Annotated in this window: 75 protein-coding genes and 2 pseudogenes; 34 read left to right on the top strand and 43 right to left on the bottom strand. The window is 38.2% G+C overall.

The window, feature by feature from the left end; translation table 11 throughout:
* Positions 1-1037 precede the first annotated feature (1037 nt).
* The 3 genes from IPM48_14715 (at position 1038) to IPM48_14725 (ending at position 2815) form a co-directional block, all read left to right on the top strand.
* Complete coding sequence (locus tag IPM48_14715) at positions 1038-1235, top strand: hypothetical protein (GenBank protein ID MBK9272835.1); 198 nt, start codon at positions 1038-1040, stop codon at positions 1233-1235.
* A gap of 789 nt (positions 1236-2024) precedes the next feature.
* Entirely contained in the window at positions 2025-2375 is a 351-nt protein-coding gene (locus IPM48_14720; GenBank protein ID MBK9272836.1) for a hypothetical protein, read from the top strand.
* Between the two features lie 125 nt (positions 2376-2500).
* On the top strand, positions 2501-2815 hold the full coding sequence (locus IPM48_14725) for a hypothetical protein (protein MBK9272837.1): 315 nt from the start codon (positions 2501-2503) through the stop codon (positions 2813-2815).
* 1827 nt (positions 2816-4642) lie between these two features.
* Here the strand turns inward: IPM48_14725 and IPM48_14730 are convergent.
* From IPM48_14730 to IPM48_14765, 8 genes are all read right to left on the bottom strand, one after another.
* Positions 4643-4762, bottom strand: a complete 120-nt coding sequence (locus IPM48_14730; GenBank protein ID MBK9272838.1) for a hypothetical protein — start codon at positions 4760-4762, stop codon at positions 4643-4645.
* A gap of 31 nt (positions 4763-4793) precedes the next feature.
* Positions 4794-5030, bottom strand: a complete 237-nt coding sequence (locus IPM48_14735) for a hypothetical protein (GenBank protein MBK9272839.1) — start codon at positions 5028-5030, stop codon at positions 4794-4796.
* A gap of 308 nt (positions 5031-5338) precedes the next feature.
* On the bottom strand, positions 5339-5596 hold the full coding sequence (locus tag IPM48_14740) for a hypothetical protein (GenBank protein ID MBK9272840.1): 258 nt from the start codon (positions 5594-5596) through the stop codon (positions 5339-5341).
* Positions 5597-5745: 149 nt separating this feature from the next.
* Complete coding sequence (locus IPM48_14745) at positions 5746-5949, bottom strand: hypothetical protein (protein ID MBK9272841.1); 204 nt, start codon at positions 5947-5949, stop codon at positions 5746-5748.
* A 237-nt stretch (positions 5950-6186) separates the two neighbouring features.
* A complete protein-coding gene (locus tag IPM48_14750) occupies positions 6187-6396 on the bottom strand; it encodes a hypothetical protein (protein ID MBK9272842.1) in 210 nt (69 codons plus the stop codon).
* 4 nt (positions 6397-6400) lie between these two features.
* Positions 6401-6715, bottom strand: coding sequence for a hypothetical protein (locus IPM48_14755; protein ID MBK9272843.1), 315 nt, complete (start codon positions 6713-6715; stop codon positions 6401-6403).
* Positions 6712-7116: an N-acetylmuramoyl-L-alanine amidase gene (locus IPM48_14760; protein ID MBK9272844.1), complete on the bottom strand. Its 405-nt coding sequence runs from the start codon at positions 7114-7116 to the stop codon at positions 6712-6714. Before IPM48_14760 ends, IPM48_14755 begins: the two co-directional genes overlap by 4 nt.
* 208 nt (positions 7117-7324) lie before the next feature.
* Entirely contained in the window at positions 7325-7549 is a 225-nt protein-coding gene (locus IPM48_14765) for a hypothetical protein (GenBank protein MBK9272845.1), read from the bottom strand.
* A gap of 558 nt (positions 7550-8107) precedes the next feature.
* Between IPM48_14765 and IPM48_14770 the strand changes: the two genes are divergently transcribed.
* Positions 8108-8365 carry a hypothetical protein gene (locus IPM48_14770; protein ID MBK9272846.1) on the top strand — a complete coding sequence of 86 codons (258 nt, stop codon included), beginning with the start codon at positions 8108-8110 and terminating at the stop codon, positions 8363-8365.
* 179 nt (positions 8366-8544) lie between these two features.
* On the opposite strand, the gene IPM48_14775 is transcribed toward IPM48_14770, so the two are convergent.
* The 13 genes and pseudogenes from IPM48_14775 to IPM48_14835 form a co-directional block, all read right to left on the bottom strand.
* Complete coding sequence (locus tag IPM48_14775) at positions 8545-8709, bottom strand: hypothetical protein (protein MBK9272847.1); 165 nt, start codon at positions 8707-8709, stop codon at positions 8545-8547.
* A 30-nt stretch (positions 8710-8739) separates the two neighbouring features.
* Positions 8740-8910: a hypothetical protein gene (locus tag IPM48_14780; protein ID MBK9272848.1), complete on the bottom strand. Its 171-nt coding sequence runs from the start codon at positions 8908-8910 to the stop codon at positions 8740-8742.
* A gap of 27 nt (positions 8911-8937) precedes the next feature.
* A pseudogene (locus tag IPM48_14785) lies at positions 8938-9610 on the bottom strand (site-specific DNA-methyltransferase).
* A gap of 270 nt (positions 9611-9880) precedes the next feature.
* Positions 9881-10214, bottom strand: a pseudogene (locus IPM48_14790) (site-specific DNA-methyltransferase).
* 48 nt (positions 10215-10262) lie between these two features.
* On the bottom strand, positions 10263-10505 hold the full coding sequence (locus IPM48_14795) for a co-chaperone GroES (protein MBK9272849.1): 243 nt from the start codon (positions 10503-10505) through the stop codon (positions 10263-10265).
* A 6-nt stretch (positions 10506-10511) separates the two neighbouring features.
* On the bottom strand, positions 10512-10814 hold the full coding sequence (locus tag IPM48_14800; GenBank protein ID MBK9272850.1) for a hypothetical protein: 303 nt from the start codon (positions 10812-10814) through the stop codon (positions 10512-10514).
* A 52-nt stretch (positions 10815-10866) separates the two neighbouring features.
* A complete protein-coding gene (locus tag IPM48_14805) occupies positions 10867-11565 on the bottom strand; it encodes a hypothetical protein (GenBank protein ID MBK9272851.1) in 699 nt (232 codons plus the stop codon).
* A 5-nt stretch (positions 11566-11570) separates the two neighbouring features.
* Complete coding sequence (locus IPM48_14810) at positions 11571-11714, bottom strand: helix-turn-helix domain-containing protein (protein ID MBK9272852.1); 144 nt, start codon at positions 11712-11714, stop codon at positions 11571-11573.
* Positions 11715-11752: 38 nt separating this feature from the next.
* Positions 11753-12070 (bottom strand): hypothetical protein, encoded by a 318-nt coding sequence (locus tag IPM48_14815; GenBank protein MBK9272853.1) that lies wholly within the window; start codon positions 12068-12070, stop codon positions 11753-11755.
* Between the two features lies 1 nt (position 12071).
* Positions 12072-12356, bottom strand: coding sequence for a hypothetical protein (locus tag IPM48_14820; GenBank protein MBK9272854.1), 285 nt, complete (start codon positions 12354-12356; stop codon positions 12072-12074).
* A gap of 468 nt (positions 12357-12824) precedes the next feature.
* Entirely contained in the window at positions 12825-13091 is a 267-nt protein-coding gene (locus tag IPM48_14825) for a hypothetical protein (GenBank protein ID MBK9272855.1), read from the bottom strand.
* A gap of 61 nt (positions 13092-13152) precedes the next feature.
* The gene (locus IPM48_14830) at positions 13153-13395 is read right to left on the bottom strand and encodes a hypothetical protein (GenBank protein MBK9272856.1); all 243 of its coding nucleotides are present in this window, start codon (positions 13393-13395) and stop codon (positions 13153-13155) included.
* Positions 13396-13461: 66 nt separating this feature from the next.
* The gene (locus tag IPM48_14835; protein ID MBK9272857.1) at positions 13462-13833 is read right to left on the bottom strand and encodes a hypothetical protein; all 372 of its coding nucleotides are present in this window, start codon (positions 13831-13833) and stop codon (positions 13462-13464) included.
* A gap of 577 nt (positions 13834-14410) precedes the next feature.
* On the opposite strand from IPM48_14835, the gene IPM48_14840 reads away from it, so the two are divergent.
* The 29 genes from IPM48_14840 to IPM48_14980 all read left to right on the top strand — a co-directional run bounded on the left by IPM48_14840 (position 14411) and on the right by IPM48_14980 (position 45528).
* Positions 14411-15001 (top strand): hypothetical protein, encoded by a 591-nt coding sequence (locus IPM48_14840; GenBank protein ID MBK9272858.1) that lies wholly within the window; start codon positions 14411-14413, stop codon positions 14999-15001.
* Complete coding sequence (locus IPM48_14845; GenBank protein MBK9272859.1) at positions 14967-16544, top strand: hypothetical protein; 1578 nt, start codon at positions 14967-14969, stop codon at positions 16542-16544. The genes IPM48_14840 and IPM48_14845 overlap by 35 nt, the downstream gene beginning before the upstream one ends.
* A gap of 4 nt (positions 16545-16548) precedes the next feature.
* Positions 16549-18441, top strand: coding sequence for a hypothetical protein (locus IPM48_14850; GenBank protein MBK9272860.1), 1893 nt, complete (start codon positions 16549-16551; stop codon positions 18439-18441).
* 3 nt (positions 18442-18444) lie between these two features.
* Complete coding sequence (locus tag IPM48_14855; protein ID MBK9272861.1) at positions 18445-21522, top strand: transglycosylase SLT domain-containing protein; 3078 nt, start codon at positions 18445-18447, stop codon at positions 21520-21522.
* A 4-nt stretch (positions 21523-21526) separates the two neighbouring features.
* Positions 21527-24016 carry a hypothetical protein gene (locus IPM48_14860; protein ID MBK9272862.1) on the top strand — a complete coding sequence of 830 codons (2490 nt, stop codon included), beginning with the start codon at positions 21527-21529 and terminating at the stop codon, positions 24014-24016.
* Positions 24017-24133: 117 nt separating this feature from the next.
* Complete coding sequence (locus IPM48_14865) at positions 24134-24841, top strand: hypothetical protein (GenBank protein ID MBK9272863.1); 708 nt, start codon at positions 24134-24136, stop codon at positions 24839-24841.
* Between the two features lie 35 nt (positions 24842-24876).
* Positions 24877-25785, top strand: coding sequence for a N4-gp56 family major capsid protein (locus IPM48_14870; protein MBK9272864.1), 909 nt, complete (start codon positions 24877-24879; stop codon positions 25783-25785).
* Between the two features lie 121 nt (positions 25786-25906).
* A complete protein-coding gene (locus IPM48_14875; protein MBK9272865.1) occupies positions 25907-26197 on the top strand; it encodes a hypothetical protein in 291 nt (96 codons plus the stop codon).
* A gap of 1 nt (position 26198) precedes the next feature.
* Positions 26199-27602 carry a right-handed parallel beta-helix repeat-containing protein gene (locus IPM48_14880; GenBank protein ID MBK9272866.1) on the top strand — a complete coding sequence of 468 codons (1404 nt, stop codon included), beginning with the start codon at positions 26199-26201 and terminating at the stop codon, positions 27600-27602.
* Between the two features lie 174 nt (positions 27603-27776).
* On the top strand, positions 27777-28826 hold the full coding sequence (locus tag IPM48_14885; GenBank protein MBK9272867.1) for a glycosyltransferase family 4 protein: 1050 nt from the start codon (positions 27777-27779) through the stop codon (positions 28824-28826).
* Entirely contained in the window at positions 28823-29314 is a 492-nt protein-coding gene (locus IPM48_14890; protein ID MBK9272868.1) for a methyltransferase domain-containing protein, read from the top strand. Before IPM48_14885 ends, IPM48_14890 begins: the two co-directional genes overlap by 4 nt.
* Positions 29311-30000, top strand: a complete 690-nt coding sequence (locus IPM48_14895) for a glycosyltransferase family 2 protein (GenBank protein ID MBK9272869.1) — start codon at positions 29311-29313, stop codon at positions 29998-30000. Before IPM48_14890 ends, IPM48_14895 begins: the two co-directional genes overlap by 4 nt.
* Entirely contained in the window at positions 29997-30584 is a 588-nt protein-coding gene (locus IPM48_14900; GenBank protein ID MBK9272870.1) for a class I SAM-dependent methyltransferase, read from the top strand. Before IPM48_14895 ends, IPM48_14900 begins: the two co-directional genes overlap by 4 nt.
* Complete coding sequence (locus IPM48_14905; GenBank protein ID MBK9272871.1) at positions 30581-31456, top strand: glycosyltransferase family 1 protein; 876 nt, start codon at positions 30581-30583, stop codon at positions 31454-31456. Before IPM48_14900 ends, IPM48_14905 begins: the two co-directional genes overlap by 4 nt.
* Positions 31453-33486 carry a glycosyltransferase gene (locus IPM48_14910; protein ID MBK9272872.1) on the top strand — a complete coding sequence of 678 codons (2034 nt, stop codon included), beginning with the start codon at positions 31453-31455 and terminating at the stop codon, positions 33484-33486. The genes IPM48_14905 and IPM48_14910 overlap by 4 nt, the downstream gene beginning before the upstream one ends.
* A 23-nt stretch (positions 33487-33509) precedes the next feature.
* Positions 33510-34076 (top strand): hypothetical protein, encoded by a 567-nt coding sequence (locus tag IPM48_14915; protein ID MBK9272873.1) that lies wholly within the window; start codon positions 33510-33512, stop codon positions 34074-34076.
* 5 nt (positions 34077-34081) lie between these two features.
* Entirely contained in the window at positions 34082-35173 is a 1092-nt protein-coding gene (locus tag IPM48_14920; GenBank protein ID MBK9272874.1) for a hypothetical protein, read from the top strand.
* Positions 35174-35180: 7 nt separating this feature from the next.
* Positions 35181-36047 carry a hypothetical protein gene (locus IPM48_14925; GenBank protein MBK9272875.1) on the top strand — a complete coding sequence of 289 codons (867 nt, stop codon included), beginning with the start codon at positions 35181-35183 and terminating at the stop codon, positions 36045-36047.
* A gap of 9 nt (positions 36048-36056) precedes the next feature.
* The gene (locus tag IPM48_14930; protein ID MBK9272876.1) at positions 36057-36962 is read left to right on the top strand and encodes a hypothetical protein; all 906 of its coding nucleotides are present in this window, start codon (positions 36057-36059) and stop codon (positions 36960-36962) included.
* Positions 36963-36968: 6 nt separating this feature from the next.
* Positions 36969-37415, top strand: coding sequence for a hypothetical protein (locus tag IPM48_14935; GenBank protein MBK9272877.1), 447 nt, complete (start codon positions 36969-36971; stop codon positions 37413-37415).
* A 9-nt stretch (positions 37416-37424) separates the two neighbouring features.
* The gene (locus IPM48_14940) at positions 37425-40994 is read left to right on the top strand and encodes a LamG domain-containing protein (GenBank protein MBK9272878.1); all 3570 of its coding nucleotides are present in this window, start codon (positions 37425-37427) and stop codon (positions 40992-40994) included.
* Between the two features lie 26 nt (positions 40995-41020).
* The gene (locus IPM48_14945; protein MBK9272879.1) at positions 41021-41296 is read left to right on the top strand and encodes a hypothetical protein; all 276 of its coding nucleotides are present in this window, start codon (positions 41021-41023) and stop codon (positions 41294-41296) included.
* A 311-nt stretch (positions 41297-41607) separates the two neighbouring features.
* Positions 41608-41928: an HNH endonuclease gene (locus IPM48_14950; protein ID MBK9272880.1), complete on the top strand. Its 321-nt coding sequence runs from the start codon at positions 41608-41610 to the stop codon at positions 41926-41928.
* A 2-nt stretch (positions 41929-41930) separates the two neighbouring features.
* Positions 41931-42182: a hypothetical protein gene (locus tag IPM48_14955; GenBank protein MBK9272881.1), complete on the top strand. Its 252-nt coding sequence runs from the start codon at positions 41931-41933 to the stop codon at positions 42180-42182.
* A gap of 1 nt (position 42183) precedes the next feature.
* Positions 42184-44247, top strand: a complete 2064-nt coding sequence (locus IPM48_14960; protein MBK9272882.1) for a hypothetical protein — start codon at positions 42184-42186, stop codon at positions 44245-44247.
* A gap of 24 nt (positions 44248-44271) precedes the next feature.
* Complete coding sequence (locus tag IPM48_14965) at positions 44272-44586, top strand: hypothetical protein (protein ID MBK9272883.1); 315 nt, start codon at positions 44272-44274, stop codon at positions 44584-44586.
* Between the two features lies 1 nt (position 44587).
* Positions 44588-44761 (top strand): hypothetical protein, encoded by a 174-nt coding sequence (locus tag IPM48_14970; protein ID MBK9272884.1) that lies wholly within the window; start codon positions 44588-44590, stop codon positions 44759-44761.
* Positions 44758-44994 (top strand): hypothetical protein, encoded by a 237-nt coding sequence (locus IPM48_14975; GenBank protein ID MBK9272885.1) that lies wholly within the window; start codon positions 44758-44760, stop codon positions 44992-44994. The genes IPM48_14970 and IPM48_14975 overlap by 4 nt, the downstream gene beginning before the upstream one ends.
* A 144-nt stretch (positions 44995-45138) precedes the next feature.
* Positions 45139-45528 (top strand): hypothetical protein, encoded by a 390-nt coding sequence (locus IPM48_14980; GenBank protein MBK9272886.1) that lies wholly within the window; start codon positions 45139-45141, stop codon positions 45526-45528.
* 133 nt (positions 45529-45661) lie between these two features.
* Here the strand turns inward: IPM48_14980 and IPM48_14985 are convergent, their stop codons facing one another.
* The 9 genes from IPM48_14985 to IPM48_15025 all read right to left on the bottom strand — a co-directional run bounded on the left by IPM48_14985 (position 45662) and on the right by IPM48_15025 (position 49330).
* Positions 45662-46279 carry a hypothetical protein gene (locus tag IPM48_14985; GenBank protein ID MBK9272887.1) on the bottom strand — a complete coding sequence of 206 codons (618 nt, stop codon included), beginning with the start codon at positions 46277-46279 and terminating at the stop codon, positions 45662-45664.
* Positions 46242-46580 carry a hypothetical protein gene (locus IPM48_14990; GenBank protein ID MBK9272888.1) on the bottom strand — a complete coding sequence of 113 codons (339 nt, stop codon included), beginning with the start codon at positions 46578-46580 and terminating at the stop codon, positions 46242-46244. The genes IPM48_14985 and IPM48_14990 overlap by 38 nt, the downstream gene beginning before the upstream one ends.
* Entirely contained in the window at positions 46570-46875 is a 306-nt protein-coding gene (locus IPM48_14995) for a hypothetical protein (protein MBK9272889.1), read from the bottom strand. The genes IPM48_14990 and IPM48_14995 overlap by 11 nt, the downstream gene beginning before the upstream one ends.
* A complete protein-coding gene (locus tag IPM48_15000; protein ID MBK9272890.1) occupies positions 46872-47093 on the bottom strand; it encodes a hypothetical protein in 222 nt (73 codons plus the stop codon). Before IPM48_15000 ends, IPM48_14995 begins: the two co-directional genes overlap by 4 nt.
* Positions 47094-47103: 10 nt before the next feature.
* Positions 47104-47373: a hypothetical protein gene (locus tag IPM48_15005; GenBank protein ID MBK9272891.1), complete on the bottom strand. Its 270-nt coding sequence runs from the start codon at positions 47371-47373 to the stop codon at positions 47104-47106.
* A gap of 149 nt (positions 47374-47522) precedes the next feature.
* Positions 47523-47795 (bottom strand): hypothetical protein, encoded by a 273-nt coding sequence (locus tag IPM48_15010; GenBank protein MBK9272892.1) that lies wholly within the window; start codon positions 47793-47795, stop codon positions 47523-47525.
* Entirely contained in the window at positions 47774-48175 is a 402-nt protein-coding gene (locus IPM48_15015; protein MBK9272893.1) for a hypothetical protein, read from the bottom strand. Before IPM48_15015 ends, IPM48_15010 begins: the two co-directional genes overlap by 22 nt.
* A 4-nt stretch (positions 48176-48179) precedes the next feature.
* Positions 48180-48908 carry an N-acetylmuramoyl-L-alanine amidase gene (locus IPM48_15020; protein ID MBK9272894.1) on the bottom strand — a complete coding sequence of 243 codons (729 nt, stop codon included), beginning with the start codon at positions 48906-48908 and terminating at the stop codon, positions 48180-48182.
* Positions 48909-49111: 203 nt separating this feature from the next.
* Entirely contained in the window at positions 49112-49330 is a 219-nt protein-coding gene (locus tag IPM48_15025; protein MBK9272895.1) for a hypothetical protein, read from the bottom strand.
* Positions 49331-49866: 536 nt separating this feature from the next.
* Here IPM48_15025 and IPM48_15030 point away from each other — a divergent pair.
* Positions 49867-50145 carry a hypothetical protein gene (locus tag IPM48_15030; protein MBK9272896.1) on the top strand — a complete coding sequence of 93 codons (279 nt, stop codon included), beginning with the start codon at positions 49867-49869 and terminating at the stop codon, positions 50143-50145.
* Between the two features lie 149 nt (positions 50146-50294).
* Here IPM48_15030 and IPM48_15035 read toward each other — a convergent pair whose 3' ends face one another.
* The 13 genes from IPM48_15035 to IPM48_15095 form a co-directional block, all read right to left on the bottom strand.
* Positions 50295-50489 carry a hypothetical protein gene (locus IPM48_15035; protein MBK9272897.1) on the bottom strand — a complete coding sequence of 65 codons (195 nt, stop codon included), beginning with the start codon at positions 50487-50489 and terminating at the stop codon, positions 50295-50297.
* Positions 50490-50519: 30 nt separating this feature from the next.
* Positions 50520-50690, bottom strand: a complete 171-nt coding sequence (locus IPM48_15040) for a hypothetical protein (GenBank protein MBK9272898.1) — start codon at positions 50688-50690, stop codon at positions 50520-50522.
* Between the two features lie 27 nt (positions 50691-50717).
* On the bottom strand, positions 50718-51992 hold the full coding sequence (locus tag IPM48_15045; GenBank protein ID MBK9272899.1) for a site-specific DNA-methyltransferase: 1275 nt from the start codon (positions 51990-51992) through the stop codon (positions 50718-50720).
* Positions 51993-52040: 48 nt separating this feature from the next.
* Positions 52041-52283, bottom strand: a complete 243-nt coding sequence (locus IPM48_15050; GenBank protein MBK9272900.1) for a co-chaperone GroES — start codon at positions 52281-52283, stop codon at positions 52041-52043.
* Positions 52284-52289: 6 nt separating this feature from the next.
* Positions 52290-52514 carry a hypothetical protein gene (locus IPM48_15055; GenBank protein MBK9272901.1) on the bottom strand — a complete coding sequence of 75 codons (225 nt, stop codon included), beginning with the start codon at positions 52512-52514 and terminating at the stop codon, positions 52290-52292.
* A gap of 129 nt (positions 52515-52643) precedes the next feature.
* The gene (locus IPM48_15060) at positions 52644-53315 is read right to left on the bottom strand and encodes a hypothetical protein (protein MBK9272902.1); all 672 of its coding nucleotides are present in this window, start codon (positions 53313-53315) and stop codon (positions 52644-52646) included.
* Positions 53293-53493, bottom strand: coding sequence for a helix-turn-helix domain-containing protein (locus tag IPM48_15065; GenBank protein ID MBK9272903.1), 201 nt, complete (start codon positions 53491-53493; stop codon positions 53293-53295). Before IPM48_15065 ends, IPM48_15060 begins: the two co-directional genes overlap by 23 nt.
* Positions 53494-53531: 38 nt before the next feature.
* Entirely contained in the window at positions 53532-53849 is a 318-nt protein-coding gene (locus IPM48_15070; GenBank protein MBK9272904.1) for a hypothetical protein, read from the bottom strand.
* Position 53850: 1 nt separating this feature from the next.
* Positions 53851-54135: a hypothetical protein gene (locus tag IPM48_15075; protein MBK9272905.1), complete on the bottom strand. Its 285-nt coding sequence runs from the start codon at positions 54133-54135 to the stop codon at positions 53851-53853.
* Positions 54136-54200: 65 nt separating this feature from the next.
* Entirely contained in the window at positions 54201-54482 is a 282-nt protein-coding gene (locus IPM48_15080) for a hypothetical protein (protein ID MBK9272906.1), read from the bottom strand.
* Between the two features lie 123 nt (positions 54483-54605).
* Positions 54606-54872, bottom strand: coding sequence for a hypothetical protein (locus tag IPM48_15085; GenBank protein ID MBK9272907.1), 267 nt, complete (start codon positions 54870-54872; stop codon positions 54606-54608).
* 66 nt (positions 54873-54938) lie between these two features.
* Positions 54939-55181 (bottom strand): hypothetical protein, encoded by a 243-nt coding sequence (locus IPM48_15090; GenBank protein ID MBK9272908.1) that lies wholly within the window; start codon positions 55179-55181, stop codon positions 54939-54941.
* Between the two features lie 202 nt (positions 55182-55383).
* Entirely contained in the window at positions 55384-55617 is a 234-nt protein-coding gene (locus IPM48_15095; protein ID MBK9272909.1) for a hypothetical protein, read from the bottom strand.
* Positions 55618-55752 lie beyond the last annotated feature (135 nt).

Consider the following 55752-nt stretch of genomic DNA (forward strand, 5'->3'; position numbering starts at 1 on the left):
AAGATACGATACTGAAAGAGGGATACATATTAGAAAGAAACTTCATGACATGAGCATTCAGCAGTCTTGCAGGGTAAAACATAGGGATGATAGATCGCATGGATTATATTAAGGGAATGGGTAGGAAACACCAAGGGTAATCCTAATAATCCATCACAATAATCATGACAGACGGAGATATATCAACAAGATTTCAAGCACAAGAAACACTTCAATAGAGTTTTTAACTCTTCGAAAAACACGCTATCTGTAAACACGGGATTTAAGGTACCCAAATACGATCAGATAATTGCTTCATATCCCAAATGACACTACAGAAAACTTATGAATACAAATAAGGTGGAAAACTCAAGCAACTATGACGGTATATACCGACAGTACAAAGGAGAATTTTTACAGTGTAACAATGACTTGATATGGCATACAAATATAATCCGTTTACGGGCAATAAGGATAGTGTGGTATGTTCAATGGGTGGAGACGACAGGTATGTAACGTAACGGGCGACACCATGACTGGTGCGCTGACCATAGATGGTACTTCTTGCCGATGCTAAACAACTAGTAGTTCAAGGTCATAGTACTCAAACCGCCAACCTTACAGTACGGCAAAATAACAGTGGAACGGCATTACTTATGTAGACCAAGTTGGTTCATCTAAGTTTGGTGAGATAAATGCTACTGGAAATATCAATTGATGGAACTATAAACGCTTTTATGATACGATTAGAAATGCAACAACTAATTTTGCAGCTTTAATTCAAAACAACGGGGAACAACTAAGGCAACGGTTGGTATTTATAATAACGCTACAAATAATTTAGTCTTCAATCTTGATGGTGCAGATGCAGGAGAAGGCAAACCCTTATTTTAAAAACCAAACTCAGAGGCAGTTTTTAATGATGAGGGGGAGACATGGATTTTTCAGAGTCGAGGGAGATACTAATGTTAATTTAATTTTTAAGATGCAATTGCAGACCAAGTAACTTTTAGACTAACTTCTTCTCTGACCGACAAAAAATCCAGTTTACCAAACAGATGGTAACGAGCATAGATTCGTTTAATGACGGGTATTTGGATTATGGGGTCACCACAGGTACAGGTTTTAATGCTCCTATTACATCTGGTACATGGAATGGGACTGCCATAACTGTACTATGGAGGCACGTGACTGACAACGCCTGGCCAATACTTATAAACACCATTGGAAATGGAACATCGGCTTTTACTTCTTGACTCTTATTTACCTACAACACATCGACAGATAAGGCAACACTTGGGCTTGGCATTGATGGAATTACGAATAACATCTTTACTCTCACATCGGGCGGTACCCCTTGGCAGTATGGTTAAGAATAAACGACAGTCATATAAACCATTACGGCACATAATTTCTCACCTCGTAACAGGTGTCGCTTGTTGGTACAACCTCATTCAAGTGGTATCTCACTATGTCATGGTTGGAGGGTCACTGAGAATAAGGTTGTTTTCAGAGTACAAGCAACAAAGACGGCAGACGGAACTACAAACAGAGGATTGAACAGGTACTACGACACAAACAGTCTACTATTTCCCACAGAATCAACTTCGTCAATCAATACTATTACGAGGGAAATGCATATCGGGGTAAGGTAAACGGCATACCTTCAATGGACAGAATTACAGGGTGCAGGTTCACGCTACACAGTAACTACATCTAGCATGAACACATATTATGATTCAACATTTGACGGGTATCATTTGGAATTGCAGCATCTTGTTTAACAGCAACAACAGGATATATAGAAATCGACTTCAATCCCTCTATTGGTTGGACTGCTAACACTAACACTGGATATACCCATGTTCAGGGTAGGCTCGTTATCGGTTCTATTCTACAGGCAGTATTGTCTCAGCCATTCTAGTTGAAAGTTATAGACCTTCTGGCGGTGCTGATAGTTGGATGACTTGGAGTTCAACGACAACAAACACGAACCTTGTCTACACGGTGTCGCTATCTGCAAAAACCACAACTACTCTAAAAAAATGAGAATATCCTTCTACCACCCTACTCATGGCGTAAGTATAACGGGTATTTCGTTCTTTCCTGATGCACCCCAAAACGTTGCCGAACAAACAAACATCCCCAGATATACCTCGGAGGATTTAACCCTTGCTCATAACTCACTTTCACTAACAGATAGTAATTATGTTCAAAGGACTAAGTTTGAAAGCAAGGTAGCAGACGGGGGAACAGCCCTAGCCTACTTATTCGATACAGAGAATGACCTTGCTACATCTGGTGCAAAGATAGCTAGTTTCAAAAATCAAAAATTGAAAAGGCATTTGTTGATACTAACGGATTTGATGCAGTTGCTTTTAATTACGAAATTTTAGGCCAGGAATAGACAAGTCAATTACCGTATTAGATGCAGACGGTACAACAACCCATGACTAACATTTACAAAGGGTATTATAACTGCATGTGTAACTACTTAATAAAAAAGGGTTATAATATAAACATGGCAAAACTTAAAACTATAAAACTTCCAAACAAAACAGAAGCAAATTATTGGCGTATTACTAAGGCAACCATTGACTTTGATACAAATGTACAAGAAGTTACAATTGCAGGATTTGCAACAAAGCAGGATAGAATAGATGCATACGCTCCCCTAAAATCTTATGCACTATTTATAGAAATACCAGAAGATGATCTAAAAGACATAGCAAAAAGAATTTATAAGGCTTTTGATACTACACCCATCGCAGAAAAAGCTGCTGACGAAGAACAGAAAAACATGAATTTAATTATGAAAGGAGATGACGATATTTAACATGAAACCAGACGTTACATTAACAGGGGATGATTTAATTATCTCAATTCAGGCACTTAATCAGGTAAGCGTACCAGTAAGGGATGCAGACCGCATAAAGTTATCATAAACAAAATGACACTTTTGTTAGAACAATTACAAAAGGAGATAATAACGACAAAATAAAAAAATGAAAATAAACATAAACATAGATTTGCTAGACATCTTCCAAAACTCTTCGCAGTAAGAAAATGAAGATGATTGATGGTGAAGACGAAAGAAACCAAACAGATCTAATCCCATGATCCCAGACAGGGCTGATACAGAAACCATGTATATAAATCCTAATGATATTTCCAGAATTGAAAAGATAAACTGAGAGATATCACAGCACAACACGTACCAGAAAACACACATTTAAAATGACAATTGTTAAAAGAGATAATAAGAAGTGGAAATACGCAGTCACAAGACTGGAAAAAAACTTGGAGATTTTGGTTCGGTTACCGAAGCCAGAGAGATTAAAACAAATCGAATACTTCTACCCGTTTAAGATCTAATAAAAGTAATATGGCACAACCAACAATACCTGACCACTTGATGAAAGAGCTTGATACTTCACCCCTACAGAAAAGATTGTTCAACACATGATTGAAAGTTCAAGAGCTGTAAAGAAGATCGACAATCTCATTTACTGACTCAATTGCCTTTCTAACTATATCATTCTGGTACTTTTTCTTTACAGGTTTAGCCTTGCTATTGGGAAGGAAACTTCCTCGTAAGTGGTTGGATCCTGTCCACACAAATTAGATGCTGGTAGAATATCCAAAAAAATCGAAGACAAAGAACAAAATCACATTGCCGAAGCCAGCAAAAAAGTTGGCGGATACAAAATTGTGGACATGGAAACTAAACGACCTGTTGGCTTGAAAATAGAACCAATGAAGCCAGTTAAATCTTAATGTCTTTTGTATCTTAGATGGGGCAGACTTCTCCTCTTTCTTAATATTTCGTCTTTGTTTTATGGTAATACCTTAGTCGGGATATCTGTCTGGCAGATTTTCCCTCCTTCTTCCATTTTCGATTAAACTTCTTAATCGTTCTTTTCCCGTATCTTTAAGAGACACCATGCTCCTTCCTCGTATATTTTAATATTAACGTCATATCTGTCTTTTAGTAAAGCATACCAGTTTTTTATATTCTTTTCTGAAGCTACGACCTCGTGAGATCTACGGAGAGCCATGTCTAAAAATTCAAATAGGGTAGTATCAGGCAGATGAGTTAAGGTGTTACGGAAACTTATCACTCGACCCCTAGGTAACGTTTTTAAGTAGTCACAGTAATATATATTCTGGAAATGTACCAGCGTGTATTTTCCCATCCTCACTAGCTCTTTTTACTCCCTTGTATTCTGAAGTCACAAAAGTTACTGGATATGTCCACTAGAAAGCTCTATTGCTATGGGGATGCTATTATAACCGACAACAACCAATGGGGACTCTGACTCTTTGGGGATATCTCAAAACAATATCTCTCCATAGGGGATCGTGTATCCAGCACCCGATCGTACTCTTCGTCAAAAGCCGTTCGTTTTCGGGCTTGTACTCTTTATTAATACCAACCCTGGGGATGAGTCTTCCCATCCTTTTGGATGTTTGGATGATTATATCTATTTCTTTGTTTTGTTCCGATTGCTCTTCTTGCCATATTTTTATACCACGCCCCACTTTTAACAGGATATTTTCTGTACTCTACGTTTATCATACCGAACGGGGCTTCCTCGACTTTATGGACGATAGACTTGTTCTTTAGCTTCTGAGTCACTTTAACTTGAATAAACTTAACCACTCAAAATGATTGGGGTTTGCTACATTTTGCAGGTCTTATGGCAATGACATCAGCATTACCCTTCGAACCTGCTGCACGTATGGAATACCAACCCTCTTTATCAAATTTGTTTGCAAGCATTATTTCCCTATTACGACTACGTATGTAATTTTTATTTGGCATTGGGGCGTTTCTCCTCTTTACCAACACTTACACTAGTCTTGGGAGACTTTACTTTATAAATCATACCGTTTCTGAAAGCCATACTCCAATTAATAAAATACTTATCGTGTTCCAATCCTACACGACCTTCTATTCTTCTTTGAGCAGCTTGCACTTGTTGTTCCCAATGATTGAGTTCGTATTGTTTTTCACGAACCATACGGGAATGAAAAGTCAATTCAGCCAATTCTTCTTCGGTTAGCTTAATTCTTCTCCACTTGGTTTAGATAATTTTGCTCCTTTGGGTATTTTCATTTAAGTAAGAATCCTCCTTCTATAAGCACTCTTCTAACATCACTTTCACGCTCTGAGCTGACTTCGATAACCTTACCTTCATATTTTTTCCCAGCTACATGAGCATATAATGTCCTACCATCTGCGCTGTGTATTTCAACAGTCCTTGGTGCTTCTTCTACTTTAACTTCTTCCTTCTTGATTTCTGTCTTTTTTGTTGTCTTTTTTTAGCTGCCATACTACTCACCTCATTCCACAAATTCAGTCTTCTTTTAAAAATTCTTCCTGGTCTTTGTCTACATCTCCAGCAGAAATTTGTCCATCTTGCACAAACTTATCAGGTGTCCAATGAGTCTTTCGAAAAGCTTTGGCTTGGGGATTATTTGGAACCCCGTTTGCTTCCTCTTCATTTTGATTATCATATTTTTCGGCAGGTACAAACTGCGCTCTTTTAGGAAGAGAACCAGATCGACCCTTTTGGGCTTGAATTGTTGTTCCTGCGATATCTGTTAAATCCATATTATTTTGATACTACTTCAGGGAAATCCCTGCCAATAATTTTATACACTAAATGCAGTACGATCAAATAAAATAATACTGGAAGGAAAAATATTATTTTCAAGAAACGTCTCAACATGTATATACGTTACCTTGCTGTCAATTAAGTGTCAAGCAGGAATCTTATCAATAATTGAGTCTTTGTTTACAGAACCCCAATTGTCTCGGATAACCTTGGCTAACGCTGCAATAAATCCAGCGACAAAAGCTGCCAATATAGCAAAACTGTATTCTTGGATATTTTCCAAATCGGGTTTCAAAACTACGCTAACAGCTACTACTGCTCCTGCTCCACCTGCTACTGCAGTACGCAAGAAATCTCCAGGCTATTATTTTCCATTGCGGATAGTTATTAGCATCTTCATTTGTACTTCATCTGCCATATTACTTCACCCCCCTTGCGCCAATTTTTAAGACTGTTAAGATGATCTCTAATTAAATCTATTATATTGGTTTTTACAGCCTTAGTTCCGATAACTTTTTTCTCAACCCATTGATCTATTTTGTCTTCCAAAGGTTTTACAGCTCGTTCGACAGCACCCACAACTGCATCATTCGTTTTTGTTGTAGTTTAGTAATGCTTTTCTAGTTTCATCTTCTGATTGTTCTAAATTTTTAAGACGTAAATTTATATCAGAGAAATCTTTTCTGTCATCAGCCATATCTTTATCAATCCTATTTACGTCTGCACTAACACTATCTACCCGTTTGTCTATGCGTTCGATTGCTTTTAATAAGTTTTTGTATTGGCTATCTTCCATGAAGTTAGTTTTCAGCAAGCTTTTGTAAAATATTAGAAGCCATTACAACACCTCTTTCAAGAGTTGTAACTCTTGTTTCAAGATTCTTAATTTGTTCGCTTAACTCGCCATTTTGTTTTTTCAATTCTTCACATGGATCAAATGGTGGTATTGGTGGTTCTTGATTGTAGGGTATTCCAAAAGCCTTACAGATTCCCCGTACAATTCCTTCTACCACCCTTGGTCTATTAAAATGTAATAAGGAATGGTCATCAGGAACGTGCATACCAACACCGCACTCAATAATGTTGCATGGAGTTTTGGCAGTTAAATACTTCACATATAATAATATTTAGTGTTAGCGTTTCTCCTTTCGGATCGATTAACTACATCAGTCGTTTTAAAATATTCTTCTTCTATGTCCTTGCAAATGCGTTGAGATTCTTGTGTAGCTTTGTCTACTTGAGGATCTGGAAAATCAACAAACCCTCCGCCCCTGCCGTAAATGTCAGCATCATAATGTATAGAAAGAAACAAATCGAAATCTTGTGAAGTTATATTGTGGTCATCATTGGCATTGGCATCAGTTGTATATACATCAAAACCCCTTCTGCGAAGTTCTCCTGCGACTTGATCTCTAATATCTACATTGAAGCTCATTTCATTGGGCGCACCTGTAGAACGTCTTAGTGCAACAATGGAATTATACTGGCAGTTCTGATGTCCAGCTTGTAGGCAGATTTTTAGCTATCATGCTTTTAAGAGTTTACACTCTTCTTCTTATCGGTGTCAACCTATCTACGTTTAAATGTTGCACCTATGGCAAGTGGTACAGTAATGAAAAATACTAATACTGTCCATGTTCCAGTAAACCAATAATAAAAAGCCAAAGCATTAATAAACCCTACAAACATTATTGTATATATCCTACATAAAAATATAAATCCATTTAGTATTTATTTCTCATTTCGATTAACTCTGTTATCTTTACGCTGTTTATGTCTTTAGCAAAGATAGCTAATACCTTAGCTCTTCCAAATAATTCTCGTAATTGCATGTTAAGCTCTACTAAACTCTTTTGATCTCCAGCATCTTCTTTATCAAATATTAAAAGATATCTTCCCTTCGAATTGATCTTTAAAATTTTAGCTGGATGTAATTTAATATCAGACATAACTCAGTAATGAACATAGAATACTATATGTGTAGGTATGTGTCAAGTATCAAATAAAGTTGGGGCTAGTGCCTGCCCAACAACTAGCCCCGAACTACTGAGACTCTAACACATAGAAGTGCTGGAGCAATTATATTTTGACCTATTAAGATCTTCTTGTCAATTGAAAAACAATCATTTAAAGTAATAGCCTCTATAACAGAAATATCCCCTTGACACCGAGGTGTGTTTGGGGATATTCTGATTCGAGAATTATAAACAATACATTCTACAACACAACTACTTCAAAAAGCAAATCCAATTGTTTACAGGGGACTGGAGCAGGCACGCTGTTCACCCCCCCTTCTAATAGAGTGAACGGAGCAAGACCTTTTCTCGGAAACAACACTCAGGAATATGGTTTATAACTGAACCAAAAGTCGGTATTACGGTGACACTCACTGGCAAAGAGAAACCTGTTTACATAAATCAGTTACTAGTCGAAAATAAGAATACTTACTTCCCTGGAGTAAGAGCCTTTCTGTTACAAGCCTAGGGAATGTTAGTAGAGAAAAGAATATGGCAATAAATCAAAATAGTATAGATTACAGTAAGCTGACAACACAGCAAGCTTTGAGGACTCTAAAGACCAAAGAAGAAATTGCAGAATATTTCAAGTATAGATTTGGTGAGATTAAAGCAGAGAGAAAGACATTGGAATGGGATTTAGAACATCAATGGGAAGAGAAACAGAAAGTTAAGACAGAAAAATCCGAAGACGAAAAACGAGCTGATGAAGCTTTTGAAGCCATAAAAGATATATTTAAAGATATATAAGTACAAGTTCACCTGTCTTGTGTTGACCCTTTTTGATAATAGCACAAAACGGGCAGGTTTTGTTTACCAGTACATTCTAACCTCGTGTATAAACTTTGGTAGCCAATACACAAGAGTTACAAATGCCACGCTGGCAAATAGTAATTTTTTCATTTTTCTTTCACCCCTTCTCGTTTTCTCTAACCCAAACCCTGGAGTGCTAAGATTGATCCAACCACATACATACCTATTCCAGCCACGCCATACAAAGAGTCAGCCAGAGCCACGTTGGTAGCCTCAATCATAGTGGCAATTATACCAATCACCACCACAGCCATAAAGATTTGTGCAAGTGTTTTATCCATACTTAATCACCTTCTTTCATATTCTCCTCTTTATTTGTCATTTTGTTTTGGTGGTATGTGACCCGTCTTTTCCCCACCTTCTTTCCCCAGTTTCTTAACTGAAAACATCATGCCATTCCAGTAACATAAGATTGCACCATGCATATCAGCCTTGAAAAACAAATCGTCTAGTGTCTTGATTTCGCCTTTTGGGGTTTTCATATCTGTATAAGTGTTTATTTGGCTGATTTAAATTAACACTTGCTGTGCCAGTCTTGCCTCTGCTATCTTTACATATTCTTCGTCTAGCTCTATGCCTATGAAATTATATCCGTTCATTTTACAGGCTATTCCTGTAGTGCCACTTCTCCATAAAAGGATCAAGGACTGTTCCGCCCTTAGGCGTTACCATTTTGATTAGATATTCCATAAGGGCAAGAGGCTTAACTTGTTGGATGGTTGTTTTGTTTGGTAATCTATTTTCAGGATTTCTATTATTCTCTATCAAACCCTTTTCACTGTGAAACCCTCCATAGTCAATTCTATCCTTGTCCTCCATATCCTCACACCCCTTATTCCTCTCACTCTTACTTGCCTTTGCTGTATAGATTATTGATTTGAAGAAACGAGAGGCGTTGCCCGAATCTCCAAAACCACAACCATCATTATTTTTCTCTGTTCCATATTTACCATAGACTTTATTATTCAACACGCCTACATTTCCACCTTTTGAAACTCCCGTCTCAGGAAAACACTCTCTTACTTCTTCGCTGTTGTCGTGGATTAGGTTGGCAGGGAAGCGACCCAAATTATTTGCTGGTGTTGCTGTGCCTTTTGCTTTACCTTCTCCAACATCAAAATTTACTCCATTATTATTTATGCTTGCCTTTGCATCTAACATTTCCTTATCTTCTTGCGACATTCCCACCTACTCTCATCTATATTTATTCCACCTGTTCCCCACTTTAATACGTTCTCGGCTACCGTCTTTTCTGACAAAGGTTTTCGTGCCATACAAATAGGTTCGTGTGCTGGTTTAAGAGCAGTTCCCCAGCCTTCCCATTCGGAAGTACCCTTATCTTTGTCTGGTCTTGGTGGAGATTGCCATCCTGTTGATGTTTCTCCTTTAGTCAAATTGTATGGTCGGTTCGCAGGATTTTTAGAAAGCAAATTCCCTCTCATTCCCCTGCAACTTATCTACTGCCTTACCTATATTCAAACTTTTCCGGAAGCCCGACCCATACACCCATTCAATCATATCTCTTATCTCCAAATCCTGCATCTTCAATAGCTACTGTCATTCTGTGGTAAGTTCTTGTACCACCAAAAGATAATAAGTATCCACCAGGCTTTAGCACCCTAAGGCACTCTTTCCACATCTCAACATTGTAAGCAATACCTGTGTTGTCCCACTTCTTACCCATAAAACCAAGCTCGTAGGGTGGATCGGTTACAACACTCTCTAGCGAGTTCTCATCTAGCGTTTTTAATATATCTAAACAATCACCTTGAAAAATTGTATTCATACATTTATATCTATATAGAGATGTACGATAAACTCGTACAACTGAAATTTAAACAGTTGCTAAAACATCCTTTTTATGTACTAGCAAATATTTTTTGTTATTGTATGTTATGTCCTCACCAGACCAGCGTCTGAAAATTACTATGTCACCAGCTTTATATTTATCCCCTTGCACAACTTCACCTTGTTGATGCACATCGGTTTTTGTTTCTGGCAAATATATACCCGACTCAGTTTTTTCTTCTCTGTCCTCTACTTTAATTAGTATGTAATTTTCTGTTGGCTTTATCATGCTTTGTTATACATTAAGTTCTACATTTTCTTTTTTCTTTAAAATTTCAATCGGAAAATAGTATTGACTCTCTTGCCCCACCCTTTTTAAATTCCAATGCTTTTTGGCTTCCTCAACTGTAACTGAATAAACAGTTCTTCTCTTTGGATCATATAGCATGATCTTTGTTAGTCCCTGTTCAGGTATCCACTTATCAACAACTGTCTTGTGTAGAGATATTTCTCTAGTCATCCAAAGAACAGCTTTGTTAAAATCTATCTTTTTAAAATAGATGTCATTGTTAATTGTTTTACCTAAATTTACTTTCATGTTAGTTAAGTCTCAAGCCTCGGAGGCTATGAAAGCCCCCGAAGTTTTTTACTTAACTTGCGTTTACACCCTCTTCTGTGTAGACGTCTTCTAGTTGTTTAAATTCTGCTATTGCTTTTACCTCTTCATCTGTCAGATCAGATTTTTTGGGAGAAGCTATAACACTGTATTCAGTTCCCAATCCTTTCCCTTTTCTTTTGATAGTTACATCATAATGTCTGGGGTCTCCATACTCTTTGTCAGTTGCGTATGCGAGAATTTGCCTGAACACTGTTACTGGTGCTTCGTAAACAAAGATCTTGTTATCTCTTTCCCTGTCCAGAATGAGATAAGCATATTTGATCTTTACTTTTTTTCTTTCTGGTGCGATTTCACCTTCCGCTAACAAAGTCGTTTTGTATGAATCTTTAGTTCCAGAATCATAAAAACGGATTTCTAATGGTTTAGTGACCAGTCTTATCCTGTTATCTCCTTCTTCAGGTTTCCAAAATAAGCCTCCTTCGCCCTGTGGGATATCATAATTGCTATAGTCATCTATTGTTTTTGGCATGTTTGCTTCACCCCCTTTTTTTTCTTCTTCATAAATCTGGTTGATAATTTCGTAAGGATCGTTCTGACTATCATTATAGCTAAATTCAGTGTTAGTATCGGCAGTAGTCTCAGTTTCTGCATCTTTTAAATAACTTTCAATCCATTCGACATCACTTTTTGGTAAAATTCCCTTTTTTACGCTAGTCACATCTTCTTTCAAAATTCTCAGAAGCTACGCTCTTCACCTATTCCAATATTTTTAGCTCTCAATATTCCAGCTTCAACCATACGCTTAATATGTCTTCTGTTGGTTCTAAGAATATCGGCTGCTTCGTCTAATGTTAAAAACATATCTTTAATCTTGGTCATGTCTATACATTACAATATATGCTACTACTTGTCAATAGTCAATCTGTTATTTTCCTAAGGTTTCTTCCTATTTCGATTAACATTTCTTTTTTGGTTAAAAGTATTCGCACATCAGTTTTTAAGTCCATGTATTGCTCGAATATGGATGGACTTTTACCATCCTCTGACATTCTTAACTGCAATTTGGCTGATGCTTCACGCCCTGCTTGAGTGCTTTCCCCAGCTTGTAGTAAAAATCTGTAGTATCTTCCATAATATTCCGACTCCAATTTTTCAAGAGCTGGTATTTTCTCAGTCAGTTCGTTCATCACATCAACCATTTGCTTATTTATGGCTTGTAAATTTGTCTTTCCCATTTTAGCTAATATATGTTGCTCCGCATGGACAATATGTTACAAATTCAGCATAACCACCGTCTCTGTTTTCAAGTACAGGATCTGGCAGTCTTCGACCACAATCAAGACAAGTATCTGCTACTGATCGCCTGACATCCTTATCTTTTTGGCTTTCCATTTCGTCTATGATAGTACGTAGGGCACCAATTGTTTTTTCATTGTCCCATTTGTCGGCAAAATCATATACATGTTCCGCCAATGTTTCGTAGTCTTGTTCTAATGCTATATCATTTTGTTTGTGACTCATTAATTTTCACCCCTTATTCTAGCCCACGCTTTGACATCCTTATATCATGGGCTAGGTAAACGGGTTATAGTATCTCTGGCTGTTTAATCTGATAACCATAAGCCCAATGTTTGTTATCAAGTGTCACGATAACCTGTTCATTGTTTACTTTTTCCCATTCCACCTCTTGAACCTCTATACCAGACTTGCCAATACATTCAACTTCGATTGACATTATCTTAACAATTTTCGGTTTTTCAGTATTCCAAGCCCCTTCCATTCTACATAATCGCCTATTCTCATAATTGGTTTGTGATTAGCAAGGTACTCTTCCTCGCCTGCAAGTCCTACTATTTGTTGTTTCATAATTATCACCCCCTATTCAAGCCCTCCATAGTAGTCACTTGTTGCCTTGCACAAATGACTACTAGCAAAGCTCAATCTTCTTTGACTAATTCTTTTAATGCTTCGTATGTTTTATCATTCATGTTATTTAGACAATCTAAACAAAACATGCTCTTGCACATTTTCTGGTAGTTGTTCGAGCTTTATTTCCTTGCCCAAATGTTTATCGTCTATTGCATAACCCCAAGTGCTAACCCCATATTGTGGATGTGTAGGGTCATCGCTAACAGACAAGCAATCTATTTGATATTTGCCTTCTATGGTTTCAATTCCATAGTGAAACGGCAATACTAATATTGAATATCTGTCGGCGGTTTTGCCGTTGTTGTCATATATTTTGTATATCTGCATTACTTTCACCTTTTTTAAGTTCTGTTTAGTATCCGCTATCACTAACGGATACTAGCAAAGCTCAAAATATATAAATCTCTGGCTCTTTACCCGTTGATGATTTCACAAAGTGTTCGAGCTTGTTGGCTTCGTTTTGATTATCTGCGTATATCAATACTTTATACTCTGGAAATGTAACTTCAATGGCTCTTGAGCCATCCATTCTCATAATGTCTGGCAAGTCTTGGTTGACCCATTCTCTACTAGGTCGAATACACTTGATATATTTGGTTTTGCTCATGGCATTATTAAATTTATACTTCATATTTACTCACCCCCTTTGTTTAAGTTCTGATTAGTGCTACCTATTGCTAAGTAGCACTATCAAGGCTTAAACCTCCATGCCTAGGTCTATAGCGATTTGTCTGCTTGTTTCTTCAAAAGCAAACCAAGCTAGCCAATTTTGTGCGTCTGTGTCGTTTGGTATGTGTACTTCAAGCCCTTGACTGTTCATGTCCTGCTGTAACTCTAAAATGTCATCAAGATATTTTTTAGTGAAAGCGTGAGTGTCTTTGTAGTAGATAAGAGCGCATACCATGCCACTGATACAACCATGAGATAGTAAATCATTGAACCAGTCTTCTGCTTTTTCATAGTCTTCTATCTCATCGTAGATTATACTTGCAACTTCTTTATATAAATCAGTTACGTTATAATCGTCCATTATGTTTTGCAATTGTTTTTGTGCTTTTTTGATTGTCATTTATATCTCACCCCCTTGCATTTTCATTAGTGTATTTAACTCCATTGTGCATACTAAGGTATAAAGAAGCAGAGCAAGCAATAGGCTAGCTATTATTTTAATAGTTGTCTTATGATTACGCAGATATAGTCGGGCTTTGCGTCTGTTAAATATGGTATAATTACCAAGTGTTATAATTCTCATGTTAGTGTGTCTCAGTAGTATAAATTAACTCTATACTGTCTATACAATACGGTGCGGTTTCGCCCCGTTCGCAATAGATCCTTATATGCTAGCACCATAGCCCTTTGCCTATTGACTCAGCACCAAGGTGATAGTATGCTTGGCAGCATAGCACCAAGGTGATAGCACCAAGGTGATAGCACCAAGGTGATAGCACAACATCAAGCTTCAAAGTGCGATCCCAATATTACTAGCCTAGGGTACTAGTACCTCAATCACATAGCACCTTGGCATGGTAGATAGTCAATCCCCCCACCCCAGCAAAGTGATATCACCCAATGTCAAGGTGATAGCACTAAGGTGATAGCACCCTATCCCATTGACATTATCGCCATATCTGCTATAGCCTAATACCATGGCTAAGATTGATATCTTCGGGGATATGCCTAACATTAAGAAACTTGAGATCTATGAATATGCAAAGCAAAATAGTGTGTTTAGTGCAGCTTCCAAATATCACAAAGAAGTTGGCATTAGTGAGAATGGCTTGTACCGCAGACTAAGAAGAGATTTAAAAAAAGCTAATCAGTTGCGTAATGAGACATTTCAGAGAAAGTCTGGTGCAGGTAAAGCCAAAGAAAAAGATGAGGTTAAGCTAAGCCGAGAGGAAAAGAAGTTTTTGAAGAATCTTAAAAACGGAAAAGCCAGTCTTGAAGAGGCAAGCAGATTTGTTGCCGTAAGAGCTTTTGAGAAAATGCTTAAAAACCCAGGGGATGTTAAGTTTTTAGATTTCTTTCGGGTTGAGTTATTGAAGATCAAGAAAATGGAAGCTGAGACCAAAAAGACTTGGGCTATACAACTAGTTAATCGTTTATGGGGTGGGGCTGAGTTACCTCCTCCAGTGTGCCCTTACTGTGACAAAGAACTTATCCCAAACGGTAGAAATATCATGGATGGGGAAATAATTTACGATGTTGAATCCTTACCAGCTACAAACAATTCTTAAAAAGCGTGATATTGTTGAATTCATAGAAACCGTGCTTGGAATTCCTCTTCACGATGGACAAAAATATTGGTTACAAAACGCTGTTAAAAAAGTTAATATTCTCAAACCTGCTAATCAGTGGGGGAAGACAACCTCTGAAGCCCTAGTTCATATCTTTCAAGCAGTAAATAAACCTTACCTGGATCGTTTTAACATGACTCATGAAGATAAACACAAGTTCGAGTATTTGACATTAAACGCTGGAAAGACTTATGAAATTGCTCAAGGAGTTCAAGAGGCTATTGTTGCCATAACTGAAGGTGAGTATTTATTACCTGACGGGTCGTACAATAAATCTTTGTTAAAGGGTTGGGCTATAACCCGTAACGTAAGCAATGACAGTAAAAAGCTTCCTGAAATTGTTTGGTGGAATGGTTCCAGAACTTTAATTCGTTCGTATGATGGCTTGGGTGAGGGTTTCAAAAGGCTTCGTATAGCTTTCATTTCCGTTGACGAATGTGGAGATATTCCAGAACTAAGATTATTTTTAAACGGGACTTTGATTCCTCGAACCTTTTTCTTTGCTGGAAGTATTCACCTGATTGGGACTTCTCAGCCCAAAGGTATTGAGTATGAGGAAATAACTGAAGAAGCTGAAGAAGACATTAAACAAAACAAAGAAGCATCTGGTTTTTTTGTCTTGTCAGCTAGTACAAATCCAGATATGGCTAATATTTATCAAAACAAGTTTATGCCCCAAGATGAAATGAGAAAACTTGAAAATATTGCTGATCCAGAACTTAAAAAACAAATTATGTATGGGCTATATGTAAGCCATGAAGCTAGACTTTACACCTACGAAGAGGTTTCCCAAATGTTTAAAAACGATATGCCCTGGAATGAAGAAAGTGGGTTTAGTGAAGAACCTGTCGGGGGTGGGTACTACGTGTTTAGTGTGGATTTGGCTGCCAGTAAAGATGAAACTTCTAGCACCTGTATTCGTTATAACATTTTCATTACCAGGAATGATGAAAAGATTTTTCTTCCTCATAGAGTAGTTTTTCACAGGGCATGGAAGGGAAGCACCTACCCATTGTCCGTTCAATATGAGATGATTAAATCAGATTTTAAAAGATTTAGGGCTGAATCCCCACATAGGACTAAATTTGTTTATGATGCTGGTGGGTTAGGAGGTAAAAATGCTGAGGAAGCTTTCAAGGAATTACACGGGTATCCGTTCCCTCCAAAGGGTAGAAGCTATGCTGAAATTAAAGCAGAAGGGATGGGTATGGTCAAAGAAGTATTGGGTCGTAATCGTAGATTTACAATTAACGAAGATGGTAAGATGGTTGATGAAAATCCTGATTGGGGTGGGGTCAAAGCATCGCCAAAATTGAAAGAGTTAAGAAGGCAATTAGAGATTAGCAGCAAAAAAGATGACAAAATCAAAAATGACCAGTACACTAGTTTTATGCAAGCCATTCATTTCATCGAAAGAAGGGCACCAAAAGCGGGTAATTACAAGGCGGTGGATTTCAATTTGATGGGATCAATGGTAGGATAAATTTATGGCAAATTTTATTATTGATAAATCTGTTTCTAGCAAGGTTCGTGAAGACATCTCTGATGCGGTTTTAAAGAAACTTGATGGGATGAAACATGAAATCAGTAATCGCCAACCGATAATTCAAAAACGCAGGGACTTCTACGAGGGGAGACACGACAAGTGGACTAACGTGACTGGTCAGCCAAGCAAAAAACAGGAAGGACATATTCTTGCTACTTTCAATTACATTTTAAAATTCTGCCAAAAGATTGTTTCGGTTTTGGTAAACCAACCACCTAAAATCAAAATTGTTCCCAAAGACGAAAGCAATGAAATCGAAACTTCTCGAAGTGAAGCTTTGGAAAGTGCAGTTAGACAGGTTTTTAAAGATAATAAGTTCTTTCCAGTCAAGATGGAAAAGGCTGCTGTAAGTCAGGTGCGTGATGGAGATTTCGTGATTGATTGCAGGGTGATTAAAAATCAGGACACGGATCAGCCAGAAATAAAAATAACTCCAAACGAAGATGTGTTAAAAGTTTCTGTTGGATGGGATGATGCTTCAGGTACAAGTTTTTCTTCAATCACTTTTTCAGATTTGTGGACATTGGATAAAATCAAGAGAGAGTACGATTTTGAAGCAGAACCTGTGGGAGATGAAAAAACTGCAAATGCTTCTTCACGGGGAAGCCACAACAATGACCAGTATGGCATATTTTCAAATGCGTCTGGAAGTGATGCAGAGACAGTTCCTGACGGGATAGCTAAGGTTCCTAAAGCCAGGGTTACTGACTATTGGGGTTGGGAAGTGATTGATGGAAAAGCAAAAGTAATAAATATAATTTATATCAATAAAGATCTAAAACAATTTGTAGTTACTGATTACAAAGACATTCCCAAAAAGGTTGGTCATTCGTTTGTGGTGGCTGGTAAACCTTGGAGTATGGGCTTTATAGATCCACTGATAGATCCTCAGCTTGAACTTAATGACAGGACTGGTGAAGAGGGAGATTTGGTGAGAGTTGGAAGTCACATGAAATTTCTGGTTTTAAACATGCCTGATTTTGATGCTAAGTCGGTTAAACCAGGAAGCGGACAGGTAATCTTTTTAGAGGGTGAAAATGTAGATTTTAAACCGCTTCAAATGAGTATTTCTCCTTTCCCGTCTGATGTCTATTTGGACAGAGTTATGGAACACATGTTTAACTTGGGATTACCCAAAATTGCGCTTTCGGCTGGTACAGCCCCCTATACTGGTCGAGTAGCTGCAATTCAGTATCAGCCCGTAGCAGATTTGGTCGAGTCTTTCAGAGGAAAATGGAATGATGTTTTGGAAGATTTGATAAAACAAATCCAACAATATTTGATTGATTATTTTCCAGAAACCCACAGTTTTATGCGAGAGTCTATCATGACTGAAGAGGGGATGTTTGAGGATGGAGAATTAGTTATTCGGGATGTAACTTTTGATTGGGATAATATTTTACCTCTTTCCAGATCTGACAAAGTTGTTGATGCTTCAACCCTAAGAGATCGGGGTGCAATTTCGCTTCACACATATCTTGAACAGGTTGGTTTCCCAGATCCAGCGAAAGAAATTAAGAAAATGAAGATGGAACACAAAGATGAAGATTTGATGACTCTTTTGCAGAAATTTAACGAGTTTTCTCCTGGTGCAGTCAAGGCTTCTATCGAGGCAAGAAAAGCTATGGTGGAGTCGGAAGCTCAGATGGCTGAAAGTAATCAGATCTTGCAAAATCAGCCCACTCCAGCAGTTAAGGCACCCTTGAGGAGTCAAGAACAGAACGATCAGCGTGGAATTCCTAGTGCGATGGGTACTCCTACTGGACAAACGGCATCAGCTCGTGGGGCAGTAGCACAGACCAGTCAAAATATAAATGCTCAATCAGGTGTATAAAAGATGGCAACTTTACTCGATAGATTCAGGTCAATTTCAAGACCTTCGTTGACCTCTGGTTCAGGGGTTTTCTCTTCATTGGCTAAAAAACAAGCTTCAGCAGAAGATTTGATGGTTGATAATCTTTACGCAGAAGGAAATATCTCTGTTGAGGCTTATATATCACATTTGGAAAAAAGGTTGACTCGTGCTTGGAACACCCCACGTACTCAAGTATCGATTAAGGAAAAGATGGAGTCGGCTAATGAAGAGATTGTGGATGCTGAAGTTTCAAGGGCACATCAGGCTGGTGAGATCTCAACCAGGGCTAGATACGAGTATGAATTGTCTAAGCTTGAGAATATGAAGGAGAAGGGTTCTACTGCTTATATAAACCAACAGAGGTTAGTAAGTTCTTTGAAAGATCAAGCTGAAAGACAGGAACGAAGTGCTTTTAGAATTGAGCAGTTGAATCAGCTTTCTCAGATGCCTGAAGACAGCTCTGAAAAACTATGGCAAAAGGCATCAATCTATGACACACTAGCTCAACAAGCTAGGCTTGATGGTGATGAACAACAGGCTATCAGTCTTTCTACTCAAGCCAATAATTATCAAGCTTCAGCTAAAAGAGCTGAAATTAACGATTTCATTACGCAAGCTCGCTTGCAAGTATCTGAAACTCCCACCGCTGGTCGTGGTGTACCAAACTCTGATGAAGGGGCAACCCTCTATCAACAGCTAACTGGTACTCAGGCTCCCTCTTTTGATAATGAAGGAGGAAGTGGTGGGAGTTTGACTGGTTTTAGTGGTGTCAGTTCGGATGTGTCTAGTTCAGCCCTAACGAGATTGGACAGGCAACAGCAAACTCTTGAAAGATTATATGGTCAGAGGGAAGACAAGATGGTTTTGATTGATGCTTATCAACAGGCTGTAGCTGCTGCTGAGGGAGATCAGAAAACGTCATTAACAATTGCCTTAAATAATTTACAAGATGATATTGCTGGAATAGATAATTCGATTGCCAACACGACTGTTAGCATTGAAGATACGATTGGTGATATACAAGCTGCTAGAGCCAAGGCTGCTGCTTCAGCATTTAATCAGGAGAGAAGAATAATCGAAAGAGATTTTTCAAAAACTGAAGATGAGTTAGAACAGGACTTCAGAGATGGGAAAATAACCAAGAATGAATATGTTGCAAAAGGATTGATGTTAGCTCAGGCTAAAACAGGATTCTTTGACCAGGCTTCTCAGCTATATAACAATTTTGGCAATGATTCTTCAGCTGACAGTTATCTGGAAAAAGCTGAGGATATGGTTAGAATTCATGAAAGTTTAATCGGAGTGGCACAGAACATTGAAGATTATGAACCTTTGTTTATTGATTCTGAATCACCGCTTACCAATCTTTTGGGACAAAGACAGAGTAAGGGAGATGTGGTTCTGACGGATGTTGGCAATATGAAACGAGCTGGTCAATTTGATGAAAATTATGCCTTAATAGATGGCGTGTGGCACAAGGTTTATTACCCAGCTAGTATTGAAGTTGACGGAAAAGAGATTCAAGTAACTGATAAAGATGGTTTCTTGATCGACAGCCCTGTCATCAAGGATTATGCCAGAAAACAGGGATTGGGCTATATAAACAAATTGGACGATACAGGCAAGCTCTCTCAAGAACGGGTTAAGTTCCTACAAAGTCAAGATGAGTCAGGCAATATAATCAGTAGACCCTATGCGGAAAGTACCGTAAACGAGATGCTTCAAAATCAGATTCTTGAACAGACTCCAGAAGGAGAGATTGTGCAAAGAAAACCATTCAAGGCAGATGATTTGATAGGGTTGAAGCTTGAAGCCAAAGTACAAGAAAAGTTAGAGAAAAGTGTACCTGTGCTTAAAAATCTAAGAGAACAGTTTGAAGCTGCAACTGAAGTCTATGGAGATCAGACACCAATTCAAAGAGTGATAAATATAAATAAAGATTTGTTTAGTAACATTGGAAACGTCAGTAGGAGCATTAATAACTTTATTGCTCCCCAAACTAAACCATTTGTCGAAGCAGCTACCAAGTTTGGTGGAAATCTTTTAGATACAATTAAACGAGGGGCTAGTAACTTGTTTGGTGGAATTAAGCTTCCAGGGATAGTTCCTGAAGCCAAAGCAGCCGAATTGACTGGTGGCAAGTATTCAGATGTTTTGAATAGTGTTTTTGGTGGTGAAGCCGATGACGCAATGAGAGTATTACAGGGAGAAAACGCTCCTCTTGATCCAAGAGCTGTAAATATAAATACGAATGGTTCTGAGGATAGAGGATTGTTTCAGATAAATTCTGATACCTTTGCTGATTTTCAGAGAAGAAAGGGTAATCAAATGAGAAAAGCTGGAATTACTTCCTATGATGATATGTTTGATCCAGTTAAAAATGCAAAGATGGCAGCAATCATAAAAGATGAGCAGGGATGGAAAGCTTGGTACGGTGCGCCAGATGATTTGAGAGCAGGGAAGTCAAAAAGTCTAGGGAATAGGATCAAAGATCTTTTTGGAGGCAATACTCCAGTCGCTCAAGCTGCGCCTGATCTTGAAACCAGAAATCTTGAGTTAGCTCTTGGGTTAAAGCCTGGAGATTGGGAAGCTGGTATAAGACCCAACCAAGACAGGATTGATAAAGCTTTTAGATCTAACGATCAAACCAGAGAGCTTCTAAGAAAACATGGCTTCGAATCGTCTCAACAAACTGAACCATCACCAAGTTCAAGTAGTAGGACTGTAGGATTTACTCCTCCAGCTCCTCCATCTAATAATCAACAACAACAGCAAGCACCCAATCAAGTCCAAACGATAGGAGATCTATTTAGACCGAAACTTCTATCTCCTACACCTGAAGCACCTAGACCTGATTTTACGACTCTTGCTAGAAACACACTTTCAAATATCGGCAATAGTTTCAGCTCAAGTTTCCAAAAAACGACTGGTCAGCCTCTTGAAAGATTTAATGTGGTTAAACAGGCTCAAGCAGTTCCAGATTATTTGAGGCAAGTGGTTGCACCTAAAATTAAAAGTACGGTCAGCAACATATTTAGCAAGCTAAATCCTTTTGATTAATGATATGGCATATTTCAACATTGATTTCAATCAGTTTAGATCATCTGCAAGGAAGGATGAACCGAGAATATCACCTTCTCAACAGGTTCAGACCAATCAACAAAATTTTATATCTTCTTTCCAACAGCCAACGGAAGCGCAGTTAAAAATTCCTAAGCTTAATTTAAGTAATCAGCCACAGTTCTCTTCTGGCGGTATTCAACAACAGCCAGCACAAAAGACAAGTTTAGTTTGGAAAATCGCAGATATTTTGGACAAACCACAGCAGATGTTTCAAAACCTCATAACTGGCGGTAAGGGTTATGAGCAGGTTCTAAAAGAAAATCCAGAAGTAAGGAAAGGTGTATCGACAGCCGTTGTTAATACGCTTGGTCCGCTAGGAGCTTTGTTGCAAGAACCATTTGAAAAGAAACTTGAAACGAGTGAGTTTACTAGAAAGGCTACGGCTTTTGGTGGTGAACTTGTATTAGATCCGCTCAATGTGGCTGGTGGATTTATTCCAAAGTTGTTTAGTAAAGCAAACAAGGCTGTTAAGGCTACTAAAACTTTTGACACGGTTGCTGATGTGACCAAACCAGTAAGAGAATTAATTGGCAGCAAGTTCGTTAGGGGATATGGATTACCTGAAACTTATAATGTCTTAAAGTCTGAGATACCTACAAAGCTTGGAGTTGGTGCCGAAAAGATCGTTAAAGATATTGCTGATGTTTTTAGTAAATATGGGGGTCTTTCCGATGAAGCCAGAGATGCAGTAGCTAAGTTTTTGGAGCCTAAATTTGCAGGAGCAGGAGAAGATTTGGGGGCTGTTAAGAAAGCACTTCAAGAATCGGGGGAGTGGGAGAAAATCCAGCCCATGCTGCGTGAGAGTAGAAGGGTTTTGAATCGTGAGGTTTATGACCTTGTTGAGAGAGGTAGAATGACGGGTGAGGTTGCAAAAGATCTCCTTACTCGTGGAGGATATTTCCCACACACTGACTTTGCCCCAAAGACTATTCAGAAATATTTTGGTAAGGGTAGAGAGATCGGGGAACGAGCTTGGTATTTAAAAAAAAGAAAGGGTGGAACTGGATTTACTTTTAATGCTCCCAAGGCTATTGCAAAACGTGAACTTGCACAATTCCAAAATGCTGTTATGCAAGATTTCTTAAAAATGGTTAAAAGTGATTTGGGATATAAAATTCGAAAGGCTGCTCCAGCCAAAGAAGGGTTCATAGCTTTTCTTGACAACACTCCCAAAACCTTAATCGAGCTGAAGGGATGGGCTTTGCCAGAAAGGGTAGCTAAAGATCTACTGGCAGTATATGGGGAAAGCGGATTAATTGCTAGAAGCATAGATACCTTCAACAGACTTTGGAAGCCTACAGCCACAGCCATAAATCCTTCATTTCATACCATGAACATAATGGGTAATATATTTAATTCCTGGATTGGGGGAATGAAAGATCCTAGGAAATTCTTGCAAGCCATTGGTGGTGGCTTTGATGAGGGGGAAAAAGCTATCCTTGAAAGCTCTGGAATACTTGCCAGAGGACAGTTTGGTGCAGACATTGTAAATAAAGCTTTTGCTGATGTTGATGCTGGACGGCTTTTAGCTCAGTTTGATTCTCCAATTGTAAGAAACTTAAAAAAATATAGTCCTAGACAAATTGGTAACTTTTTTGAGAATAATGCTAGATCAGCTTTCTTTTTAAACTCAAGAGAGAAATTCATAACACAAGGTTTGGATGAACTTACTGCCACAAGGAAAGCTATAGCAGAAACTAACAAATATTTGTTTGATTATTTGGCTGGTCTTGCTCCGTTTGAAACTAATATTATGCGAAGAGTCTTCCCGTTCTACACTTGGGCTAGGTTCAACATTCCCTTGCAATTACAATCTATAGTTACAGCTCCACAGAGGTATGCACCCTTGGCAAAGTTGTATAAAACTATGAATGAGGGTTATAACATTCCAGAAAACGAGGAAGGGTTTGGTTTTCCAACTCCATTTACAGATGCTAATGGTGATCCTATTAGATGGGTTCCCAATCTACCTGTAAATGATATTTTCTCACTTAATCTTAAACGTGTTGGTAACATGTTGAATCCAGCAATTAAGGATCTTCCACAGATTCCTGCAATGATATATCCAGGCTTTACACCGTTTGATACATATACTGGCGCACCCAGAACCGATCGTGATCTTCCTGCTGGTGAGCAATTTAGAGATTTGTTTGATCCGACTAGAAAATCATCTTTCGCTCAAAGTTTACTTAGACCAGTCAGATCAACTACTCAGTTTGGTGATGTAAATAGAAGAACTGAATCCGTGCTTGATTTGATTATTGGTGGATTCTATGTCAATAACGCAGAGAGAGCTGAGTTGAGAAAGATTTATGATGAGTATGGTAGAAACGCTGCAATTAATGTAAAGATCAAAAGGCTTCAGTCTGAAATACAGGATCCAGAGAGATTAAGAAAAGAAACTCAGAGACTCCTTAAATTGATGGAATAAGTGTCCTATTGACATTTAATGATCTATTTAGATAGGCTTAGTTATTGGTAGGTTCAAGTTGGACTATGGAAGTTATTTTCTGTAGTCCGTCTTGAGTCTATTAAAGACTCAAGAAGGGTGGTGATTATTGTGGATGAAAACGAACAGAACCAAAACGCAGGAGACCCGTCTGGTGGGAACTCAGTAATAACAGCCGATCCAGGCAATGCTGGGGTTGATCCATCAGTTAATTCAGGTGATCCCGATGGTAATGTCAGCCCTCAAACCGCTAATCAAGGGAATGAGGAACTAAGCAAGATGAAAGCTGAAATTAAACGCTTGAATCGTGCCATAGTTGAAGCTAAACGTGGTAATCGAACTCAAGGTCAGGGTGCTGATTATAATGAAGAGATATTAAGCACTCCAGAAGGTCAATATGCTGTTTCTTTGGAAGTGGCAGATGCAAGACTTAGAGTAGGGTTAGAAGATCGTTTAAAGCTTTATCCTGAAATATCAGAAGAAGACAAAGCTAGAATAAGATCTAATCCTTGGGCTTTTGCCAATAGACAGTCTTGGATGACTGGAAATTACGAACAGGCTCTTGACGAAATAGAGCTGACTTTACTCGATAGGGTTGAAGATACTAGTTCTCAACAACCGAACCAGAATCTGCAAGGGGACTCACAGGCTCAACCAGCTAATATTCAAGGCAATCCAGCACCAGAAATAGTAAATCCTGGTATGGCTGATGCTGGAGGTGAAGAGGATGTAAATCCTTGGACTATGCCTATAGATAAGTTGGAAAGACTTGCTGAAGAGCAATTCAAGAAAGCCCAAGCCCAATAGAAAGGTGGTGAAATATTAAATAAAACATGTCTGAAATGACAAGAGCCTTGGGTGCCAACACAATCGAAGTCTACAACGTTAGAAAAACATTGGAGTTTGCAAAACCCAAGCTGGTCTATCCACAATTCGGTATGCCTGATATGGTGATGCGAAGAAAGGGTCAAACAGCTTCTTGGCTGAAATTTGACAAACTTAGCATCCCAGGATCAGTTCTTGCTGATTCTCCTACATGGGCTCCAGAGACCGTTACAGATTCTACTGTAACTGCAACACTGGAACTTTGGGGAAATGGTGTCACCTTGCTTGAGGCATTGGGGGAAACCTCATTCCTCAAACTGGAAGATGAGTACAAAAAACTTATCGGTCAGAACGCTGGTGAAACTATTAACGAAAAGGTAAGAGATGTGCTTATTGCTGGTACTACTGTTGGTTATGCAAACAACAAAAATGCTAGGCAAGGGCTTATCAGTACAGATACCATTGACTTAGACGATATTTTAGACAACGTAGAAACCCTTGAGGTAAACGATGCTCCTATGATGGGAGATGAATACGTTGCTATTATTTCGCCTTATGTCAAAACTCGTTTGATGAAAGATACAGCTTTCAGAGAGGCAACTCGATATCTTGCAAAGGATAATTCTCTGTTTACAGGGGAGGTTGCTAATATTGATGGTGTAAGGTTCGTAAGAACTTCTACAGCTCCATCAGTCTCTGATTCTGGATCCAATAACTCCGTTTCCAATGTCGAGCAAACCTTGATACTTGGTGAAGGAGCTTATGGTATAGCTAGGTTATTGCCTGGAGATTTTGATGTCGTTATTACGCCTCCTGGAGGTCACGGTGACGAATACAAAGTTAAAACAGCAATAGCATGGAAAGCTTATCTGAAATCTGTGATTCTACAACAGAGCTACATGCTCCGATTAGAGTCTGCACGATAAGATTGTTGACTAAAAATGGAGTAGCTTATCACTCTATAAATCAATAAGCCCTTTGGGGTGGGAAGGTAAAACCTCAACAGGTAATAATTGACAGGTAGTTGTTTTGGGATTACCATGAATTATGGCAGTAGACGAAATAGTAAAAATTATTAATGGACAAAAGACAGTATCTTCGGCTGGGACTGCCGAGCAATTAATTGCAACTTCAACTCAAGTGGAATCAGTAACTATCAAAGCTCTTTCTGGAAATACTGGATCAGTTTATGTAGGAAATAACGTAGTATCTTCAAGTAATGGTTTTGTGTTAGCTGCTGGTGAAGCTATTAGTCTTGATATCGATGATCTTTCATTAGTTTATATAGATGTTGGAACAAATGATGATGGTGTAAGTTGGATTGCAATAGCAGAATAATATGACTCCGAGTACAAGATTTTCAGGTGGTGGGGGAGGAACAACAACTCCGAGAGCAGCTTCTTTGGTAGTCGCTGCTTCTAATTCTATTGATAACACTGGTGCTGATTACGTCTGTGATGGAACAGCCGACAATGTAGAGATACAGGCAGCTATTGACGCACTTGGTGATATTGGAGGAAAGATACAATTGTTAGAAGGTACATATACCCTTGCTGCCGATATTACTCTTGATGATAAAATTGAGATTGCTGGGTTTGGGGCTGGAAATACTATATTAGATTTTGCGAATGGAGCTTTTGGGATAGTTTGGGGAGCTATTTCAGATGCTTGTATGAGAGATCTGAAAATATATAGATCTGCTGACACTTCGGGGTGTATTGCGATGACTTCATCCACAAGACCCAGGTTAATTGGGGTTGAGATTGAAGCTGGTACTACTGTTACAGTAAATGGTATAACAGCTTCTTCGTTGGTCGATTTTTGGTTTGATAGATGTTATATTCATGGTTTTACCAGTGCCACAGCTTACGGGATAAATTTTGGAGCAACTACTCCAGGTACGGTAATTAATTGCAGATTTGAATCTAACTATCGGGGAATTTATTTAAACAATACATCTCAATCAAATATAATTGGGTGTAGATTTAGCGTACAAAATGCTGTAGATGCGTATGGGATGCGCATAAAAGATTACGGAATGGTTAAGCATTGTCATTTCACGCACGGTAGTAGAGTCGCACTTCAGTTGGATGGAGAACAAAATCAAATAATTGGAAATTACTTTACTGGAACTGGTTATGGAATACAAACAATAGGAGCGCATGATAATGTGGGAATAATTCATGACAATATATTTATCGGTTCCGATATTCTTTTGGGTGTAGCAACAAAAGGACTTTCCATCAAAAATAATGGGTTTGGTTCCAATTCTACAATCAATTTAAACAATTCAGAAACGATCGATGTTGAGGGTAATTACTCCTTAAATGTTAGTGCGCCAGCTACTACGATTGAAAATACAAGAAAAATATTAACGGCAAAAAATACTTCTGGCGGTGCTTTGGCAGTGGGAGATGTTGTTACATTAAAAGCTGTTGCTGCAGGTAATGAGGTAACAACCACAACAGCTCAAGGAGATGATTTAGTGTTTGGTATGGCAACAGAAGCAGCAGATAATGATGCTTATTTGAGGGTGCTTGTTCAGGGTAAAACAGTAAATCTCAAGGTTGATGGCACAACGGATATTGCAGTGGGAGATTTTCTTGGGACATTTACTACAGCAGGAGTAGCTATGAAAGCAGCTTCTGGGGATATGGCTTTTGCGATTGCATTGGAAGCATATACAAGTGATGATAGCGCAGGTGTAATAGATGCTCTTTTGGTCACTCCAAGGAAAATATAGAAATGAAAAGTAAAAAGCCTGTCAAAGAACTCTCAAATTTTGTGTTACCATATAAAGTAACTTTTCCAGTAAGAGTGGAAGGTTCGGTGAATAAAATCAAGTTTTCGTATAAAGCGAACGAGGAGTCTGAAATAGACAGTTTTTCTATTTATCAGGCAATATCACATAGCTCTTATGGAAGATACTTTAAAGATTAACTATTATGGGTACTTTACTAGTTTTGGAGGTTATGGCATTGCTAACCTTAATTGGGTATGTCATCTTTCTCGTCTGGGAGTCGATGTTTACCCACATGCTAAGTTCATTCCTCTTCCTGGTACTCCTGAGTATGCTGTCCTTACTGGTGAGCAAAGAGATATTCTCCAAAAACCGTTCACAAGACAAAGAATAGGAATAATCGAAACCACTCCTTTCTCCTTTCATCTTAATAAATCCAAGTTCAAGATTGCTAATACTATGGCTGAGTCTGATGAGATTGGTGAACCTTGGGTAAATGCTTGTAATTCGATGGATATGGTCGTAGTTCCGAATGAGTTTCAAAAAAGAGTATTTGAGAAATCTGGCGTAACAGTTCCAGTAAGTGTGATACGTCATGGAACTTGGACTGAAATGTTCCCATATTGCGAAAGACCACAGAAGAGCAAATTTAGGTTTGGGATTGTGGGATATTTAAACGACAGGAAGGGAGTATTTGAATTGATGAAAGCTTTTGTGTCAGAATTTGATAATAATGAACCTGTTGAACTTTATCTTAAAAGTAGTAATAAAGAGTTTGGTTTTTATCGTTATTTCAGTGATGATCGTATTATTACCGACACAAGACATGTCTCGCCTGAAGATCTTCGTGACATTTATTACAGCTTTGATTGTTTTGTCTTTCCCTCTAAGGCTGAGGGAGTAGGTCAACCCCCCAGAGAGGCTATGTCTACAGGGCTTCCCACTATAGTTACCAATTATTCAGGATTAGAGGAGATTGCTGACTCAGAGTATGCTTATCCTTTGGAACCAATTTCATATAGCAAAGGTGTCAACCCACATGCTTTAGAACAGCCTGGTAATTGGGCTAATATAGACATACAAGAACTTATGTATTGGATGAGGTATGTTTATGAACATCAAGACGAAGCTAGGGAAAAGGGTAAGAGAGCATCAAAACATATCAATACGCATCATACATGGGAGGCTTGCGCTAAAGATATGATAAAGTTATTAAAGACAATATGAAAATATTAGACATAGGAGCAGGAGGAGCATCAAAAGCAGATGTTCAAGTAGATCAAGTTAAGTTTCCAGATACAACTCATGTGTTCGATATTGTAAATACTCCGTGGGAGTTTGAAGATGAAGAGTTTGATGAAGTCAGAATGGAACAGGTTTTAGAACACATACCTTCAGTCGTTTACTACAAAGAAGATGGCAAGTTCAAACACATTTATCCGAGAGTTTTAATCATGAAAGAGATCCATAGGGTTCTCAAGAAGAATGGCATAGCACATATATCGGTGCCAGAGGAGATGGAGCAAATGTGTCAAGATCCAACCCATACCGACACTATGATTACTGATGGATTCTTTAATTATTTTTGTGGTCAGTGGGGCGGAAACGAAAAGGGTAGTTTTGCCTATGAAGCTTATGGAATTAATTTCAAATTTGAAAAGGTTGAAAGTTATAGAACGGGATTTATAAGAACAGTGAGACTCAAAAAGCCATGAAAATAATTGCGCTTGTTAGAACCTTAAACGAAGAAAATAATATACAGAGATTTTGTGGTAGATATTCTGAGTTCTGTGATGAGATTATTGTTTCAGATTCTGGAAGCACAGATGAAACTATTAAGTTGGCAAGAGAGTTCCCCAAGGTGGTTATAGATGAGTACAATTCACTTTTTAATCGAATATTCACGGGCAAGAACGAGTTTTACACCAAACAACCCAATCATATTAATCACTTAATCAGTCTTGCAAAAAAACACGAGGCAGATTGGATCATTTACTCAGATTGTGATTTGGTTCCAACCTATCAGTTAATTAATAGTGCCAGAGAAATGATGCAAGAATCAGACGTGAAACAGATAAAATGTAAGCAATATCATATTTATGGTTATTACAGATATTTTCCTGAAATGACTACTGGTTGGGCTTCATGGGCTTTTAGATCTGACCTGGAATTATATTGTGACGAATCCGATCCCAGACAAATGAACATGAGAGGTGGAATAGATGAAAATGATCCTGCGGTGAGAAAACCCGATCATCCAAAAGTTTTGCTTCATTATTTTGCACAAACGGAGAAGGATATAAAAAGAAAAATGTTGTATTACGATAAAATGCACAGACATCATGCACACCCCAAAGACAGATGTGGAAGATTATCTTTAATTCCTGAAGAAATAATATGAGCAACAGATTCAGTCATTGGCAGTTTTATTTAAACAAGGCACAAGAGGTCATTGGGGAGAGGGAGGGTCTTAATGTTCTGAAAACAGATGCTTATAATGAATTGTTAGATATTCCCATTGAGGGGGGCATTGCTCCAAATCTCGGTAATCAAAATATTACGCTTTTAGAGTATGAAGTTCTGTATGTAAATAAGGTTAGAAAATTGATTCCTGAAATTGAAGTAGTTGAAGGAGATATTCGCAAACTTCCTTTTGAAAATAACACATTTGATGTTTTAATGGATTTCTCCACGATAGATCATATACAGCCAAAAGATCTCGAACAAACGTTACGAGGTTACAAAAATGTAGTAAAACGTAAGGGTGATGTAATTATTGTTTCTTGGGTTACAACAAATTCGACTGTTTATGAAGAAACATTAGAACGAGGGAAAACATGGCACACTCTTTGTCAGTTCTTTTTTGATTATAAATCATTAAGTAAAATGATGAGGAATATTTTTGATGATGTGAAAGAAGAGCCTGTTCCCGAAACAGGACAGGAAAACGATACTTGGTTGGTGTGTTATACCGCAAAAGCATGAAAATATTAATACACGGTAGAGCCTTTCCTGTTGCCATGTGGCGATGGTTTGATTGGGCGTTAAGGGATTTAGGAAACGATGTCAAAAGTGTAGGGTGTTATCAGGGAGATTACATACCCTGGAACGGTGGAATGAATGTGGGTTATTTTTTTCCTCCCGATCTTGTCATCCCAGAAGTTGAAGCTTATCCGTTGGAGCAGGTACTAAATCACTTCAAGAGCGAAGGATGGAAGCCTGATATGATAGTTCAAGCTTCTGATACCACTTATCTTTCAGGTAAGGCTCTTTGTAAAAATGTATTTATAAAAACTGATCCTCATGCCGTTGATTATAAACCGAGATTGAAATATGCAGATAAGGTATTTAACATGCAATTTAGTTATAAGACTGAAGAAGAAGAATGGTTGCCCTATGGATATTTTAGGGGCATACACAAACCACTAAAGTTGAAACAGAAATATGATGTAGTTTTTTGTGGACTACAATATGACCATCGGGTAGAGGCTCTAAAATCAATGGAGGCTTCGGGATTTAAAGTCTACAATGCGTTGGGTAGTGTTTATGATGAGTATGTCCGTTTATATAACCAAGGTGCTATAGCGTTTAACTGGAGCAGTAAGAATGATCTTCCAGCACGATTTTGGGAAGGTTTGGCAATGAAAAAGCTGGTGCTAACTAATTATGTACCAGACCTTGATGTGCTTAGTATGAAAAACGGTGTTCATTATGTAACTTTTAATGGAATTGAAGATGCGCTTGAAAAAGTTAAATTTTATATAGAAAATGAAAAGACGAGAAGGGTAATAGCAGAAGCTGGGTATAAAGCAGTACAGCCTCATCATTATCATAATCGAGCTAAAAAACTAATATGATAACTATAATTGTTCTTTGCTGGAACCACTTGGAAGATGTAACTAAACCGTTTATTGAAAGTTTTTTAAAAAACACAAAAGGTAATTACGAATTGATACTTTTTGACAATGGTTCGACAGATGAAACATATAATTATTTAAAAGCTTTAGCTAAGGAATATAAACAGATAAAATTTTGTGGTGCAACGAGCAACTTAGGATTTGGCGGTGGTAATAATGAGGCATGGAAGCATAGAGATCCCAAATCCACCCATACGCTCTTTTTAAATAATGATGTTCTTTTTAGTGATCCAAAGTGGTTTGAAAAGCTGGAAAGTGCGATAGAACCCAAAACAGTAATTGGTCAACACTTGGTCGATTTTAATTCGGCTACAGAGTTTAGGCTTAGAAATCAGCCATATATAAATGGATGGTGTTTATTAATTGATAACAAGTTTCTTGAGAAGTACGGAGTGTTTGATCCTGACTTTCATATAGCCTATTTTGAGGATTCTGAACTTTGTGCAAGGGCAATAGCTAGGGGTTACAAACTGAAAAAGGTTGAGTTTGGAATCAATCACCTCGGATCCAAGTCTTCAGATCAAATAAACATACCTGAAAAGTTTAAATACAACAAATTCGTTTATAGAAATAAATTATATGAAATTGAGAAAGGAAAGAATCTGAGAATCGTCTTTATGTGTACTCTCCAATATCCATTTACTGATAAGGATTATGAAGGCAAGGGAGTTGGTGGTGCAGAAGCTTCTTTGATTTTATTATCCAGAGAATTAGCAAAGTTGGGACACGTTGTTGATATATATAACGATACTAAGGTTGAGGGGAAATTTAATGGAGTAAATTATTTGAACATTAGTAACTTTTCCTATCATGACTATTCAGACGTTTTTATTCTTTACCGAAATTCCATGCCAGGTCTTAGGCTTGTCAACGCTCACACTAAGATTTTTTGGACTTGTGACCAATACACCACAAGTGACTGGAACGAAGAGATTATTCCTTTTGTAGATCTTACTATAACCATTTCCACATATCATAGGAATTATTTGTTGGGTAGATATGATTTTAATCCTCGAAAGATAATTAGTTTAGATTTGGGTATTAACGCATCAGACTATAATAATCTACCTCAAAAGAAGGCAAATAAGCTCATTTATTGCTCGGTGCCGAGGAGAGGACTTGATCGTTTAGCTAAGTTTTACCCAAATATCAGAGAAAAAGTACCCGATGCAGAATTAGTTATCACTTCTGATTATCGTCTTTGGGGATCTGATAGGGGTAATATGGAGTTTCAAACTGCTTTTGCAAACATGCCAGGAGTCAGATTTTTGGGGAAGATACCAAGAAAAGAATTAATAAAAGAACAATTAGAATCTGTAATAATGGCTTACCCCTGTACTTATGATGAGAATTTTTGTATTTCCGCAATGGAGTGTATGGCTTCTGGAGCGGTTCCTGTAACGTCAAAAATGGGTGCTTTGCCAACAACAGTTGCGGATAGTGGTATCATGATAGATGGAGATCCTAACTCAGATTCTTTCGGAGAAAAGTTTGCTAATAAAATAATTAGTTTATTAAGAGATGAACAAGAGCGGATTAGATTGCAAAACAAGGGAAGAAAAAGAGCCTTGGAAAAATATTCCTGGGAGTATTTAGCTAAAAACCAATGGGTGAAAGCAATGAAAAAGCTTATGAAAGATACGAAATATAGAAAAAATTATTGTGTTATCTGCAACGAACAATTGCCAAACTCTTTTGAATTTTTTAAACACAGATCTGATAAACACAGAGAGGTAGCTACTAGAGTTGTTTCTGACAATATTGCCGATTCTGGTGTAGATTTAAAAGTTAAGATTCGGGTATCAAGACGCATAGAATTAAGTGTTGGTAAATTTAAGGCTCAGACACGTGGAGAAGATGATATTTATGTGCCCCAAAAACAGGCAAGTGATATTGTGCGAATACTTATTGAAGCTTATGGGGAAGATATCATTAAGGATATTAAAACCATCATGGCAGTTGACAATTAAATACTTTGATTAGAGAATGAACTATGCGAGGTAGATTCAACATAAAATTAAATGTCAGTTATGAACTTCGTGATAAAGATGGCAATTTAAAGCCAATTTTTCAACCTAATCGTCTTTTTAGATGGTTATTGAAAAAGAATATCGTTTCTCCTCATTTCCCCAAGATAAACTATTTGTTTGGAAATTGGTCAAACAGGATGGTCATGTCTAATTTAGTAACTAATGCTGGTAAGGCTGCTGTAGCAGCTCTTATTAATGGAGCTACTGCTATAGACCCCTTTGATTATATTGCTAATGGTACTGGTACTACTGCTGCTGCTGTTACAGATACAGCTCTTGAAACTGAATCATCTTCTAGTGGTCTTACGAGGGCGCAAGACGCTTCTCCAACTAGAGATACTACAGACGTAACAAATGATACTGCGGTTGTAACTAAAGCTTTTTCAGTAACTGGATCAGTAGCAATAACTGAGTGCGGTCTTCTTAACGCTTCTTCAGACGGTATTCTTCTCGCTCGTCAGGTATTTGCAGCAGTTAATGTTGTAGATGGAGATACATGGACTCCAACCTGGAATATTGACGTAGATTAGTTAATATGGCAGAAATAGCAGTATTAGTAATAGGTGGTGGTGGCGGTGGCGGTGCCAACAAGGGTGGCGGTGGCGGTGGCGGTGGTTATATGTATGACGCCACGCACTCAATAACCGTAGGCACTGGCTATTCTGTAACCGTTGGAGAAGGCGGAAACGCTGATACAAACGGAGAAGATTCAGTTTTTAATACCATAACAGCCACGGGCGGTGGTGCTGGCGGAGATGATGATGGCGGTTCGAGAAATGGTGCTGCTGGAGGCTCAGGTGGTGGTGCTTCAAGAGATGGAACTGTCGGCGCAGGAGACGGAAGCGGTGAGGGAAACAACGGTGGAAGCGGAGTAAATACATCACCCAATTATCATGGTGGAGGCGGTGGTGGCGCAGGTGCAGTAGGTGGAAATGCGGGCACAAATGGTGGTGCTGGCGGTAATGGTACAGCCAATTCTATAACTGGATCATCTGTAACTTATGCAGGTGGCGGTGGCGGTGGATGTTATCGGGATGGTGCGGGAACTGCAACTGGCGGTGCGGGTGGTACTGGTGGCGGTGGACAGGGTGGTTCACACGTTGGCGGAGTTGGTGCAGCAGGAGATGAAACTGCGGGTACTGACGGGCTTGGCGGTGGTGGTGGAGGTGCTGCTGCTGGCGGTACACCAAAGGCAGGTGGAGATGGAGTGGTGATTATCAGATACTTAACATCAGAGTTTAATCACACAGGGGGTAGCTCTGCAACAGATGGTGATTATACTGTGGTTACTTTTTCAAGTAATGGTACATTCGAGTTATCGACGGGTACAGAATACACACAAGACATGGATGAGGTAATTACTCTGGTTGATACTCATTCAAGGGTTCTCTCAAGAGGATGGACAGAAGCTGTAACCCTGACAGATAGTTTTTCAAAACTAATTGGCAAGTCTCTTTCAGAAAGTATTGGGTTGATACAATCTTTTACCAGAACTTTTTTTAGGGGAATAAACGAAGTACCTAAATATATAAGTTCAATAGATCAGGAGCCAGAAGGAGCTACGTTGGCTAAAGATGAACCGACTGGAATGGTATCGGGTAGCGGAGATAAGCCAAACAGTGTATAGTTAAATTATGACAGTTGTATTAGAAGTCAGAAATCCAATAGATCTTACCTCTTCTTATGACCAGATAGAGATAGAACGGGCTACGTCTAATAGTGCTGCTGCTATGAGCAATATAGATACTGTCGATATTGATACCTCGAGAGCTTCTGATCTTTCTACAGGTTACACGCAATACGTTGATTCCACTGGAACCGTAGGTACTCACTATTACAGATTTAGATATCTCAACTCTACTTCATCTGCTGTATCAGCCTACTCAGATATCTTTCTTTCGGGAACTACAGTTTTACATACTCGATTTAGAAACAAGATGAGAGATACCAATTCAAACAATTATTTTTTCAGTAATGAAGAAGTTGACGATTTTCTTACACAAGCTATTGATAAACTTTACCCTCTTACTTGGTTTGAAACTTACGATGATTCAGCTTTTGTGCCAGACGGAACAACAGAAATATTTACGTTTCCAGTACAAGTAACAAGACTTACTGATTTAGAGTTAAGAAATAGTAATGGAGAAAAGATTGGCGATAAGCATGGATGGCAAGTAAGAGGAAGGAACTTAATTTTTGATTATCCTCCAGACAATGGAGACACCATTAGGGCGTGGGTGGAAAAGAAATTCGTCAAATTGTCAGAAGTTCCGAATATTTGGGATTCTCACATTATTAATCTCATGAGACTTGATGCTTATGAAACTCTTGAAGCAGATAGAGCTAGATATTACAAATATAATACTATTGCAAAACCTGACGGTGGATCACTTCCGCAGCTTAATAATATTATAACTAGAATTGAGCAACAAATACGTTTACGAGAGCAACAATTGAGGAGAACTAGAAAACCAGTTGAAATAAATCTCACGGGGGTATAAAGTAATATTATGGCATTAAGAAGTTTAGGATCATCTCTACTAGCGAAGACCAATCCAGGTGGTAAGTATCGTGAGAAAGAAGAGAAAGAGATCCAACAGCCACAGATTCCACAAAAAGGAGAAACTGGAACATTGTCACGCTCTTTAATTCAAGAACCATTGGAGAGGAAGGTTCCTCCTGGTTCTGATAAAATTGTAACAGCTAAACCAACAATTGATGAAACAAGAACTCCAGGTGAGGCAATCCCACAAGAAGCTGCCCCAAATATGTTGGCTGGTAGTATGGGAAGAATGGTAGGTTTTCCAGCCCCAGCCCCATCTCAAGCAGGTGGACAATTTACTCAGGGGATTACAGAGCCTAATCCTTCACCCCCTTCCGTAGCATCACAAACTCCAAGTGTAGCATCTCAAGCAGCACCTGGGGGTAGAGTGGCTAGATCGGTATCTGGTGGAGCAGCTCCTGGAGCAGCACCTGTTAGCGATCGTTCTCAAGTATTGGGATCACAGACAACACAACAGGCACCACAAGTAGTAAGACGTGAAGGATTCTTGCCAACAATTGCTAGTGCATTATCTGGTAGAACCATTGCTGCTCCTGAAGAGGGTGGAGAACAGGTGGAAGATTTGAGTAGAGGAATCGGATCTACGGGAGTAACCCGTTCAGGCGGTGTAACTAGTTTTACTCCAACTACAAGTCAGTTTATCCAGGGTGCAGCAGGTAACTTGATTAACACTCTAGGTCAATTGCTTGGTAATCCGTTTCCAGAAAAAGGAATATCTGAGGCAAAACAGAAATACTCACAATCACCAATTCCAGCAATTAGAGGACAAGGTTCGATCAGCAGTGCTTTTAATAATTTAAGAAGTAAAGCAGGAGATATCTTCAATGGACTGAGAAGCCTCTTTGGTAGATAATGAGCTATGACATATCTTGAGTTTCAAACAAAACCCAAGGCTCTAACAACAAAAGAAGATATCGGTGGCGGTCAAATTGGATTAAAGAGTTTAGATCCACCGCTTTTTTTGGAGCTTCAATTTATTAAATTACACACTCACAAAGGTGTTGATTCTAGGAAATTACAAGCTGAAGCTACTCCTGAAATGGTTAGAGCTTTCAGACCGCTTGAGCGTGAGGAACATGGTGTAGTAACTTGGTCTGGTTCTGGAACATCAGGATCGGTAGCTCTTACTTTTAGCACTCCTTTTACCGAAGTGCCAGATGTGTTTGTTACGCCCCAAGATGGAGACGTAAACATACAAGCGGTCACTAATACACCCACCATAAATGGAGTCACAATCTATTGGAAAAATGATGCTGGGAATACAGAAACATCTGTAAATGTTGCTTGGTTGGCAAAAGGAAGGTAGTATAGTTATATGTCAGCAATTGACTCCAAATATCATTTAAAGATTGAAGACTTTGGTTTTATGCTTGCTAAACAAGCAAGGGTTGAAAGACATATTTATACGAGAGAAGAGGCTCCATACTTTGTAAACAAATTTAGTTCAGGTGATCCCAACTATAGAGATGCAACTTTCTTTCCGCATTGGGCGCAGCTCAACTGGCTCAATGGGTTTGATCAAGAGTTCTTTGATGATGGGGGAAAGTTCTTCAGATCATCCGCAGTTGATCCAACAGCACAAGAGAAATTAACTTTGCAAAAAGCCATTAATTCAGCAGGAACTGTGTCTAATGATGGAATGAGGTCATTTGGGTTAAGGTCATCATCTTCTTCTGGATGGTGGAGTACAGATTATGAATACCGAAGGAAGATAACCATAACTGCTGGATCCAGTGCTGTACCAGAAGGATATCCTGTTAAATTGACAGAAGATTCAGATGCTATAGAAACAGCAGGTAATGTAAGATCTGACAGAAAAGATTGGAGAATAATTTATTCCGATGGGACATCAGACACCGATCTAACCCGTGATTATGTAGATGCTGACTTAACCGTGTTCTCAACACAGGTTTCAATCGCAGCAGAAGCTGAAGATGATTCATATTATCTTTACTACGGTTATTCTTCTGAGAGTACGGATAAGGAGCCGACAGATGATGATGGATGGAATGAAGTTTATACACCCCCAGATACAGACGCTAATGTATTGGGTTTGTGGCACAACAAAGAGGGTACAGGTACTTCAGTAGAAGATACGTCTGGTAATGGGAATGATGCAACTCTAAATGGAAGCGTCACTTGGACTGCAAGTGATAGTAAATTTGGTTGGGCTTTAGATTTTCCTGGAAATAGTGGTGCATATATGGAGACTCCAGCTTTCGATCAAGACGCTGGAACAATTCAAATGTGGATTAAGAAGGATTCTGTTGGTGGTGGGGGATATATTTTTAATCAAAGACAGGCAACTTCTAAATGGCTGGCAAGTTGGACTGGCACTGGTGGAATTAAAGTGGGTCTACAGGGTGATTCTGGTTATCCAGAGTTGACGGCAACAAGTGTAATCCAAGATACAAATTGGCACCATTTGGCTTTTGTGTTCGATGGGACAGATCAGGTTTATATTTATTTAGACGGTTCTCTTAATATTACCTTAGATTTTTCAAATTCTGGACAAACAGGATTAATCAGAAGCGGTAATTCAACCATAAGATTTGGAGAAAGTTTTGCTGGACAGATGAGTAATATTCGTTTTGACAACGTAACAAGAAATTCTTTTCCCCATGCTCTTTCAGAGGAACCAAGTACAGAAACCGCAGATGAAGATCCTCAAGGAGATGCTGCGAGTGGAGGTATTTTTGAGATATATGGAGCAGATGATTCTGGCGTGGTATATCTGTGGGACGGTACTTCAACTTGGACTGAGCAATTTAATGTAAGAAGGCTAAAATGGAATGATGATATTAGCACTGTTGACGGATCTGGACTGGTTGGAGATGATGGTGGTACTGAAAAAGCGACAGCCCAAGCTTTTACTTTAGATGCTGATACCCGTGTAAAAGGAGTTGAGGTTTATTTAAAGAAAAATGCTGGTACTCCAGGGGATATTACAGTAAGAATCGAAACTGATGACACAAATGCTCCTTCAGGGACACTTGCTGATGCCAACCTAACAGGCACTATTTCTTCTTTTGCAGAAACTGATTATGCCTGGATTACTCTTGATTTTGATTCTGTGTCTACAGCCAACTTATCTGATTCTACTAAGTATTGGCTGGTACTGAAAACAGACGCTGCTTCAAATGATAATAATTATGCTTGGGGGGCTGACACGTCAAGCCCTGGGTATGATGATGGAGATGCTGCAGATTCTACTGATGGTGGTTCTGGTTGGAGTGCAGATTCTGGCAAAGATATGATGTTTAGAATATTGGGTGAAGCCACTCGTGTAAACGAAATAGCTCAAGCGCAATTGGACGGCAATACGGAATTGTGGTTTGCAACAGGAGATCCCAATAATACACGGGACAACAACGCTAGGCTATATATCTATGACGGTACTGATTGGGAATTAAGATACACATTTACTGGAACAGGTACTGCTGCTGCCTTGTGTTTACAAGTATATGAGTCACAGCTGTTTGTGGGACTATCTCCCCGTTCAAAAATTTATTCTACTAGCGATGGAAGCACTTTTACTGAGAGTAAAGACATAGATCAACCCGACAATCCTGGATATCCTTGGGATATGGAAGTTTACAATCAGAGATTATATGTTTGTGGTGGTCATCCTGAATATTCAATCGACAATTATTCTTTAGGATATTTGTGGAGTTATGATAACTACGCATGGCAATTTGTATATGATTTTAGTTTTACAGTTGCCAAAACGATGGAAGTATTTGACGGACTTCTGTTCATTGCCACAACAGACAAGAAACTTTATGTATTTAATACGGCTTCGATTGATAAGTTGTTCGAGTTTCCTTGGGATGTAACTTTAGACTGGATGGGTGTTTGGGATGACAAATTGGCAATTGGACTTAATGGAGCTAACGGATTAACTGGTGAGGAGGCTGTATATCTATTCGATAGAAATGGATTTCATAAAGCATTTGTTCCGCCTAGTGTGGGTATTCAATCTGGTATTGTTGCTAGAAACGAATTGATCCTAGGAACTACTGGTAACACAATTTATAAGGTCAATGATTCTGTATATGCAAGTAGTGGAACCTTACAAAGTTCCTATTTTGAAGCGCAATTGCCTAATATATACAAACTATATCGAAGCATAACAATCATGTATGATTCGTTGCCGACTGGTGCTAGTATATTAATCGAATACAGGGCTGATGAAACAGATAGTTGGACTACTCTAGGAACAGCAAGTACGGCAGGTTCTACTTCTGAAACATTTAACTTTGCCTCTGGAGTTTATTCGTATAAGATTTCTTTGCGCTACACACTATCAACTTCAGATACGAGCAAAACACCAACACTCAGAAAAAGTATTCTCAAATATGTTTTATCTCCAGACTTCAAATATATGTGGAAGATGAAATTGGCGTGTCCCGATAAAATGATCTGGTTAGACGGTGCTGAACCACAAGCAATTGTTGGCACTGCGATAAACGCAGAAGATACTTCAATTGTTCTAAAAAGTACAGATGATGCTAGTCCTACAAATGGTTTTCCTGATCCTAATGGTAGCGCAATGTACGCTGTGGTTGAAGATTCAGATGGTAATGAAGATGTATTTACTTATACAGGGAAAACGTCCACAACCCTTACGGGAATTCCGTCTTCAGGAACTTATGCGTTAAGTAATCATTCGGTGGGTGAGATTGTTCGAATAAGAGGAGCAGACTTACATCAAAAAATACTTGATTTGAAACAAGCCAGACAGTTAGTTACATTCACAGACATTGATGGTTTAACCTATACTGTGTTGTTTCATTCTTATCAATCAGACAATTGGGTAATTAATCCAGAAGACTCTGGTGGTGGATTGGAAAATGAGGTTCCAATTACTCTTTTAGAAGCATGAAATATCTGTTAGTATAAACAAATGATATGGCAAAAAATAAGACAAAAACTTATAATTTTACAAGAAATCAGTTCTTCGGACTTTTACTCGGTGCGATTATCAGTACCTCGATTGCTACTGTTGCTGGCACTGTCCGTATTCTTAACAGTGACCACTTTACTATTATTGCCTTGGGTAATAGATTGGAAAATATTGAAAATGCTTTTGTGCCCCGTGGAGAGATTGATTTAAAATTTGAAATATTAAATAACAAGATAGATGCTAATACTAAATTGTTAGAATCTATTAATAATAAGTTATAAAAGGAGGTGACTTATATATGGCGCAGAAAGTAGTAAATCAAAATGAAGCAGCTAACCCTGGAAGTAGGACTGTTACTCATGGAACGATGAACATTAAGTCTAACACCAAAGGAGTTTCTGAAGTCCCGACAATGCAAACACCAACTGTTCACAAAGAAGGACAAAAGGTTATGGGAGGTACAATTCCTAATGCAAAAAGAGTGGGTACACATTACTAAAAAAAGGAGGGGTTTAACTTGTTTTTAGAACAGGTCGTTTGGTAAGAAACATCCCCCTCCCCAGATCTGTGTTACATATAAGTATATCAAAATATGTCAAGTAAAAGCCAGAAATTGATGCAAAGAGAAGCGATGGAACGTAAACGTTTCGGGTTCACTCGTGCTGAAATATTAAAAGCCAAAGGTGCTAAGTGTGCTATTCCTGGTGGTGGACACGAAGGTGATTTGGTGATAGATCATATAAATGGTGGTGGAAGACACGATACCGAAAGAGGGATTATTAGGAAAGAAACTCATGACATGAGCAATCTAAGAGTCTTGTGCAGGAAACATGCAGGGATGATAGATCGCATGGATTACATTAAGGGAATGGGTAGAAACACCAAGGGTAATCCTAATAATCCATCACAATAATCATGACAGACGGAGATATATCAACAAGATTTCAAGCACAAGAAATACTCAATAGAGTTTTTAACTCTTCTGAAAACACGCTATCTGTAAACACGGGATTTAAGGTACCCAAATACGATCAGATAATTGCTTCATATCCCAATGACACTACAGAAACTTATGAATACAAATATGGTGGAGAAACTCAAGCAACTATGACGGTAGTATATACCGACAGTACAAAGGAGAATTTTTACAGTGTAACAATGACTTGATATGGCATACAAATATAATCCGTTTACGGGCAATATGGATAGTGTGGGAAGTTCAATGGGTGGAGACGACAGGTATGTAAACGTGGCAGGCGATACTATGACTGGTGCGCTGACCATAGATGGTACTGCCAATGCTAAACAACTAGTAGTTCAAGGTCATAGTACTCAAACCGCCAACCTTACAGAATGGCAAAATAACAGTGGAACGGCATTGGCTTATGTAGACCAAGTTGGTTCATCTAAGTTTGTAGAGATAAATGCTACTGGAAATATCACCCTTGATGGAACTAGCAACGCTTTTATGATATTGGATAGAAATGCAACAACTAATTTTGCAGCTTTTCAATTCAAAACAACGGGAACAACTAAGGCAACGGTTGGTATTTATAATAACGCTACAAATAATTTAGTCTTCAATCTTGATGGTGCAGATGCAGGGAGAAGGCAAACCCTTATTTTAAAACCAAACTCAGAGGCAGTTTTTAATGATGAGGGGGGAGACATGGATTTTAGAGTCGAGGGAGATACTAATGCTAATTTAATTTTTGCAGATGCAAGTGCAGACCAAGTAACTTTAGGACTAACTCTTCTGACCGACAAAATCCAGTTTACCCAAACAGATGGTAACGAGTATATAGATTCGCTTAATGACGGGTATTTGGATTATGGGGCTACCACAGGGCACAGGTTTAATGCTCCTATTACATCTGGTACATGGAATGGGACTGCCATAACTGTACCTTATGGAGGCACGGGATTGACAAGCCTTACGCAATACTATGTACCTATTGGAAATGGAACATCGGCTTTTACTTCTGACTCTTATTTTACCTACAACACATCGACAGATAAGGCAACACTTGGGCTTGGCATTGATGGAATTACGAATAACATCTTTACTCTCACATCGGGCGGTACTTCTTGGCAGTATGGGTTAAGAATAAACGACAGTAGTGGCAACCACATGGCATACTTCTCACCTCAAAACAGGTGTTTGCTTGTTGGTACAACCTCATATTCAAGTGGTATCTCTACTATGCTTATGGTTGGAGGGTTTACCGAGAATAAGGTTGTTTTCAGAGTACAAGCAACAAAGACGGCAGACGGAACACAAACAGAGGATTTAGTCAGGTACTACGACACAAACAGTCTACTATTTCACAGAATCAACTACGTCAATCAATACTATTACGAGGGAAATATGTATATCGGGGGTAAGGTAAACGGTATACCTTCAATGGACAGATTACAGGGTGCAGGTTCACGCTACACAGTAACTACATCTAACATGAACACATATTATGATTCAACATTTGACGGGTATCATTTTGGAATTGCAGCATCTTGTTTAACAGCAACAACAGGATATATAGAAATCGACTTCAATCCTTACATTGGTTGGACTGCTAACACTAACACTGGATATACCTATGTTCAGGGTAGGCTCGTTATCAGTTTCTATTCTACAGGCAGTATTGCTTCAACCATTCTAGTTGAAAGTTATAGACCTTCTGGCGGTGCTGATAGTTGGATGACTTGGAGTTCAACGACAACAAACACAAACCTTGTCTACACGGTGTCGCTATCTGCAAACCACAACTACTCTAAAAAAATGAGAATATCCTTCTACCACCCTACTCATGGCGTAAGTATAACGGGTATTTCGTTCTTTCCTGATGCACCACAAAACGTTGCCGAACAAACAAACATCCCAAGATATACCTCGGAGGATTTAACCCTTGCTCATAACTCACTTTCACTAACAGATAGCAATTATGTTCAAAGGACTAAGTTTGAAAGCAAGGTAGCAGACGGGGGAACAGCCCTAGCCTACTTATTCGATACAGAGAATGACCTTGCTACATCTGGTGCAAAGATAGCTAGTTTCAAAAATCAGGGTACCGAAAAGGCATTTGTTGATACTAACGGATTTGATGCAGTTGCTTTTAGTGTGGGGGGTACAGCAGGAATAGACAAGTCAATTACCGTATTAGATGCAGACGGTACAACAACCCATGCACTAACATTTACAAAGGGTATTATAACTGCATGTGTAACTACTTAATTAAAAAAGGGTTATAATATAAACATGGCAAAACTTAAAACTATAAAACTTCCAAACAAAACAGAAGCAAATTATTGGCGTATTACTAAAGCTACTCTTGACTTTGATACAAATGTACAAGAAGTTACAGTTGTGGGATTTGCAACAAAGCAGGACAGGTTAGACGCATACGCTCCCCTAAAGTCTTATGCACTATTTATAGAAATACCAGAAGATGATCTAAAAGACATAGCAAAAAGAATTTATAAGGCTTTTGATACTACACCCATCGCAGAAAAAGCTGCTGACGAAGAACAGAAAAACATGAATTTAATTATGAAAGGAGATGACGATATTTAACATGAAACCAAACGTTACATTAACAGGGGATGATTTAATTATCTCAATTCAGGCACTTAATCAGGTAAGCGTACCAGTAAGGGATGCAGACCGCATAAAAGTTATCATAAACAAAATGACACTTTTGTTAGAACAATTACAAAAAGGAGATAATAACGACAAAATAAAAAAATGAAAATAAACATAAACATAGATTTGCTAGACATATTCAAAACTCTTCGCAGTAAGAAAATGAAGATGATTGATGGTGAAGACGAAGAGAAACCAAACAGATCTAATCCCATGATCCCAGACAGGGCTGATACAGAAACCATGTATATAAATCCTAATGATATTTCCAGAATTGAAAAAGATAAACTGAGAGACATCACAGCACAACACGTACCAGAAAACACACATTTAAAATGACAATTGTTAAAAGAGATAATAAGGTGGAAATACGCAGTCACAAGACTGGAAAAAAACTTGGAGATTTTGGTTCGGTTACCGAAGCCAGAAAGAGATTAAAACAAATCGAATACTTTACCCGTTTAAGATCTAAAAAAAAGTAATATGGCACAACCAACAATACCTGACCACTTGATGAAAGAGCTTGATACTTCACCCCCTACAGAAAAGATTGTTCAACACATGATTGAAAGTTCAAGAGCTGTAAGAAGATCGACAATCTCATTTACTGACTCAATTGCCTTTCTAACTATATCATTCTGGTACTTTTTCTTTACAGGTTTAGCCTTGCTATTGGGAAGGAAACTTCCTCGTAAGTGGTTGGATCTGTCACACAAATTAGATGCTGGTAGAATATCCAAAAAAATCGAGGACAAAGAACAAAATCATATTGCTGAAGCCAGCAAAAAAGTTGGCGGATATAAAATTGTGGACATGGAAACTAAACGACCTGTTGGCTTGAAAATAGAACCAATGAAGCCAGTTAAATCTTAATGTCTTTTGTATCTTAGATGGGGCAGACTTCTCCTCTTTCTTAATATTTCGTCTTTGTTTTTATGGTAATACCTTAGTCGGGATATCTGTCTGGCAGATTTTCCCTCCTTCTTCCATTTTTCGATTAAACTTCTTAATCGGTCTTTTCCCGTATCTTTAATAGACACCATGCTCCTTCCTCGTATATTTTAATATTAACGTCATATCTGTCTTTTAGTAAAGCATACCAGTTTTTTATATTCTTTTCTGAAGCTACGACCTCGTGAGATCGGCGGAGAGCCATGTCTAAAAATTCAAATAGGGTAGTATCAGGCAGATGAGTTAAGGTGTTACGGAAACTTATCACTCGACCCCTAGGTAACGTTTTTAAGTAGTCACAGTAATATATATTCTGAAATGTACCAGCGTGTATTTTCCCATCCTCACTAGCTCTTTTTACTCCCTTGTATTCTGAAGTCACAAAAGTTACTGGATATGTCCACTGAGAAAGCTCTATTGCTATGGGGATGCTATTATAACCGACAACAACCAATGGGGACTCTGACTCTTTGGGATATCTCAAAACAATATCTCTCCATAGGGGATCGTGTACTGCCAGCACCCGATCGTACTCTTCGTCCAAAAGCCGTTCGTTTTCGGGCTTGTACTCTTTATTAATACCAACCCTGGGGGATGAGTCTTCCCATCCTTTTTGGATGTTTGGATGATTATATCTATTTCTTTGTTTTGTTCCGATTGCTCTTCTTGCCATATTTTTTATACCACGCCCCACTTTTAACAGGATATTTTCTGTACTCTACGTTTATCATACCGAACGGGGCTTCCTCGACTTTATGGACGATAGACTTGTTCTTTAGCTTCTGAGACACTTTAACTTGAATAAACTTAACCTCAAAATGATTGGGGTTGCTACATTTTGCAGGTCTTATGGCAATGACATCAGCATTACCCTTCGAACCTGCTGCACGTATGGAATACCAACCCTCTTTATAAAATTTATTTGCAAGCATTATTTCCCTATTACGACTACGTATGTAATTTTTATTTGGCATTGGGGCGTTTCTCCTCTTTACCAACACTTACACTAGTCTTGGGAGACTTTACTTTATAAATCATACCGTTTCTGAAAGCCATACTCCAATTAATAAAATACTTATCGTGTTCCAATCCTACACGACCTTCTATTCTTCTTTGAGCAGCTTGCACTTGTTGTTCCCAATGATTGAGTTCGTATTGTTTTTCACGAACCATACGGGAATGAAAAGTCAATTCAGCCAATTCTTCTTCGGTTAGCTTAATTTCTTCTCCACTTGGTTTAGATAATTTTGCTCCTTTGGGTATTTTCATTTAAGTAAGAATCCTCCTTCTATAAGCACTCTTCTAACATCACTTTCACGCTCTGAGCTGACTTCGATAACCTTACCTTCATATTTTTTCCCAGCTACATGAGCATATAATGTCCTACCATCTGCGCTGTGTATTTCAACAGTCCTTGGTGCTTCTTTTACTTTAACTTCTTCCTTCTTGATTTCTGTCTTTTTTGTTGTCTTTTTTTTAGCTGCCATACTACTCACCTCATTCCACAAATTCAGTCTTCTTTAAAAATTCTTCCTGGTCTTTGTCTACATCTCCAGCAGAAATTTGTCCATCTTGCACAAACTTATCAGGTGTCCAATGAGTCTTTCGAAAAGCTTTGGCTTGGGGATTATTTGGAACCCCGTTTGCTTCCTCTTCATTTTGATTATCATATTTTTCGGCAGGTACAAACTGCGCTCTTTTAGGAAGAGAACCAGATCGACCCTTTTGGGCTTGAATTGTTGTTCCTGCGATATCTGTTAAATCCATATTATTTTGATACTACTTCAGGGAAATCCCTGCCAATAATTTTATACACTAAATGCAGTACGATCAAATAAAATAATACTGGAAGGAAAAATATTATTTTCAAGAAACGTCTCAGCATGTATATACGTTACCTTGCTGTCAATTAAGTGTCAAGCAGGAATCTTATCAATAATTGAGTCTTTGTTTACAGAACCCCAATTGTCTCGGATAACCTTGGCTAACGCTGCAATAAATCCAGCGACAAAAGCTGCCAATATAGCAAAACTGTATTCTTGGATATTTTCCAAATCGGGTTTCAAAACTACGCTAACAGCTACTACTGCTCCTGCTCCACCTGCTACTGCAGTACGCAGAAATCTCCAGGCTATTATTTTCCATTGCGGATAGTTATTAGCATCTTTCATTTGTACTTCATCTGCCATATTACTTCACCCCCCTTGCGCCAATTTTTAAGACTGTTAAGATGATCTCTAATTAAATCTATTATATTGGTTTTTACAGCCTTAGTTCTGATAACTTTTTTCTCAACCCATTGATCTATTTTGTCTTCCAAAGGTTTTACAGCTCGTTCGACAGCACCCACAACTGCATCATTCGTTTTTTGTTGTAGTTTAGCAATGCTTTTTCTAGTTTCATCTTCTGATTGTTCTAAATTTTTAAGACGTAAATTTATATCAGAGAAATCTTTTCTGTCATCAGCCATATCTTTATCAATCCTATTTACGTCTGCACTAACACTATCTACCCGTTTGTCTATGCGTTCGATTGCTTTTAATAAGTTTTTGTATTGGCTATCTTCCATGAAGTTAGTTTCCAGCAAGCTTTTGTAAAATATTAGAAGCCATTACAACACCTCTTTCAAGAGTTGTAACTCTTGTTTCAAGATTCTTAATTTGTTCGCTTAACTCGCCATTTTGTTTTTTCAATTCTTCACATGGATCAAATGGTGGTATTGGTGGTTCTTGATTGTAGGGTATTCCAAAAGCCTTACAGACTCCCCGTACAATTCCTTCTACCACCCTTGGTCTATTAAAATGTAATAAGGAATGGTCATCAGGAACGTGCATACCAACACCGCACTCAATAATGTTGCATGGAGTTTTGGCAGTTAAATACTTCCACATATAATAATATTTAGTGTTAGCGTTTCTCCTTTCGGATCGATTAACTACATCAGTCGTTTTAAAATATTCTTCTTCTATGTCCTTGCAAATGCGTTGAGATTCTTGTGTAGCTTTGTCTACTTGAGGATCTGGAAAATCAACAAACCCTCCGCCCCTGCCGTAAATGTCAGCATCATAATGTATAGAAAGAAACAAATCGAAATCTTGTGAAGTTATATTGTGGTCATCATTGGCATTGGCATCAGTTGTATATACATCAAAACCCCTTCTGCGAAGTTCTCCTGCGACTTGATCTCTAATATCTACATTGAAGCTCATTTCATTGGGCGCACCTGTAGAACGTCTTAGTGCAACAATGGAATTATACTGGCAGTTCTGATGTCCAGCTTGTAGGCAGATTTTAGCTATCATGCTTTTAAGAGTTTACACTCTTCTTCTTATCGGTGTCAACCTATCTACGTTTAAATGTTGCACCTATGGCAAGTGGTACAGTAATGAAAAATACTAATACTGTCCATGTTCCAGTAAACCAATAATAAAAAGCCAAAGCATTAATAAACCCTACAAACATTATTGTATATATCCTACATAAAAATATAAATCCATTTAGTATTTTATTTCTCATTTTCGATTAACTCTGTTATCTTTACGCTGTTTATGTCTTTAACAAAGATAGCTAATACCTTAGCTCTTCCAAATAATTCTCGTAATTGTATGTTAAGCTCTACTAAACTCTTTTGATCTCCAGCATCTTCTTTATCAAATATTAAAAGATATCTTCCCTTCGGATTGATCTTTAAAATTTTAGCTGGATGTAATTTAATATCAGACATAACTCAGTAATGAACATAGAATACTATATGTGTAGGTATGTGTCAAGTATCAAATAAAGTTGGGGCTAGTGCCTGCCCAACAACTAGCCCCGAACTACTGAGACTCTAACACATAGAAGTGCTGGAGCAATTATATTTTGACCTATTAAGATCTTCTTGTCAATTGAAAAACAATCATTTAAAGTAATAGCCTCTATAACAGAAATATCCCCTTGACACCGAGGTGTGTTTGGGGATATTCTGATTCGAGAATTATGAACAATACATTCTACAACACAACTACTTCAAAAAGCAAATCCAATTGTTTACAGGGGACTGGAGCGGGCACGCTGTTCACCCCCTTCTAATAGAGTGAACGGAGCAAGACCTTTTCTCGGAAACAACACTCAGGGAATATGGTTTATAACTGAACCAAAGTCGGTATTACGGTGACACTCACTGGCAAAGAGAAACCTGTTTACATAAATCAGTTACTAGTCGAAAATAAGAATACTTACTTCCCTGGAGTAAGAGCCTTTCTGTTACAAGCCTAGGGAATGTTAGTAGAGAAAAAGAATATGGCAATAAATCAAAATAGTATAGATTACAGTAAGCTGACAACACAGCAAGCCTTGAGGACTCTAAAGACCAAAGAAGAAATTGCAGAATATTTCAAGTATAGATTTGGTGAGATTAAAGCAGAGAGAAAGACATTGGAATGGGATTTAGAACATCAATGGGAAGAGAAACAGAAAGCTAAGACAGAAAAATCCGAAGACGAAAAACGAGCTGATGAAGCTTTTGAAGCCATAAAAGATATATTTAAAGATATATAAGCACAAGTTCACCTGTCTTGTGTTGACCCTTTTTGATAATAGCACAAAACGGGCAGGTTTTGTTTACCAGTACATCCTAACCTCGTGTATAAACTTTGGTAGCCAATACACAAGAGTTACAAATGCCACGCTGGCAAATAGTAATTTTTTCATTTTTCTTTCACCCCCTTCTCGTTTTCTCTAACCCAAACCCTGAGTGCTAAGATTGATCCAACCACATACATACCTATTCCAGCCACGCCATACAAAGAGTCAGCCAGAGCCACGTTGGTAGCCTCAATCATAGTGGCAATTATACCAATCACCACCACAGCCATAAAGATTTGTGCAAGTGTTTTATCCATACTTAATCACCTTCTTTCATATTCTCCTCTTTATTTGTCATTTTGTTTTGGTGGTATGTGACCCGTCTTTTCCCCACCTTCTTTCCCCAGTTTCTTAACTGAAAACATCATGCCATTCCAGTAACATAAGATTGCACCATGCATATCAGCCTTGAAAAACAAATCGTCTAGTGTCTTGATTTCGCCTTTTGGGTTTTTCATATCTGTATAAGTGTTTATTTGGCTGATTTAAATTAACACTTGCTGTGCCAGTCTTGCCTCTGCTATCTTTACATATTCTTCGTCTAGCTCTATGCCTATGAAATTATATCCGTTCATTTTACAGGCTATTCCTGTAGTGCCACTTCCCATAAAAGGATCAAGGACTGTTCCGCCCTTAGGCGTTACCATTTTGATTAGATATTCCATAAGGGCAAGAGGCTTAACTGTTGGATGGTTGTTTTTGTTTGGTAATCTATTTTCAGGATTTCTATTATTCTCTATCAAACCCTTTTCACTGTGAAACCCTCCATAGTCAATTCTATCCTTGTCCTCCATATCCTCACACCCCTTATTCCTCTCACTCTTACTTGCCTTTGCTGTATAGATTATTGATTTGAAGAAACGAGAGGCGTTGCCCGAATCTCCAAAACCACAACCATCATTATTTTTCTCTGTTCCATATTTACCATAGACTTTATTATTCAACACGCCTACATTTCCACCTTTTGAAACTCCCGTCTCAGGAAAACACTCTCTTACTTCTTCGCTGTTGTCGTGGATTAGGTTGGCAGGGAAGCGACCCAAATTATTTGCTGGTGTTGCTGTGCCTTTTGCTTTACCTTCTCCAACATCAAAATTTACTCCATTATTATTTATGCTTGCCTTTGCATCTAACATTTCCTTATCTTCTTGCGACATTCCCACCCTACTCTCATCTATATTTATTCCACCTGTTCCCCACTTTAATACGTTCTCGGCTACCGTCTTTTCTGACAAAGGTTTTCGTGCCATACAAATAGGTTCGTGTGCTGGTTTAAGAGCAGTTCCCCAGCCTTCCCATTCGGAAGTACCCTTATCTTTGTCTGGTCTTGGTGGAGATTGCCATCCTGTTGATGTTTCTCCTTTAGTCAAATTGTATGGTCGGTTCGCAGGATTTTTAGAAACAAATTCCCTCTCATTCCCCTGCAACTTATCTACTGCCTTACCTATATTCAAACTTTTCGGGAAGCCCGACCCATACACCCATTCAATCATATCTCTTATCTCAAATCCTGCATCTTCAATAGCTACTGTCATTCTGTGGTAAGTTCTTGTACCACCAAAAGATAATAAGTATCCACCAGGCTTTAGCACCCTAAGGCACTCTTTCCACATCTCAACATTGTAAGCAATACCTGTGTTGTCCCACTTCTTACCCATAAAACCAAGCTCGTAGGGTGGATCGGTTACAACACTCTCTAGCGAGTTCTCATCTAGCGTTTTTAATATATCTAAACAATCACCTTGAAAAATTGTATTCATACATTTATATCTATATAGAGATGTACGATAAACTCGTACAACTGAAATTTAAACAGTTGCTAAAACATCCTTTTTATGTACTAGCAAATATTTTTTGTTATTGTATGTTATGTCCTCACCAGACCAGCGTCTGAAAATTACTATGTCACCAGCTTTATATTTATCCCCTTGCACAACTTCACCTTGTTGATGCACATCGGTTTTTGTTTCTGGCAAATATATACCCGACTCAGTTTTTTCTTCTCTGTCCTCTACTTTAATTAGTATGTAATTTTCTGTTGGCTTTATCATGCTTTGTTATACATTAAGTTCTACATTTTCTTTTTTCTTTAAAATTTCAATCGGAAAATAGTATTGACTCTCTTGCCCCACCCTTTTTAAATTCCAATGCTTTTTGGCTTCCTCAACTGTAACTGAATAAACAGTTCTTCTCTTTGGATCATATAGCATGATCTTTGTTAGTCCCTGTTCAGGTATCCACTTATCAACAACTGTCTTGTGTAGAGATATTTCTCTAGTCATCCAAAGAACAGCTTTGTTAAAATCTATCTTTTAAAATAGATGTCATTGTTAATTGTTTTACCTAAATTTACTTTCATGTTAGTTAAGTCTCAAGCCTCGGAGGCTATGAAAGCCCCCGAAGTTTTTTACTTAACTTGCGTTTACACCCTCTTCTGTGTAGACGTCTTCTAGTTGTTTAAATTCTGCTATTGCTTTTACCTCTTCATCTGTCAGATCAGATTTTTTGGGAGAAGCTATAACACTGTATTCAGTTCCCAATCCTTTCCCTTTTCTTTTGATAGTTACATCATAATGTCTGGGGTCTCCATACTCTTTGTCAGTTGCGTATGCGAGTATTTGCCTGAACACTGTTACTGGTGCTTCGTAAACAAAGATCTTGTTATCTCTTTCCCTGTCCAGAATGAGATAAGCATATTTGATCTTTACTTTTTTTCCCTCTGGTGCGTTTTCACCTTCCGCTAACAAAGTCGTTTTGTATGAATCTTTAGTTCCAGAATCATAAAAACGGATTTCTAATGGTTTAGTGACCAGTCTTATCCTGTTATCTCCTTCTTCAGGTTTCCAAAATAAGCCTCCTTCGCCCTGTGGGATATCATAATTGCTATAGTCATCTATTGTTTTTGGCATGTTTGCTTCACCCCCTTTTATTTCTTCTTCATAAATCTGGTTGATAATTTCGTAAGGATCGTTCTGACTATCATTATAGCTAAATTCAGTGTTAGTATCGGCAGTAGTCTCAGTTTCTGCATCTTTTAAATAACTTTCAATCCATTCGACATCACTTTTTGGTAAAATTCCCATTTTTTACGCTAGTCACATCTTCTTTCAAAATTCTCAGAAAGCTACGCTCTTCACCTATTCCAATATTTTTAGCTCTCAATATTCCAGCTTCAACCATACGCTTAATATGTCTTCTGTTGGTTCTAAGAATATCGGCTGCTTCGTCTAATGTTAAAAACATATCTTTAATCTTGGTCATGTCTATACATTACAATATATGCTACTACTTGTCAATAGTCAATCTGTTATTTTCCTAAGGTTTCTTCCTATTTCGATTAACATTTCTTTTTTGGTTAAAAGTATTCGCACATCAGTTTTTAAGTCCATGTATTGCTCGAATATGGATGGACTTTTACCATCCTCTGACATCCTTAACTGCAATTTGGCTGATGCTTCACGCCCTGCTTGAGTGCTTTCCCCAGCTTGTAGTAAAAATCTGTAGTATCTTCCATAATATTCCGACTCCAATTTTTCAAGAGCTGGTATTTTCTCAGTCAGTTCGTTCATCACATCAACCATTTGCTTATTTATGGCTTGTAAATTTGTCTTTCCCATTTTAGCTAATATATGTTGCTCCGCATGGACAATATGTTACAAATTCAGCATAACCATTGTCTCTGTTTTCAAGTACAGCATCTGGCAGTCTTCGACCACAATCAAGACAAGTATCTGCTACTGATCGCCTGACATCCTTATCTTTTTGGCTTTCCATTTCGTCTATGATAGTACGTAGGGCACCAATTGTTTTTTCATTGTCCCATTTGTCGGCAAAATCATATACATGTTCCGCCAATGTTTCGTAGTCTTGTTCTAATGCTATATCATTTTGTTTGTGACTCATTAATTTTCACCCCCTTATTCTAGCCCACGCTTTGACATCCTTATATCATGGGCTAGGTAAACGGGTTATAGTATCTCTGGCTGTTTAATCTGATAACCATAAGCCCAATGTTTGTTATCAAGTGTCACGATAACCTGTTCATTGTTTACTTTTTCCCATTCCACCTCTTGAACCTCTATACCAGACTTGCCAATACATTCAACTTCGATTGACATTATCTTAACAATTTTCGGTTTTTCAGTATTCCAAGCCCCCTTCCATTCTACATAATCGCCTATTCTCATAATTGGTTTGTGATTAGCAAGGTACTCTTCCTCGCCTGCAAGTCCTACTATTTGTTGTTTCATAATTATCACCCCCTATTCAAGCCCTCCATAGTAGTCACTTGTTGCCTTGCACAAATGACTACTAGCAAAGCTCAATCTTCTTTGACTAATTCTTTTAATGCTTCGTATGTTTTATCATTCATGTTATTTAGACAATCTAAACAAAACATGCTCTTGCACATTTTCTGGTAGTTGTTCGAGCTTTATTTCCTTGCCCAAATGTTTATCGTCTATTGCATAACCCCAAGTGCTAACCCCATATTGTGGATGTGTAGGGTCATCGCTAACAGACAAGCAATCTATTTGATATTTGCCTTCTATGGTTTCAATTCCATAGTGAAACGGCAATACTAATATTGAATATCTGTCGGCGGTTTTGCCGTTGTTGTCATATATTTTGTATATCTGCATTACTTTTCACCCCCTTTTTTTAAGTTCTGTTTAGTATCCGCTATCACTAACGGATACTAGCAAAGCTCAAAATATATAAATCTCTGGCTCTTTACCCGTTGATGATTTCACAAAGTGTTCGAGCTTGTTGGCTTCGTTTTGATTATCTGCGTATATCAATACTTTATACTCTGGAAATGTAACTTCAATGGCTCTTGAGCCATCCATTCTCATAATGTCTGGCAAGTCTTGGTTGACCCATTCTCTACTAGGTCGAATACACTTGATATATTTGGTTTTGCTCATGGCATTATTAAATTTATACTTCATATTTACTCACCCCCTTTGTTTAAGTTCTGATTAGTGCTACCTATTGCTAAGTAGCACTATCAAGGCTTAAACCTCATGCCTAGGTCTATAGCGATTTGTCTGCTTGTTTCTTCAAAAGCAAACCAAGCTAGCCAATTTTGTGCGTCTGTGTCGTTTGGTATGTGTACTTCAAGCCCTTGACTGTTCATGTCCTGCTGTAACTCTAAAATGTCATCAAGATATTTTTAGTGAAAGCGTGAGTGTCTTTGTAGTAGATAAGAGCGCATACCATGCCACTGATACAACCATGAGATAGTAAATCATTGAACCAGTCTTCTGCTTTTTCATAGTCTTCTATCTCATCGTAGATTATACTTGCAACTTCTTTATATAAATCAGTTACGTTATAATCGTCCATTATGTTTTGCAATTGTTTTTGTGCTTTTTTGATTGTCATTTATATCTCACCCCCTTGCATTTTCATTAGTGTATTTAACTCCATTGTGCATACTAAGGTATAAAGAAGTAGAGCAAGCAATAGGCTAGCTATTATTTTAATAGTTGTCTTATGTTTACGCAGATATAGTCGGGC

It is taken from the genome of Saprospiraceae bacterium, assembly GCA_016715965.1.
Classification (GTDB): domain Bacteria; phylum Bacteroidota; class Bacteroidia; order Chitinophagales; family Saprospiraceae; genus Vicinibacter.

Excerpts from the sequence above, each read along its gene's own strand:
- IPM48_14715 (MBK9272835.1), top strand. The coding sequence starts at position 1,038 with ATGGTAACGAGCATAGATTCGTTTAATGACGGGTATTTGGATTATGGG.
- IPM48_14720 (MBK9272836.1), top strand. The coding sequence starts at position 2,025 with ATGAGAATATCCTTCTACCACCCTACTCATGGCGTAAGTATAACGGGT.
- IPM48_14725 (MBK9272837.1), top strand. The coding sequence starts at position 2,501 with ATGGCAAAACTTAAAACTATAAAACTTCCAAACAAAACAGAAGCAAAT.
- IPM48_14730 (MBK9272838.1), bottom strand. The coding sequence starts at position 4,762 with ATGCTTGCAAACAAATTTGATAAAGAGGGTTGGTATTCCATACGTGCA.
- IPM48_14740 (MBK9272840.1), bottom strand. The coding sequence starts at position 5,596 with ATGGATTTAACAGATATCGCAGGAACAACAATTCAAGCCCAAAAGGGT.
- IPM48_14750 (MBK9272842.1), bottom strand. The coding sequence starts at position 6,396 with ATGGAAGATAGCCAATACAAAAACTTATTAAAAGCAATCGAACGCATA.
- IPM48_14765 (MBK9272845.1), bottom strand. The coding sequence starts at position 7,549 with ATGTCTGATATTAAATTACATCCAGCTAAAATTTTAAAGATCAATTCG.
- IPM48_14770 (MBK9272846.1), top strand. The coding sequence starts at position 8,108 with ATGGCAATAAATCAAAATAGTATAGATTACAGTAAGCTGACAACACAG.
- IPM48_14775 (MBK9272847.1), bottom strand. The coding sequence starts at position 8,709 with ATGGATAAAACACTTGCACAAATCTTTATGGCTGTGGTGGTGATTGGT.
- IPM48_14780 (MBK9272848.1), bottom strand. The coding sequence starts at position 8,910 with ATGAAAACCCCAAAAGGCGAAATCAAGACACTAGACGATTTGTTTTTC.
- IPM48_14795 (MBK9272849.1), bottom strand. The coding sequence starts at position 10,505 with ATGATAAAGCCAACAGAAAATTACATACTAATTAAAGTAGAGGACAGA.
- IPM48_14800 (MBK9272850.1), bottom strand. The coding sequence starts at position 10,814 with ATGAAAGTAAATTTAGGTAAAACAATTAACAATGACATCTATTTTAAA.
- IPM48_14810 (MBK9272852.1), bottom strand. The coding sequence starts at position 11,714 with ATGACCAAGATTAAAGATATGTTTTTAACATTAGACGAAGCAGCCGAT.
- IPM48_14815 (MBK9272853.1), bottom strand. The coding sequence starts at position 12,070 with ATGGGAAAGACAAATTTACAAGCCATAAATAAGCAAATGGTTGATGTG.
- IPM48_14820 (MBK9272854.1), bottom strand. The coding sequence starts at position 12,356 with ATGAGTCACAAACAAAATGATATAGCATTAGAACAAGACTACGAAACA.
- IPM48_14825 (MBK9272855.1), bottom strand. The coding sequence starts at position 13,091 with ATGCAGATATACAAAATATATGACAACAACGGCAAAACCGCCGACAGA.
- IPM48_14830 (MBK9272856.1), bottom strand. The coding sequence starts at position 13,395 with ATGAAGTATAAATTTAATAATGCCATGAGCAAAACCAAATATATCAAG.
- IPM48_14835 (MBK9272857.1), bottom strand. The coding sequence starts at position 13,833 with ATGACAATCAAAAAAGCACAAAAACAATTGCAAAACATAATGGACGAT.
- IPM48_14840 (MBK9272858.1), top strand. The coding sequence starts at position 14,411 with ATGGCTAAGATTGATATCTTCGGGGATATGCCTAACATTAAGAAACTT.
- IPM48_14845 (MBK9272859.1), top strand. The coding sequence starts at position 14,967 with ATGTTGAATCCTTACCAGCTACAAACAATTCTTAAAAAGCGTGATATT.
- IPM48_14850 (MBK9272860.1), top strand. The coding sequence starts at position 16,549 with ATGGCAAATTTTATTATTGATAAATCTGTTTCTAGCAAGGTTCGTGAA.
- IPM48_14855 (MBK9272861.1), top strand. The coding sequence starts at position 18,445 with ATGGCAACTTTACTCGATAGATTCAGGTCAATTTCAAGACCTTCGTTG.
- IPM48_14860 (MBK9272862.1), top strand. The coding sequence starts at position 21,527 with ATGGCATATTTCAACATTGATTTCAATCAGTTTAGATCATCTGCAAGG.
- IPM48_14870 (MBK9272864.1), top strand. The coding sequence starts at position 24,877 with ATGACAAGAGCCTTGGGTGCCAACACAATCGAAGTCTACAACGTTAGA.
- IPM48_14875 (MBK9272865.1), top strand. The coding sequence starts at position 25,907 with ATGGCAGTAGACGAAATAGTAAAAATTATTAATGGACAAAAGACAGTA.
- IPM48_14880 (MBK9272866.1), top strand. The coding sequence starts at position 26,199 with ATGACTCCGAGTACAAGATTTTCAGGTGGTGGGGGAGGAACAACAACT.
- IPM48_14885 (MBK9272867.1), top strand. The coding sequence starts at position 27,777 with ATGGAAGATACTTTAAAGATTAACTATTATGGGTACTTTACTAGTTTT.
- IPM48_14890 (MBK9272868.1), top strand. The coding sequence starts at position 28,823 with ATGAAAATATTAGACATAGGAGCAGGAGGAGCATCAAAAGCAGATGTT.
- IPM48_14895 (MBK9272869.1), top strand. The coding sequence starts at position 29,311 with ATGAAAATAATTGCGCTTGTTAGAACCTTAAACGAAGAAAATAATATA.
- IPM48_14900 (MBK9272870.1), top strand. The coding sequence starts at position 29,997 with ATGAGCAACAGATTCAGTCATTGGCAGTTTTATTTAAACAAGGCACAA.
- IPM48_14905 (MBK9272871.1), top strand. The coding sequence starts at position 30,581 with ATGAAAATATTAATACACGGTAGAGCCTTTCCTGTTGCCATGTGGCGA.
- IPM48_14910 (MBK9272872.1), top strand. The coding sequence starts at position 31,453 with ATGATAACTATAATTGTTCTTTGCTGGAACCACTTGGAAGATGTAACT.
- IPM48_14915 (MBK9272873.1), top strand. The coding sequence starts at position 33,510 with ATGCGAGGTAGATTCAACATAAAATTAAATGTCAGTTATGAACTTCGT.
- IPM48_14920 (MBK9272874.1), top strand. The coding sequence starts at position 34,082 with ATGGCAGAAATAGCAGTATTAGTAATAGGTGGTGGTGGCGGTGGCGGT.
- IPM48_14925 (MBK9272875.1), top strand. The coding sequence starts at position 35,181 with ATGACAGTTGTATTAGAAGTCAGAAATCCAATAGATCTTACCTCTTCT.
- IPM48_14930 (MBK9272876.1), top strand. The coding sequence starts at position 36,057 with ATGGCATTAAGAAGTTTAGGATCATCTCTACTAGCGAAGACCAATCCA.
- IPM48_14935 (MBK9272877.1), top strand. The coding sequence starts at position 36,969 with ATGACATATCTTGAGTTTCAAACAAAACCCAAGGCTCTAACAACAAAA.
- IPM48_14940 (MBK9272878.1), top strand. The coding sequence starts at position 37,425 with ATGTCAGCAATTGACTCCAAATATCATTTAAAGATTGAAGACTTTGGT.
- IPM48_14945 (MBK9272879.1), top strand. The coding sequence starts at position 41,021 with ATGGCAAAAAATAAGACAAAAACTTATAATTTTACAAGAAATCAGTTC.
- IPM48_14950 (MBK9272880.1), top strand. The coding sequence starts at position 41,608 with ATGTCAAGTAAAAGCCAGAAATTGATGCAAAGAGAAGCGATGGAACGT.
- IPM48_14955 (MBK9272881.1), top strand. The coding sequence starts at position 41,931 with ATGACAGACGGAGATATATCAACAAGATTTCAAGCACAAGAAATACTC.
- IPM48_14960 (MBK9272882.1), top strand. The coding sequence starts at position 42,184 with ATGGCATACAAATATAATCCGTTTACGGGCAATATGGATAGTGTGGGA.
- IPM48_14965 (MBK9272883.1), top strand. The coding sequence starts at position 44,272 with ATGGCAAAACTTAAAACTATAAAACTTCCAAACAAAACAGAAGCAAAT.
- IPM48_14970 (MBK9272884.1), top strand. The coding sequence starts at position 44,588 with ATGAAACCAAACGTTACATTAACAGGGGATGATTTAATTATCTCAATT.
- IPM48_14975 (MBK9272885.1), top strand. The coding sequence starts at position 44,758 with ATGAAAATAAACATAAACATAGATTTGCTAGACATATTCAAAACTCTT.
- IPM48_14980 (MBK9272886.1), top strand. The coding sequence starts at position 45,139 with ATGGCACAACCAACAATACCTGACCACTTGATGAAAGAGCTTGATACT.
- IPM48_14985 (MBK9272887.1), bottom strand. The coding sequence starts at position 46,279 with ATGGCAAGAAGAGCAATCGGAACAAAACAAAGAAATAGATATAATCAT.
- IPM48_14990 (MBK9272888.1), bottom strand. The coding sequence starts at position 46,580 with ATGCCAAATAAAAATTACATACGTAGTCGTAATAGGGAAATAATGCTT.
- IPM48_14995 (MBK9272889.1), bottom strand. The coding sequence starts at position 46,875 with ATGAAAATACCCAAAGGAGCAAAATTATCTAAACCAAGTGGAGAAGAA.
- IPM48_15000 (MBK9272890.1), bottom strand. The coding sequence starts at position 47,093 with ATGGCAGCTAAAAAAAAGACAACAAAAAAGACAGAAATCAAGAAGGAA.
- IPM48_15005 (MBK9272891.1), bottom strand. The coding sequence starts at position 47,373 with ATGGATTTAACAGATATCGCAGGAACAACAATTCAAGCCCAAAAGGGT.
- IPM48_15010 (MBK9272892.1), bottom strand. The coding sequence starts at position 47,795 with ATGGCAGATGAAGTACAAATGAAAGATGCTAATAACTATCCGCAATGG.
- IPM48_15015 (MBK9272893.1), bottom strand. The coding sequence starts at position 48,175 with ATGGAAGATAGCCAATACAAAAACTTATTAAAAGCAATCGAACGCATA.
- IPM48_15020 (MBK9272894.1), bottom strand. The coding sequence starts at position 48,908 with ATGATAGCTAAAATCTGCCTACAAGCTGGACATCAGAACTGCCAGTAT.
- IPM48_15025 (MBK9272895.1), bottom strand. The coding sequence starts at position 49,330 with ATGTCTGATATTAAATTACATCCAGCTAAAATTTTAAAGATCAATCCG.
- IPM48_15030 (MBK9272896.1), top strand. The coding sequence starts at position 49,867 with ATGTTAGTAGAGAAAAAGAATATGGCAATAAATCAAAATAGTATAGAT.
- IPM48_15035 (MBK9272897.1), bottom strand. The coding sequence starts at position 50,489 with ATGGATAAAACACTTGCACAAATCTTTATGGCTGTGGTGGTGATTGGT.
- IPM48_15040 (MBK9272898.1), bottom strand. The coding sequence starts at position 50,690 with ATGAAAAACCCAAAAGGCGAAATCAAGACACTAGACGATTTGTTTTTC.
- IPM48_15045 (MBK9272899.1), bottom strand. The coding sequence starts at position 51,992 with ATGAATACAATTTTTCAAGGTGATTGTTTAGATATATTAAAAACGCTA.
- IPM48_15050 (MBK9272900.1), bottom strand. The coding sequence starts at position 52,283 with ATGATAAAGCCAACAGAAAATTACATACTAATTAAAGTAGAGGACAGA.
- IPM48_15055 (MBK9272901.1), bottom strand. The coding sequence starts at position 52,514 with ATGACTAGAGAAATATCTCTACACAAGACAGTTGTTGATAAGTGGATA.
- IPM48_15060 (MBK9272902.1), bottom strand. The coding sequence starts at position 53,315 with ATGGGAATTTTACCAAAAAGTGATGTCGAATGGATTGAAAGTTATTTA.
- IPM48_15065 (MBK9272903.1), bottom strand. The coding sequence starts at position 53,493 with ATGACCAAGATTAAAGATATGTTTTTAACATTAGACGAAGCAGCCGAT.
- IPM48_15070 (MBK9272904.1), bottom strand. The coding sequence starts at position 53,849 with ATGGGAAAGACAAATTTACAAGCCATAAATAAGCAAATGGTTGATGTG.
- IPM48_15075 (MBK9272905.1), bottom strand. The coding sequence starts at position 54,135 with ATGAGTCACAAACAAAATGATATAGCATTAGAACAAGACTACGAAACA.
- IPM48_15080 (MBK9272906.1), bottom strand. The coding sequence starts at position 54,482 with ATGAAACAACAAATAGTAGGACTTGCAGGCGAGGAAGAGTACCTTGCT.
- IPM48_15085 (MBK9272907.1), bottom strand. The coding sequence starts at position 54,872 with ATGCAGATATACAAAATATATGACAACAACGGCAAAACCGCCGACAGA.
- IPM48_15090 (MBK9272908.1), bottom strand. The coding sequence starts at position 55,181 with ATGAAGTATAAATTTAATAATGCCATGAGCAAAACCAAATATATCAAG.
- IPM48_15095 (MBK9272909.1), bottom strand. The coding sequence starts at position 55,617 with ATGACAATCAAAAAAGCACAAAAACAATTGCAAAACATAATGGACGAT.